Raw genomic sequence first — 55651 nt, 5'->3', positions numbered from 1 at the left:
AGTCGTGTTTCAGGCAATAAAAAAGGCCCCCGAGGGAGCCTGTGTCTTGCGCATGGGAGGTTTCCGCCCGGCGGTTACACCGCCTTGCCCACGCGCCTTCCTACTACGAGAATGAGTGCCGTTTTCATGGTGGCGGACAATAGGATTGGTTTTGCGCCGCTGTCAACGGCCAATGTGCACGGCTTCGACCTGTCCCAGGCATGCAGATGGTGGCAGGCTCGATCAACTTGCCGCGAGGAGCGGCTGGTAGCGTAGTGGGACGGCTTGCGGCTGGCAGGCGGTCCCGGCAGCCATCCGGCCTGTACGGCGTCACCACGCCTTGCCCGTCGAAGCAGAAACACATGTACTGCCTCCTGCCACCGTCAGGCGCGATCGCGAAAGTCGCGGACGACCCGCTCAAGCAGCGGCATATAATCGCGGAACGCCCGCGTCTTCATGTTGGCGACCTTGCCGCCCTCATCCCAGATGCGAACCCGTACCGCTTCCTCGTGGAACGGGTTCTTGCGAAACTCGGCGACTTCCTCGGCATTCATCGGGCCGCCTTGGAGCGACAGCGTATGGACCGAAGCCTGCGAAAGCCTGGAGAAATAGGTCGGGTCGGTGGCGCAGAGATATCGCTTGGCCGACACATGCAGCCTGACGCATTCGACGATGACAGGCGGAAAAAACGGCGCCAGCACTTCGCCGCCGGCTTCGTCATGGTGCTTGTCCTCGACATCGTCGGGAGAATAGGTGCCGAACTCGCTGGTGTAGTGGCCGATGTCGTGCAGGAGCGCGGCCGCGACCAATGCGTCCGGCGCGCCGTCCTGTTCGGCAAGCCAGGCGCCTTGCAACATGTGCTCGGACATCGTTACCGGCTCTCCGAGGTAGGATTCGGCCCCTCGCCGCTCGAAAATGTCGGCGATGAATTCGACGATGGTATCGGCGGTCGGCCGTTGCTTGCTCATTCGGCAGCTTCCTTGAAACCGTGTTCGATCGCGGCCAGCGTCGACAACAGCCCGTCCTTGTCGGCGTAGCATCCCTGCAGCCAGCGCTTGCCGGTTCCCGAAAACGCCTTGCGCGCATGCATCACGCGCGTGTTGTCGACGATGAACGCCTGCCCCGGTTCGAGCTTGAAGGTAACCTCGAAAGCGGGATCCTCGATCATCTCGGCGAAGCGGCGATAGGCGGCGTAGTAGCCGGCCATATCGGTGAACGGCACATCGGTGGTGGCGGCAAGTGAACGGTTGTTGAAACGGATGGCGATCAGTTCGCCGTCCGGGCCAAGCTCGATCATCGGACGCTTCGACCGAAGCCGAACGCCCGACGAGCCGGCATATTCGAAGCGGGCCGGACATGAACTCAGCAGGCGGAAACCTTCCGGGTTTTCCGCCTGCAACGCAGCGGCAACCGCAAAACCGTCGACCACGCTCGATTCGCCGCCGTCGACGGTGTTTTCGATACAGGCCAGAACCTGCAGTGTCGGCACCGGATCGCGATAGGGATTGTCGGTGTGCGCCTGCAGGCCGAGATTGGTGTAGGCGAGATTGCTTGGGTTGACCTCGGCACGTACCTCGAACCAGCGCCCGTAGTTGGTCTCCCTGATATAGCCGAACAGATCGACCACGTTGCACAGCGCCCCGGATTCCGTCGGCAGCCCGTCCATGACGGCGAACCCGTAGGTCCTCACCGCGGCCAGCCAGACTGCCAGCACCGCGGGATCACGCGCCGCTGCTGGGTAGTCGACAAGCGGCACGGTGTGCTGCATCGTCGGCTTGGTCCAGCGCCGGATGGCGTCGCCGGTCCAGCCCGCCGTGACTGGCATCTCACGATCGTAGGCGTTGGCCCGCAGCCATGCGGATGGGAATGTCACATCCTTGCCTTCCGGTAGGAAGCGCAGTCGCAGATCGCCGCGTTCGATCGTAGCTTGCCCGATCCGCGTATCGGCCGGGATATCGAGAATGGTGATCAGTCGCTGGCCGTTGCCAGAGCTTCGCGTCTTGTCGTCGAGCGCGTTGTCGCGCAGCCAGATCGCATGAAAGCGGGAACGCTTGCCGCCGCTCCAGGTCAGCTCCACCGTTCGCCCGTCCTCGGCGATATCAGCATTGGTCAGCATGATCGGAATCCCCTGCCTGGCTTGCACTATTGCACGGTGATCCCTGGGCATGCATAATTCAAATTATCAATTTTTGACCATGGGTCATAAAAATCTTATGACTGCTTCGCGAACCTCAAAGTTGCCGCCGCTGGACTGGCTGCGCAGTTTCGAGGCTGCCGCACGGCTGTTGAATTTCACCGCCGCTGCCGCCGAGCTCGGCCTGACACAGGCGGCCATCAGCCAGCACGTCCGTTCATTGGAAGACCGGCTCAGGCAGCCGCTGTTCATCCGCCTGGCGCGCGGCGTCGAACTGACGCCGGAAGGTGCCGCCTATCTGCCGCACCTGCAATCGGCCTTCGCCGTGATCGGCAACAGCACGCGGGAATTGTTCGAACCGAGGACGATCCAGAGCGTGACGATACGCTCACCGATTTCGTTTGCCGTGCTGATGATCGCGCCGATCCTTCCTGAAATGGCGAAGAGCCTGCCCTTTGTCCAATTGCAGATCGAGACCATCCACACGCCGGCCGACTATGGCGAGCGCTCCGGCGTGCTCGACATCCGCTTCGGCAACGGCTCCTTCGCCGGCCGCCAGGCCGATCGCCTCACCAGGGAAACGTTGATCCCGATGGCGGCGCCCAGCCTCGCCAAAGCCCCGGATTGGACGCAGCTCCCAATGCTGACCGTCGTCGGCGCGCGTGAAATGTGGGGCGAATGGTTCGCCGCCGCACGGATGACACCGGCGATCGGACCGACGCATAAATTCGACAGTTTCGTCACCGCGCTGGAGGCGGCAAAGCACGGCGCCGGCATGGTGCTTGGCTCACGCCCGCTCGCCGATGCGGCGCTGAACGATGGATCCCTCGTGACGTTGTCCGATTTTGCCCTGTCGAGCGGCGCCGGCCATTATCTGACAGCACCTTCGGGCGCCCATCTCAGTCGCGCGGAAGACGATGTCCGCCACTGGTTCGCGACCGTGTTCGGCCGTCGTATGAATGATCGCCCGCCGCACTGACCCCGGCAGGGCCAGTCTCCTCGATTTTCCCGATAAGCCCCTGAAAACGCGCCAAACTATTTGACGACGTGACGCGGCGCATGTTTTGCCGCGATACTGCCCAACGCCGGACGTCAGGTTGCGGCAGGTCCCGCTCGTCCCAAGCGGCCACAAAAAATTGCGGAGGAAATTTGATGCTCGACAAGGCCCCGAACAAGAAGCTTTCCGACCTGCTCGACCACTTCGGCGCAGCCCTTGCCGCCGGCGACATCGACAAGGCGGTCGCGTGTTTTCAGGAGGATTGCTACTGGCGCGACCTGGTGACCTTCACCTGGAACATCAAGACCATGGAAGGCCGCGACCAGGTGCGCGCCATGTTGATGAGCCAACTGGCGAAGACGAAACCTTCGAACTGGGGGATCGCCAAGGGTGAGGATGCCACTGAAACCGATGGCCTGCTCGAAGGCTGGATCAGCTTCGAAACAGAGGTAGCACGCGGCTTCGGCCACATCAGGTTGAAGGACGGCAAGATCTGGACGCTGCTGACCACTATGGTCGAGCTGAAAGGCCATGAGGAGCCGGCCGGCTTCGACCGCCCGCTCGGCGCCAAGCACGGCCATGGCAAGAACCGGCCCACCTGGAAGGAGGAGCGCGAGAAGGAAGCCGCCGAACTCGGTTTCACGCGCCAGCCCTACACAGTCATCATTGGCGGCGGACAGGGCGGCATCGCGCTCGGCGCCCGGCTGCGGCAGCTCGGCGTGCCGACCATCATCATCGAAAAGAACGAGCGCGCCGGCGACAGCTGGCGCAAGCGCTACAAGTCGCTCTGCCTGCATGACCCGGTCTGGTACGACCATCTGCCCTATATCGACTTCCCTCGGAACTGGCCGGTCTTTTCGCCCAAGGACAAGATCGGCGACTGGCTGGAAATGTACACCAAGGTCATGGAGCTGAACTACTGGTCCTCGACCGAGGCCACCAGCGCCACCTATGATGACAAGAAGAAGGAATGGACGGTCGTCGTGCGCCGTGACGGCAAGGACATCGTCCTGAAGCCCAAGCAGTTGGTGCTGGCCACCGGACAATCCGGCAAGGCCAACATGCCGAAATTCAAAGGCATGGAAACCTTCAAGGGCGACCAACACCATTCCTCGAAACATCCCGGCCCCGACGCCTATGTCGGGAAAAAGGCCGTCGTCATCGGCTCGAACAATTCCGCCCACGACATAGCAGCAGCCCTTTGGGAGGCCGGCGCCGATGTCACCATGGTGCAGCGCTCGACCACCCATATTTCGAGATCCGACACGCTGATGGAAATCGGTCTGAGTTCGCTCTATTCGGAAAAGGCGGTCCAGAGCGGCATGACCACTGCCAAGGCCGACCTGATCTTCGCTTCGCTGCCCTACAAGATCCTGCACGAATTCCAGATCCCGGCCTACGCCGAGATGAAGAAGCGCGATGCCGAGTTCTACAAGGGTCTGGAGAAGGCCGGCTTTATGCTCGACTGGGGCGACGACGAGTCCGGCCTGTTCATGAAATATCTCAGGCGCGGTTCTGGCTACTACATCGATGTCGGCGCATCCGACCTGATCATCGATGGCTCGATCAAGCTGAAGAGCGGCGCCGAGGTGAAGGAGATCAAGCAACATTCGGTCCTGCTCAGCGACGGGTCGGAACTGCCGGCGGATCTCATCGTCTACGCCACCGGCTACGGCTCGATGAATGGCTGGGCGGCCGACCTGATCTCCAGGGACGTCGCCGACAAGGTCGGAAAATGCTGGGGCCTCGGCTCCAACACCACCAAGGATCCCGGGCCGTGGGAAGGCGAACTGCGCAACATGTGGAAGCCGACGCAGCAGGAGGCGCTGTGGTTCCACGGCGGCAATCTGCATCAGTCACGCCATTATTCGCAGTTCCTGTCGCTGCAGTTGAAGGCGCGGCACCAAGGCATTGCGACACCGGTCTACGGGCTGCAGCAGGTCCATCACAAGAGTTAGCAAAAGCGGATCGTCACCGAAGCTGGCCGATGCGCTTCCAGTAGAGAAGCGTGCCGGTCAGCCCGCCATGCGGCTTCAACGCAAAGTCCGGTATTTCGCCGGCCAGGTTGAATCCCAATCTTTCGTAAAGGCCGGATGCCCCGTCCTCGGTCGCGGTGTCGAGAACCAGCAGCGTGCGACCTTTCTCGACGGCGAGGTCTTCGGCGGCCCGCATCAGACGCGTGGCGACGCCCCTGCCGCGATGATCGACGCGGGTCATCAGCTTGGCGATCTCGGCCCGGTGCGGCTGGTTGGGAGGGAAGTCGAGCAGCAAGGTGACTGTGCCGACCAGGACCGCGCCATCCCATGCGCCCAGCACCGCTCTTTCGCCTCTTGCTGCCGCCATCAGCGAGTTGTTCCAGAAGGCCCCCGCCGCTTGCCGGGACAACGGATGCATGAAGCTGACCGATCCGCCGGCCGCGACCGTCTCGATCAGCATGTCGACCAGCATCGCATGCGTCCCGGCATCACGAGTCAGACCTTTGATTTCGATGGAACTCATGGGTGGTATGTCCCTTGCGGGTCAGTCCAGACGACGGACGCGGCGTCGCTTTCGTGTTGCCTTGATCGCGGCAATGCGATCGGTGTCCTTAGGCTGCAGATGCAGCCCGCGCTCCAGGATTTCGAGTGTGTACTCCTCATAGGTCAGGCCTAGCCGCTCGGCCCTTTCCATCCGTATCAGCATCACGTCGCGGCTCGGCGCCTTCCACGCCTTGGCGTGCGCGGCCTGCCAGGCAAGAAAAATATAGGGATCGCCCTTGCCCCATGGTGGCCCCTTGTAGTCGTCGATCGGCGGCCCCCCATTGTCGGAGCGCTTGGGACGGCGTGCCATGCTTTCAGCCCCTGACCAGCGCGACCAGATAGTCGGCGGCGCCCGGTCCGACAGCATGGAAGGTGCAATCCGACGGGGCACCGAGCGCCAGGCAGTCGCCGGGCCCCAGACTGTGCACGACATCGCCCTCGGTGAATTCAAGCCGCCCGGAGATCAGCCACATCTGCTGTTTGATGAAGGCGTAGGATGCTGCCGGAAAACTCACTTTGGCTCCCGCCGGCAACTGCACCCTGACCAGTTCGAGCGGCATGTCGCAGACCGGCGAAAGATGCCGCCGGACATAGCCCGTGCCGGGATCGCGCCAGATCGGCTGGTCGCCTTCGCGAAGCAGGCCACCGCCTTGCAGTTCCGCCCGCGCGATCAGGGTGGAAAGCGTCATGCCGAAGGCCGCCGCAATACGCACGAGGAGGGCCGCGGTCGGGCTCGTCTTGCCGCGCTCTATGGTGCTCAGCATGGCCTTCGACACATCGGACCGGTCCGCTAGCTCCGCCAGGGACCAGTCCCGCAAAGCCCTTTCGGAGCGTATTCTCCTGCCGATGGTGGAGGAAATATCGTTCGCTATATCGATCATAAATTTAATATACTGGAAAATCGGCTATGGGAAAGAGGCTGGTCGAGTCAATTTTCGCGGTTAGCTTAATGCCCCCTACACCATCCGACCTCACGCCACCTTAACCCCGTCTGTGTAGGGTCGATGCTTCAGGGAATGGGGATCGGCTATCCATGTTTGTCGAACGCGAAGCCTCCGTCGGAGAACCGACATCGCAGGAGCGCCGCCACGCGGAGCAGAACGACAAGCGCATCCTGGGCAATGTCGTTCAATGCGACGGCGCGCGCGCCACCATCAGCGCCTACGCCGACGATATCGAAGGCGCGATCACCGGCCTGTGGACGGTCGGCAAGATGATCTCCATCAATCTCGGCACCTCGCGAACCGTCGGCCTGGTCTATGAGATCGGCAAGTCGGATCGCGCCTGGAGCAATGAGGGCCAGAACCCGATCGAGGTCAGCGTCGAGCTCATCGGCGAGGTCCGCGACGGCGCCGAGCCCGGCGCCAAACCGGTTTTCGACCGCGGCATCACCACCTATCCGCATATCGGCGCCATCGCCCACCGCATCCGCAGCCGCGACCTCCAGGCGGTCTACGATCTCGCCGGGCGTCATTCGATCACCATCGGCACCCTCTCGCAGGATGATGCGATCGACGCCAACATCGCCATCGACGACACGCTGGCGCGCCATTTCGCCGTTGTCGGCACCACCGGCGTCGGCAAATCCACCGCCGTCTCGCTGCTTCTGCGCAAGTCGATCGCCGCCCGACCGGATTTGCGCGTCCTCATTCTCGATCCGCACAACGAGTTTGCCGCGTCGCTGCCCGAATATTGCGTCCGGGTCGATTCGACGACGCTGGACCTGCCCTTCTGGATGTTCAGGCTCGAGGAATTCGCCGAAGTGCTGTTCCGCGGCCGCGAGACCGTGCCGGAGGAAGTCGATGCCTTGCGCGATCTTATCCCGGCCGCCAAGAATCTGTATCGCAATCCGAATTCGGGCACCTACCTTAGGCGCGGCAGCGACGCGCTGACCGCGGACACGCCGGTGCCCTACCGCATGGTCGATCTCATCAAGCAGATCGACGAGCGCATGGGGCTGCTGGAAAGCAAGAATGACCGCCCTATCCTCAAATCGCTGAAGACGCGCATCGAATCGGCGGCTTCCGATCCGCGCTACCGCTTCATGTTCAACTCGCGCCTGATCGAGGACACGATCCACGAGACGATCGGCAATATTTTCCGCGTGCCGCATCACGGCCGCCCGGTAACCTGCTTCGAGATGGCCGGCATGCCGTCCGAAGTGGTCAATTCGGTCTGTTCGGTGCTTGCGCGCCTTGCCTTCGATCTCGCTCTGTGGAGCGACGGGCGGCTAAAGCTGCTGCTGCTGTGCGAGGAGGCGCACCGCTATATGCCTGCCGATGCGCGCCTCGGCTTCGCGCCGACCAGGCATGCGCTGTCGCGGATCGCCAAGGAAGGCCGCAAATACGGCTGCTATCTCGGCGTCGTTACCCAGCGTCCGGGTGAACTCGACCCGACCATCCTGTCGCAGTGTTCGACCTTCTTTGCCATGCGCCTCGCCAACGAGCAGGACCAGGCGATCATTCGCTCGGCGATCGCCGATTCCTCGGCCTCGACGCTGGCCTTCCTGTCTTCCATGGGCCAGCGCGAAGCCATCGCCTTCGGCGAAGGCGTGGCAACGACCATGCGGCTGAAATTCGAAAAACTGTCCGCCGAACTGATCCCCGGCGCTGGCAACCGCGATCAAGCCTTGGCATCCGAAACCGGCGACGATGTCGATCTCGCCGCGATCGTCGAACGGTTGCGCAACGTGCCGAAGGCGCAGCAGGCGATGGCCTTCGCCGAAGTCGTGGATTCAGGCCGGCAGGCCGGCGATCCCGACTACCGCAAACCGCCGGTGCCGCGCATCCAGCCGGACGACGATTTCGACATGCGCTACGGCCTCAAGCCCGCAACCTTCGGCCTGCGCCCGCAGAACGATTGAGCCGGCGGCCTGACGTCATTCCACCGACCGATTGAAAAGCCGCGTCACATCAAATGGCTCTGCTTCGTCGGCCCGCTTGGGTAAATCCCATCAGAAAATTCGTCAGGCTGAGTCGGTTGGTGTCGACTTCGAGAACCGGAGCGGAGCGGACTTTTAGGTCCGTGAGCACCGGAAGCGCAGAAGCCGGCATCAAACGGCCAGCATCACGAATTTGATGGCGGGATTTCAGGCGGAGATGCGGTTTCGACCTTGTCTCTTGGCTTCGTAAAGCTGGCGGTCGGCACGGCGATAAAAATCCTCCGCCGTTTCCTTGCGATCCCAGACGGCCAGGCCGACACTGGTGGTGACCTTCAGGCGGACATTGCCCGACAGCACCGACATGTTTGCAACCGCCTTGCGGATACGCTCGGCGAATTTGGCCAGGAGCTCGGCGTCCATATTGGGCGTGACCACCGCGAACTCCTCGCCCCCGAGCCGTGCCACCACATCGTGATAGCGCGTCATGCCCTTGAGACAACTGGCGACGGCTCTCAACACCTCGTCGCCCACATCGTGGCCATGCGTGTCGTTGACCTGCTTGAAGTGGTCGAGGTCGAGGATCATCAGCCCCACGGGCTTCTCGATGCGTCGGAATTCCTCGAGATATTCCTTCAGCGCATCGTCGAAATAGCGCCGGTTCTGCATGCCGGTCAGGCCGTCGGTCAGTGCTGCGTGTTCCAGCGTCTCCGAACGAGCGCTGAGCGAAACCGTCATCGCCCGCAGCTTGCCCTCTTCCGCCGCTTGCCTGCGGATCATGGGGTAGATGAAGAAAATGCCAAAGAACAGCGCAGTCGCCAGAAGCACACCAGTCGCCAGCAACAGCTTGGTGAGATAGGCGATCTCGTTGGCCTTCGAAGGCGTATGGGCCTCGTCGGCAAAGGCTTGCAGAAGTCCATAGGCGTGAAGCGTCACCAGCCCCGCGGCCAGGATCACAAAGATAAAGACGAAAAATGCGGATTCCGCCTTGTGGAAACGCATTTGCTCCCCGCTAGAAAAGTGCCCACAGACGTTATCGCATGCAGGGCCTTACGGAGGGTTAATTTGGACAACCCCGACGGGAAATCTCCATTTAATATCAACTTTTAAGATTGTCCTGGAGATACGGGCTCAGATGGCGGTTTCGATATCGTCACCGGGTAGCAATCGGTGCCATTCCGGACCCAACTGGTGCCTGAACCAGGTCGCTTGCCGCTTGGCATATTGCCGCGTCGCGATCTTGGCGCGCTCGATGGCTTCGGGAAAACTCATGTCCCCGGCCATCGCGGCCTGCAGTTCGCGAACGCCGATCGCCTTCATGGCCGGCAATTCAGGATCGAGGCCAAGAGCGGCAAGCCGCTCGACCTCATCCAGCGCACCCCGGTCGAGCATGCGATCGAACCGCACCTCGATCCGTTCCACCAGCGCCGCCCGGTCCGGCTCGATCACCAGGAAATGTGCGCTGGTGCGGTCGATCAGTGGCAGGCCGCGCGCCACCTGCCATTCCAGGATGGAGCGGCCCGACGCGTCGAGCACTTCAAGCGCCCGCACGATGCGCTGACTGTCGGTCGGCTTCAGCAACATGGCAACCGCGGAATCCTCGCGCAGCAGGATGCTGTGCAGCTTGGCCGACCCTTGCTCCTTGAGCTCGTAGCGCCAGCGGTCGCGGATCGATTGCGGAATGTCAGGCATTTCCGAAATGCCTTCCGCAAGTGCCCGGAAATACAGCCCGGTGCCACCAACGAAAATCACTGGCCGACCGGAAAGCGTGCCGTCGTCGAGCAGCTTCATCACGTCGCGCAGCCAGGCGCCGGTGGAATACGCGGTGGACGGATGGACGTGGCCGTAGAGAAAGTGCGGCGCACGGGCGAGTTCGGCGGCACTAGGCCGCGCCGTCAGCACGTCGAGCACCGAATAGCCCTGCATGGAATCGGTGTTGACGATGACGCCGCCCTTGCGCTCGGCGAGATCGAGCGCAAGCGCCGACTTGCCGCTGGCGGTCGGCCCGGCTATCAGGATCGCGTTCTTCACGCGGCCCTCGCCCGCCTGCTCGCCGGAATTTTCGATGCCCCCGATTTCCACACGCTTGATTGCCACGCTTGTGTCCCATCCCGCCGGCCGCGCACTGACGGCCTCGCTAGCGAATATGGCGTCACGGTCGGTTGGCGCAAGCGCTGTTCGCTGGCTGGCCGAAGGCATCGCCTGCGATCTCGTCCTGCCCGAGGCGGCCAAAGCCGCTGAAACGATCGCCGGTCTGCGCGCGGCACTGGCTTCCGAACCCATCGATGTTGTCGTTCAGCAGTCTGACGGAAGGCGAAAGAAGATCCTCATCGCCGACATGGATTCGACGATGATCGACCAGGAGTGCATCGACGAACTCGCCGACGAGATCGGCGTCAAGGATCACGTCGCCGCCATCACGGCGCGATCGATGAATGGCGAGATCGCTTTCGAGCCGGCGTTGCGCGAACGGGTAGCGCTGCTGAAAGGTCTCGACGCCGCCGTGGTCGACCGCATCATCGCCAACCGGTTGACCCTGGCTTCCGGCGGTCGCGCCCTAGTCCAGACGATGCGCGCCAACGGCGCCTGGACGGCACTGGTGTCCGGTGGCTTCGACGTCTTCACCGCCCGCATCGCCGCCTTGCTCGGCTTTCAGGAGAACCGCGCCAACCGCCTGATCGAGGAGAACGGCCGTTTCGCCGGGCTGGTCGCCGAGCCGATCCTCGGCCGTGCCGCCAAGGCCGATGCGCTGATCGAGATTTCCGCTCGCCTGGATCTCACGCCCGCCGACGCCATCGCCGTCGGCGACGGCGCCAACGACCTCGACATGATTCGGCTGGCCGGTATGGGCGTCGCACTGCATGCCAAGCCCACTGTCGCAGCGGAGGCCAAGGTCCGCATCGACCACAGCGACCTGACCGCGCTGCTTTACCTGCAGGGCTACAGCCGCGAGGAATTCGTCTTGTGAGACCTCTTAAGAATTCGCTCCGGCGAGACGGGAGACGTGGCTGTCGAGAACCGGAGCGGAGCGGACATTTGGTCCGTGAGCACCGGAAGCGCAGAACGCCGCGTCAGATGTCCGTCGGAGTAGAATTATCAAGAGGTCTCGAATGAAGCCGATCCGCACCGAACGTTTGATCCTGCGCAATTGGGAAGACCGCGACCGCGAGCTTTTCCATCGCATCAATTCCGACGAGCGCGTCATGGAATTCTTTCCATTTCGCCGCGACCGTGCTGCGGCGGACGCCAAAATGGACGAGTTCCGCACCTGGATCGCGCAGGATGGCTACGGTTTCGCCGCCGCCGAGATCATTGAAACGCGCCAGTGCATCGGCTTCGTCGGCCTCTTGGATACCGACCACATGCCCTTCCTGCCGGCCGGCACCATCGAGATCGGCTGGCGGCTGGCGCCCGAATTCTGGGGAAAAGGCTATGTCACCGAGGCAGCCGAGGCCTGGCTTGCCTACGGCTTCGAAACGCTTGGCCTCGAGAAAATCGTGTCCTTCGCCGTCGAGGCCAATCGCCGCTCCACTGCCGTCATGGAGCGCCTCGGCATGACCGCCGATCCAACCAGCGACTTCGACCATCCCGACATTCCCGACAGCCGCCCCGACCTGAAGCGTCACGTCTTCTACAGGCTTTCGCGCGAGGACTGGCAGGAAAGAAAAAAGGCGGCCGAATAGCCGCCTTTTTCATATCAGAATCAGAGCGCTACAGGCTCTTCCGGATTCAATCCATCCGGATCGTGACAAACCGCAACTCGCCGGTCTTCGACGCCAGCATCAAGAGCGCGTTCTTGCGCCCCTGCTCCTTCAAGGCACCGATACGGTCCATGACGTCCTTGGGCGTGGCGACCGATTCCTGCGCGATCTCAGTGATCACCTCGCCGGCCTGGATGCCACGTTCGGCCGCGGCGGAATCCTTGGTGACGTCGGTGATGACGACGCCGGAGACATCGGCTGCGATTCCGAATTTCGTCCGCGTCTCATCGTTGAGTTCGCCGACCGTCATGCCGAGCACCGAAGCCGTCGAAACGGCAGGCGCCTTGTCGCCATCGTCCTGGTCGGTGTTGCCGCCGTCTTCGCCACCGGCAAGCTTTTCGCCGTCCTCGAGCCGGCCGAGCGTCACCTTCACGGTCTGCTCGACGCCCTTGCGCACGATGACCACGTCCACCGCCTTGCCGACCGTGCTTTCCGCAACGACGCGCGGCAGATCGCGCATCTCATGGATGTCCTTGCCATCGAACTTGATGATGACGTCGCCGGCCAGGATGGTGCCGTTGTCGACAGGTCCGCCCTTGATGACACCGGCGACCAACGCGCCCTTGGCGGTCGCCATGCCGAGGCTTTCGGCAATGTCTTCGGTCACCGGCTGGATGCGCACGCCAAGCCAGCCGCGCCGCGTCTCGCCGAACTGGCGAAGCTGGTCGACGACACCAGAGGCAAGCTGCGCGGGGATCGAGAAGCCGATGCCGATCGAGCCGCCTGACGGCGAGATGATCGCCGTGTTGATGCCGATGACCTCGCCTGAGCTGTTGAACAGCGGTCCGCCGGAATTGCCGCGATTGATCGCGGCATCGGTCTGGATGAAGTCGTCATAGGGACCGGAATTGATGTCGCGGTTGCGGGCCGAAACGATGCCGACCGTCACCGTGCCGCCGAGGCCGAACGGATTGCCGATCGCCATCACCCAGTCGCCGACACGCATCTTGCTGGAATCGCCGAATTTAACCGCCGTCAGCTTGTGCCCCTTCGGGTCGACCTTCAGCACCGCAACATCGGTCTTGGTGTCGGTGCCGACCAGCGTCGCCTTGAGCGTCACACCGTCGGAAAAATTCACCTCGATGTCGTCGGCATCGGCGATAACGTGGTTGTTGGTCACCACGATGCCTTGCTCGGCGTCGACCACGAAGCCGGAGCCCAGCGACTGCACTTTCTGCGCGCCATTGTCCTTGTCGCCGCCACGGTTCTTGAAGAACTCGTCAAAGAAATCCTGGAAGGGCGAACCCTCAGGAAGCTGCGGCATCGGCACCGCGCCCGGACCTTCCGTACCCTTCACCGTCTGCGACGTCGAGATGTTGACCACCGCGCCGAGCAGGCCCTCGGCGAGGTCGGCGACCGAAGCCGGCCCGTCCGCGGCCACCGTCGGCGTCACGAAGGAGGGGACGGCAACGGCGCCGACGAAAAGTGCCGCAGCGCCGGCGATGAACGTCCGCCTCACTGCGCACAGAAGAGTGTTGGATGTCATCGAGAGGCCTCCCGGTGTTTCTGTAAGGAAAAGCGCTTCGGCGAAACGCCGCGTCGCGCCATGTTGGCAAAAAATACGGCACGTTTGCGGCTATGGCTACCGGCAGAGGATAAATCCTCCATTACGGCAGGATTACAAACCGCCACCGTCAACCGCGCACCAGCCAGACAATGCCGACGCCGATGGCGATCGCACCCAGCCCGGCAATCCGCAGCGCATTCTCCGGCATCGACAGCACTTCGCCGGCAAGTTTCTTGGCAAGCGCCGGAAACCCGCCATACACCAGGCCCTCGATGACGAGGACCAGGCCTATTGCGGCGAAGAAATCCTGCACCGGCCTTTACTGGCCGGTGCTGGGTGCAGCAGGGGCTGCCTGCGGCGCCGTTGGCTCCGCCGGTGCTTCCTTGCCATCGGGGTCGCGGAAGAAGCGGAAGAACTCCGAGTTTGGCGACAACACCATCGTCGTCCCGGTATTGTCCAGCGCCGTGCCATAGGCATTCATCGACCTGTAGAAATCGAAGAAGGCCGGATCGCGTTTGTAGGCATCGGCGAAGGTCGCGCTGCGCTGGGCTTCGCCCTCGCCGCGCAGGATTTCCGATTCCTTCCGCGCCTCGGCGACGATTTCCACCACTTCGCGGTCGGCGCGAGCCTTGATGCGCTGCGCCGCTTCGTTGCCTCGCGCCCGCAGCCGCTCGGCTTCGGCCAGACGTTCGGCCTTCATGCGGTCAAAGGTCTGCTGCGAAACTTCTGCCGTCAGGTCGGTCCGGCGGATGCGCACATCTTCGATCTGCAGGCCAAGCGAGGTGGCGTCGGGCCTGAGCTGATCGCGCACTTCGCGCATCATCACGGCACGCTCTTCCGAGAGCGCCGCTTCGAAGTCGCGCAGACCGTAGACACGGCGAAGCGCCGCATCGAGACGCGTCCTCAACCGAGCCTCGGCCAGTTCGATCTGACCGGACACGGCGGAGCGGAACACGCGCGGATCCGAGATGCGATAGGCGATGAAAGCATCGACCTCGTAGAACTTGCCGCCCGAAACCTGGACGCGGATGTTGTCGAGATCGAAGCGCAGCACCCTGTTTTCGATCAATTGCACGCTGTCGGCATCGAAGAAGGCGAACGGCGCCTTGAAATAAATGCCGGGTTCATTCTTGACGTCGACGATCTCGCCGAACCGCAGCACGAGCGCCTGCTGGCGCGCATTGACCACGAAGACCGACGAATAGAGCAGGAACAGGAGGACTGCGGCGACGACAGCGATGATGGGGAGACGGTTGGCCATTACTGGTTTCCTCCCAGGACCGGCGGTGGCGCTGGCGCCTTCTGCTGCAGTGCCGGTAGCGGCAGATAGGGAACGACCCCTTGCCCGTTGCCCTGTTCGACAATAACTTTGTTGGAGTCTTTCAGGACCTTCTCCATTGTTTCCAGATAGAGGCGCTTGCGCGTCACATCAGGCGCCTTGGCGTATTCGTCATAGACCGAGATGAAGCGCTGCGCCTCGCCTGCGGCCTCCTGCACGACACGGTTCTTGTAGGCGGCCGCATCTTCGCGGACCTGTGCAGCCTCGCCGCGCGCCTGGCCGAGTTTCTGGTTGGAATACTGGTTGGCCTGCTCGACGAACTTGTCCTCGTCCTGTTCGGCACGCTGCACTTCGTCGAACGCATCGGCCACTTCACGCGGCGGAGCGGCATCCTCGATCGAAATGGCGTTGACGTTCAGGCCGGCCTTGTAGCCGTCCAGCGTCGTCTGGATGATTTCACGCACCGACGCCGCAATACCCTGGCGATCGTCGCGGAAGATGTCCTGGGCCGGTCGCCGGCCGACTGCTTCGCGCATGGCGCTTTCGGCGACCTGCCGCAGCATGCCGTCGGGATCGGAGACGTCGAACAGATAGGCTCTCGGATCGGAAACCTGGTAGGCCACCGAGAACTGCACATTGACGATGTTCTGGTCGCCCGAAAGCATCAGACCTTCGCCGCTGGTGTTGCCACCACCGATATCGACGAGCTGCTCGGCGATGTTGGCAGTCTCGACCGTTTCGATCGGCCACCAATGGAAATGCAGGCCAGGCTGCGAAAGTTCGGCCTTTGGTTTGCCGAAACGCAATTCCACCGCAACCTCGTCGGGCTGCACGGTGTAGACCGCCTTGAACGCCCACAGCACGACCAATGCGGCCGCGATCAGTGCAAAGACGGCGGGGCTGGCGCCGCCACCGCCCGGCAGCGCGCGCCGGAGCCTGTCCTGGCCGCGCCGGATGATGTCTTCGAGATCGGGAGGCGAGCCTGGCGGGCCACTGGGGCCCTTTGGTCCCTGCCCCCAGGGTCCTTGATTGCCGCCGCCACCCCATGGGCCGCCGCCACCGCCGCTCTTGTCGTTCCAGGGCATGAATGTCCTTTCGCTTGGAATTCCCTCGGCGCCGGCCAAGCGGCGCAAAATCCAATGTTGTTCTTCTATAGGGATGCCACGGCGCGCTTTCAACGCGATCCGCTACCGACAGCGTCCGATTTGGATCGGTCGCGACCCTTTATCGCCTCTCAATGCACGTCGCGGCGCCGTTCGTAAACCGAATAGCGCGTCGCGTGGCTGTCCTTTTCACCGGCGGGAACGTCCTGCGAACCGACAAGGCGCCATGAATCCGGGTCGATCGGCGGGAAATGCGCGTCGCCGTCGACACTGGCAAGGACATGGGTGACATGCAGGCGGTCGGCCAGCGGCAGCGCCTGGGCGTAGATTTCGCCGCCGCCCACCACGCAGATTTCGTCGGCGCCGGCCATGCAGCGCCCGCGCACGTTCGCCAGCTTGATCGCCTCGTCGAGCGAATGCGCGATTTCGACGCCCTCGGCGCGCCAGGCCGTGTCGCGTGTCACCACGATGTTCAGCCTGCCCGGCAATGGCCGGCCGATGCCTTCATAGGTCTTGCGGCCCATGATGATGGGCTTGCCCATCGTGTCGGCCTTGAACCGCTTCAAATCCGTGGAAAGCCGCCACGGCAAGCCGCCATCGCGACCGATCACGCCGTTCTCGGCGATGGCAACATATATCGCGACGTCCATCAGCCACCATTCCTGCCATTGCCACTTTCCATCGCCACCGCATCGCCGGTGCCGAGTTCGGCGATCGAATCATTGGCCAACGCCGGCGCAGCCGAAAACGCCAGCGCTGCGGTCAGGACGGAACGAAACATGGAAGCTCCCTTGGCGAGAATGCCGGCACGACACTAGCCGTTTCAATATGGCGTTTCAAAGCCCCTTCCACGCCTCGCCGATGCTTGTGCACATGCCATGCTTGTCTGGACACGCCGGTTACGATCGGGCAGGAGTTCGGCCATGCGCAAGCTTCTCGTCATCGGCATCGGCGCCGGCAATCCCGACCACATGACGGTCCAGGCCATCGACTGTCTGAACCGCGCCGACGTTCTGTTCATTCCCGACAAGGGCAAGCAGAAGAACGACCTCGCTGAACTGCGCCGCCAGATCTGCGACCGCTTCGTCACCAATCCGAAATCGCGCCGTGTCGAATTCGACGTGCCGGTGCGCGCGGAGCCGGCGCCCTCCTACCGCCCGACCGTCGATGACTGGCACGAGGCGATCGCCGCCATTTATGAAAGCCTGATCCGCGACGAGCTTGCGGAAGATGGTTGCGGCGCCTTCCTGATCTGGGGCGATCCCTCGCTCTACGACAGCGCGCTACGCATCCTGGAGCGCGTGCGCCTGAGGGCCAATGTCGCGTTCGAGTTGGAGGTCATTCCCGGCATTACCGCCGTCCAGGCGCTGGCCGCCAGCCACAGCACGGCGCTCAACCGCATCGGCGATTCCATCCTGGTCACCACCGGCCGCCGCTTCCGCCAAGAAGGCATGCCGGACAATGCCGGCAGCGCCGTGGTAATGCTCGACGGCAAATGCGCCTTCAACACGCTGGACGACAAGGACCTGGTCATCCACTGGGGCGCCTATCTTGGCACGCCGGACGAGATCCTTATCTCCGGCCGCCTCGGCGATGTCGGTGCCGAGATTGAGAGGACCCGCGAAGAAGCCCGCCGAAAGAAGGGCTGGATCATGGATACGTACCTGCTGCGCAAGCCTGGCGAGCCGGACGGTGTTGATTGATAGCGCGGCCCGGCAGAGTAGAGTTTGCGTAGGCCTTTCAGGTAGGCCTTTCAGCCGGCGTCGATCTCCGCCTGCAGCGCCTCCATATGCGTCGCCGCCGCCGAAGTCGCCGCCCGTTCGATGGCGCGGAAGCGGCTGACCACGGCCAGCCCCACCGACGTCAATTGCGCACCGCCGCCCTTCCTGCCGCCGGTCTGGGCCGCGACCAGCGGCTTGCCGAACACCCGGTTCATGTCCTCTACCAGATCCCAGGCGTGCTTGTAGGACATCTCCATGCCGCGTGCCGCAGCCGAGATCGAGCCGAAGGCGGCGATCTGCTCGAGAAGCTCGATCTTGCCCGGCCCGATGCGCCCGTCCGGATCGAGGTTTATGCGCAAGCTCAGCGATGGCATTTCCTGTCCTCCGCAATCACATCAGATTAGCCCCTCTGCCGCCATAGCGCTATTCCAAAGCAACATAGCGATGTTGTCCTTTGGTCATCCATCCACCTCGGCTGGCAGGCCGGCAGCTGTATTTGCTCGGTCGAAGCTCACCGTCTTGACCACGGCAAAGACCTTTCGGCCGAGCCGCAATTTCAGCGTCTGCCGCGATTGCTCGGTGATGCGGGCCAGCACGGTCGCACCATTACAGTCGATGCCGACCTCGACAGCAGGCCCCTCGCCCGGGCTGATCGCGATGATCGTGCCCGGCAATATGTTGAGCGCGCTAAGGCCAGCAGGCTGCTCGGTGGCGATCATCACGTCACGGGCGCGGATGCGGATGCGCACCGGCGCCCCGACCGACATTGCCAGCCGCGGCACGCGGATCTCCCCGGCCAGCGAGCCAAGCACACTCATGCCGAAGGCTTCGTCGTGGCGCAGCACCTTGGTGTCCAGCACGGCACCGCCCTCGCCACGCTCTTCCGCCGGCAAAAGGTCGAGCCTTTGCATGATCGCCTCGGTCGGACCGGAAGCCGCGACATTGCCTTGCGCCAGCACCACCACGTCGCTCGCCAGACGCGCCACCTCGGCGATGGAATGGCTGACATAGACGATCGGAATCCTCGTCTCGTCGCGCAGCCGCTCGATATAGGGCAGGATCTCGGCTTTGCGCGCCTCGTCGAGCGAAGCCAGCGGCTCGTCCATCAGCAACAATTTCGGGCTGGCCAGCAGCGCCCGGCCGATCGCCACACGCTGCTTCTCGCCGCCGGAGAGCTTTGCCGGCCGGCGGTCGAGCAAATGACCGATTCCGAGCAACTCGACCATGGCATCCATATCCGCATAGCGTTCCGCGGTTGGCGTGAACCATCGGCCATAGCGCAGATTGCTGGCCACGCTCATATGCGGGAACAGCCGCGCATCCTGGAACACCATGCCGATCCGCCGCTTGTGCTTTGGCACGAACAGGCCGGCATCGGTATCGACCAGCACGCGGCCGTCGACCTGGACGCGCCCCTTGTCGGGCCGGATAAGCCCGGCAATCATGTTGATCAGCGTCGTCTTGCCGGAACCCGAAGGTCCGAACAGCGCGGTCAGCCGTCCGGCACTCTCGAAGCTGGCGTCGATGCCGAAATCGCCGAGGCGATGGCTGATGTCGATGAGAACGGTCATTCGATGTCCATCCGCCGCCCGACACGCCGCGCCAACACCTCCGACGCGACGAGTGCCGCCATCGAGATGACGATCGAGATCAGCGTCAGCCGGAGCGCCCCGGCGTCGCCGCCCGGCACCTGCGTGAAGGTATAGATCGCCGACGGCAGCGTCTGCGTCTCGTTCGGGATGTTGGAGACGAAGGTGATCGTCGCGCCGAACTCGCCCATCGCCTTGGCAAACGACAGGATGGCGCCGGCAATCAGGCCGGGCAGGATCAGCGGCAGGGTGATGGTGGCGAACACCCACAGCGGATTGGCGCCGAGCGTGCCGGCCGCCGCCTCCATCCTCCGGTCGACCGCTTCGATCGACAGCCGGATCGCCCGCACCATCAGGGGAAAGCCCATGATGCCACAGGCGAGTGCAGCACCTGTCCAGCGGAACGAAAAAACAATGCCGAAATGCTCGGCAAGGAAAGCGCCGGCCGGCCCACGCTTGCCGAAGGTCAGAAGGAGCAAATAGCCGGTCACTACCGGCGGCAGGATCAGTGGCAGATGCACCAGCCCGTTGAGCAGCGTCTTACCCCAGAATTGGCCACGGGCCAGCACCAGCGCGATCAATATGCCCGGCGGCAGGCTGAAAAGCATCGCCACCGTCGCCACCTTGATCGACAGCCGGACCGCATTCCATTCGTCGGGAGTGAGGTCCAGCAGCCAGTTCATGCGTCAGGCGTTGCCTTAATTGCTTGGCGCCAGGATCGTGAAACCTTGCGCCTTGAACAGCTCGGCTGCCTTGACGGACTCAAGGCACTTCAGGAATGCCGGCGTATCCTTGTCCTTGGAATCGGCTGTCTGGGCAACCGGATAGATAATCGGCGGGTGCGAATCCTCCGGGAAGGTGCCGACCACCTTGACTCCCTTCTCCGCATGCGCGTCGGTGGCATAGACGATGCCGAGTGCCGCTTCGCCGGTCGAGACCAGCTTGAGCGCGGCGCGAACATTCTCGGCCTGCGCCACCTTGCCCTCGACCGAAGACCAGACACCAAGCGATTCAAGCGCCGCCTTGCCGTATTTGCCGGCCGGAACGGCCTTGAAATCGCCCATTGCGAGCTTGCCGTCGCCGATCAGCTTGGCGAGGTCAAAACCCTTCTCGATCTTGGCTTCGGCCTTCGAATCCTTCGGCGCCACCAAGACGATCTGGTTGCCGAGCAACTTCACTTCGGTGTCAGGCTTGGTCAGCTTCTTGTCGGAAAGATATCTCATCCAGTCGAGATCGGCCGAGATGAAGACATCGGCAGGAGCACCGCCTTCGATCTGCTTGGCCAGCGCCGAACTCGCCGCATAGGAGATGGTTGCCGCTTCGCCGACATCGGCCTCGCAGGCCTTGTTCACGGCGTCGAGCCCGTCCTTGAGGCTGGCGGCCGCAAAGACGACGACCTTGTCTTCCGCATGTGCAGCCGGCACCGCAGCCATCAGCGCCGCCGCAAAACCACCGATCGCAATCACCTTCAATCCGAAACCTTTGTGCTTCAACATGAAAAACTCTCCCCTGGGTTTGAAATCCGCTCGGCTGGTAGCCTGCCGACCGATATATCCGCATGAACATAACAAGGGAAGGCTTTTGCTCGACTACGGCATTGTATCTTGATGGCCTCGCGGCCTACGATGAATTGAACTGGATACAACGACAGGCCGAAGGAGACGCCACATGAAGATCAGCGCCCGCAACATTCTCAAGGGAACGATCGTCGAGATCGTCAAGGGAGCCACCACCTCACATGTCAGGATCGACATCGGTGGCGGCGCCGTCGTCACCGCCTCGATTACCAACGAGGCCGTCGCCGATCTCAAGCTCGAGAAAGGCAAGCAGGCCTATGCCGTGGTCAAGGCCTCAGACGTCATGGTCGGCATCGACTGACTGGACCGTGTTAGCGTCTCAAACCGCGATCGGCGCCTTGATCGTCGCGTCGGCGAGGTAGTTCTCGAGCCGGAAATCCTCGAAGCGGAAGGCGAAGAGATCCTTCACTTCCGCATTAACCCATAGCGTCGGCAGCGGCTTGGGCGTGCGCTGCAACTGTTCGCGCGCCTGCTCGAAATGGTTCGAGTAGAGATGCGCGTCGCCAAGCGTGTGGATGAAATCTCCGGGCTTCAGCCCGGTGACCTGCGCAACCATCAGCGTCAACAGCGCATAGGAGGCGATGTTGAACGGTACGCCGAGGAAAATGTCGGCCGAGCGCTGGTAGAGCTGGCAGGAGAGCCTGCCTTCCGAGACATAGAACTGGAACAGGCAGTGGCAGGGCGGCAGCGCCATGGCTTCCACCTCGGCCGGGTTCCACGCCGAAACGATAAGCCGCCGCGAATTAGGATTCTTGCGTATCTCCTTGAGAAGGTTCGCAATCTGGTCGATCCCGCCGCCATGACCGTCCGGCCACGAGCGCCATTGCTTGCCATAGACCGGGCCAAGGTCGCCATTCTCGTCGGCCCATTCGTCCCAGATGGAGACGCCATGGTCGTTGAGGTATTTGATGTTGGTGTCGCCGGCCAGGAACCACAGGAGTTCATGCACGATCGACTTCAGGTGCAGCTTCTTGGTGGTGGTGACCGGAAAGCCGCGCGCCAGGTCGAAGCGCATCTGATAGCCGAACACCCCACGCGTGCCGGTGCCCGTACGGTCGCCGCGATCGGCGCCGTTTTCCAGCACATGCTTCAACAGGTCGAGATACTGGCGCATCGGTTTCGCCTCGATTCGGGGTTACCGGTCATCATAGCCGAATCCGGCAGCAGAAGCAGGCGCGAAAATCGCGCAGCATCTGCATCTTAAGAGGTGTTGTCAGAGGGAGCCGAGCTTGCCCAGATCCTTCGCAACCAGATAGTAGAAAGTCACCCGGCTCTTGGTGTTGTCGGCCGCCATCGCCTTGCAGACCTTTTCGATCGACGCATCGGCCTTGCTACCGTCGGTGATGCCGAGCCTTTTGGAAACCCAGCCCGCCTTGACGCGATCGAGTTCCTTGGAATCGGTGCAGGACACCAGCGAAGAATCGCGGTTCCTGAGCGCAATGCCCAGATGCTTCACGATCTTGGCAACCGCGTCGGCGCTTGCCGCGGCGTCGTATTTCTTCACGTCTGCGAGATAGTCGGCCATCGATTTTCCCCACGTCGGCGCCACGGATCCAATCGATGAGGGCTGTGGCGCGCTGCCGCAACTTGTGCGCTAGGCAACTCCTCACCGCTGCAAAGCTTCGGTTGAGACCGTTTGCAAGTCAACCCTTTGCCTCACAGTTTGGCACACGGTTTGACGCAGGAACAAACGCTCGATGCGGCCTTTCATTTTTTGCGATGGGCCCCTATATTCGTTTTGTCGGCTTGACCGACTATGGCGATAAATGGGCGATGAAATAAGCCGTTCGGACCCGGGGGCGGTACCCGGCGCCTCCACCAAAAACCGCTTTTGAAAAGAAGCGGCTTTTGCTGGGGGCGAAATAGGATCGACGAAGGTGTAAAGATCGTACTTTTGCCCGGCATTGTACCACCGTCATCGGGCTAAACTTATAGTTGCCAACGACAACTATGCGGAAGCACGTCTCGCCGCGTAAGCGGTGCGATAGCTTCAATTCAAGTCCTAGGGGTTCGCACTTCTAGGCGGGGTTCGGAGGTACCTGGCAACAGAAACCTCCACTTCTCTCCCTCATCATGTTTGTTTCGCCTGAAGCGATTTTGAATCGGCATGTCGCTCCCGGGAATCCGGTGCAGGCGCGAGCTTCTTGCTCATATAGACAGTTGTTCCGCCCATGAATGGCTCCCGCCGATCGACGCTGTATCCGACCCTCGAGTAGAGCGCGACGTTGGACGCAAAGGCGTCGTTGGTCAGCAGGCGCAGTTCGGTGCGGCCGGCTTCAATGGCCTTGCTCTCGGCAAACGCCAGCAATCGCAGGCCCAGGCCCTGGCCTTGGCAGCCCGGCCTGACGGCGACATTCTCGATCCAGAGATGATCAGAGTGCAGCATCGTCTCGATCAGCCCGACCAGGGTGCCGGAGACGTAGAGCATATCGATCTGGTGCTCTTGAGTGGCCCGCTCGTAGTCGGCTTTCATCGGCTGCGGCTCGCGACCGATGATGGGAACCCATCTCGCATAGGCAGCGCGCACCAGGTCTCGGATCAGCCCGGCGTCCTGTGGTTTAGCCAGCCGAAATTCCATGGTTGTTTCAGAGCACATGCCAAGTTCCTTGTAATGAGGCACAAAAAACCCCGCCGACCATAAGGGTGGGCAGGGCTGCTGAAGCTTCGAGAAGAGGGGGAGACCTAGTCTCCTGCGAGCCTTCCCGCAGTCAACGCGCAACGCTGCACGAATGTGCAGGGCCGACGTCGCGAGGTTGAGGTACGCATGCTCATGGCTTTTATTGGCGCGAAGGTCGCGATCATGTCAAGCTGGCGCAGGCGAACTGTTCGTGAAGGCCTTCCCTGCAGTTGATCATGTCGCGAAGCGTTTGGCGCCAGCTACACAGATAACCACGGCGGCAGTGACAGCGACCATGGCCAAGCTCACGACTTCATGCAGCAAGGTCGCAGCGAGCGCCAGTCCGAAAAAGGGCTGAAGCAGTTGCAATTGTCCCACGGCGGCAATGCCGCCCTGGGCGAGCCCTTTGTACCAGAAGATGAACCCGATCAGCATGCTGAACAGGGAGACGTAGGCGAGACCGATCCAGGCCGCCTGCCCCGTTCCGGCGAACGACGCTGGCATGATGACGATGGCCAGCGTTGCCATGATCGGCAACGACAGAACCAGCGCCCAGGAAATCACCTGCCAGCCGCCGAGCGTTCGCGAGAGCTTTGCGCCTTCGGCGTAGCCGAGGCCGCAAACAACGACGGCCGCAAGCATCAGAATGTCGCCTTTCGCAGATGCAGAGAAACCCTGCGTCATTGCAAATCCGGCAACCAGCGAACTGCCAAGACATGAGAACAGCCAGAAAGCCGGACGTGGACGCTCGCCGCCACGTATCACCCCGAAAATCGCCGTCGCCAATGGCAGCAGGCCGATGAAAACAATGGAATGGGCCGAGGTGACATGCTCGAGCGCCAGCGCCGTCAGCAAGGGGAAACCGACGACGACGCCAAGCGCGACGACGATCAGCGAAACGACATCGCCTGGTCCCGGTCGCTTCTCGCGAAAGGCCAGCAACAAACCAAGCGCCAGGACGCCAGCGATACCCGCGCGGGCAGCGGTGAGGAACACCGGGTCAAAAGCGGCAACCGCCACCCGTGTCGCCGGCAGGGATCCGCTGAAGATCAGCACGCCGAGAAAGCCGTTGATCCATCCGCTGGTCGCCTTGTCCATTCATACCCATCCTGTTTGTCGCCATTATCGATTGCGCCGTGCGGATTTCTAAGAGACAGTGCATGACAGTCTTGGCAAACTGTCATGGCTTCAGGAGCAGTACGGATGGACATCCGGCTGGATATCTCGAACGATGCCGGCACGCTTGTCGGGCGCGTCATGGCGGCAATACGGCAACGCATCGCCGGACGAACGCTCGCACCAGGGGCAAAGCTGCCCTCGATCCGCGGCTTTGCCAAAGCCATGTCGGTCTCCAAGTCGACCGTGGTCGAAGCCTATGACCGGCTCGTTGCCGAAGGCGTCGTCCAGTCGCGGCGCGGTTCGGGATTCTATGTCGCCGGCCACCTGCCCCCATTGGCTCTCGCCGAAATTGGCCCGCGGCTGGATCGCGCCGTTGATCCGTTCTGGGTGTCGCGGCAATCGCTGGAAGCTGGCGAGGACACACTCAAGCCGGGCTGCGGATGGCTTCCCGCCTCATGGATGCCGGAAGCCGATTTGCGCCGATCGCTACGCAGTTTTGCCCGCGCCGATACCGCGGCGTTGACCGACTACGGACCGCCGCTTGGCCTTTTGCCATTGCGCCAGCTTCTGTCGCGGCGCATGGCGGAGCGCGGCATCGAGGCGGCACCGGACCAGATCATGCTGACGGAATCGGGCACGCAGGCTATCGACCTGCTGTGCCGGTTCCTGCTCGAGCCGGGCGACACTGTGCTTGTCGACGACCCCTGCTATTTCAATTTTCTCGCCCTGCTGCGCGCGCATCGCGCCAAGGTCGTCAGTGTTCCCTACACGCCCTCGGGCCCCGACATGGAGCTGTTTGGGCAAGCGCTGAGCGAGCATCGGCCGCGCCTCTACATCACCAATTCGGCGATCCACAATCCGACCGGGGCAACGCTCTCGCCCGTCATTGCCCACCGGCTACTCAAGCTCGCCGAGCAATCGGGGCTGACCATCATCGAGGACGATATTTTCGCCGACTTCGAACATGAACCCGCGCCGCGCCTGGCCGCGTTTGACGGGCTGGACCGGGTGATCCACATCGGCAGTTTTTCCAAGACGCTGTCGGCGGCGACGCGGTGTGGGTTCATCGCCGCCCGACGCGATTGGACGGACGGGCTGATCGATCTGAAAATCGCCACCTCATTCGGCGGCAGCCCGGTTGCCGCCGAGCTTGTCCTCGGCATTCTCCGGGATGGAACTTACCGCAAACACATCAATGGCCTGCGCGATCGCCTGTCCCGCGCCATGGGGGAAACCGGCGCGCGGTTGAAGGCCATGGGCATCAACCCATGGATCGAGCCAAGGAGCGGCATGTTCCTGTGGTGCACGCTGCCCGATGGTCTGGACGCCGCCGATATCGCGCGGTGGGCATTGGCCGAGAACATTGTGCTGGCGCCGGGAAACGCCTTCAGCCTTTCGCAGTCCGCCACAGGGTTTCTGCGTTTCAACGTTGCCCAATCGTCCGATCCGCGCATCTTCTCTGCGCTTGAAAGGGCGATGCAGGGATGAAAATGCGGTGATGAAAAAGGCCGGGAATGACCCGGCCTTTTTGCCCTCGATAGTGTTATTTACTCTGCCGGTGCTTCGACGACTTCGCGCGAACGGCCAAGCGTCACTTTTGCCAGCGTAAACGAGATCACCGCGCAAAGCGTGATGCCGGCCACCATCGGCAGCGGTGTGCCGTCGAAGAACACGCCGGCAACGCCCATGGCGACGGCACCGATGGCGAAATGCAGCGTGCCCATCAGCGCCGAAGCCGTGCCGGCAATCTCGCCATGCTCTTCCATGGCCAGCACCGACGTCGTCGGGATGACCAGGCCGAGAAAACCGTAGCCGATGAACAGCAGCGCCGCCATCACGTCGAGCCGGTCGACGCCGGTTGCCATCACCGCCAACAGCACCACCATGGTCGTCGCATAGCCGGTCACGGCGACACGCACCACGCGCCTCAGCCCGAACCGCTCCGACAGCAATCCAGTCAGCTGCGACATGCCGATGAAGGCAACCGCGTTGATCGAGAAGAACACGCTGTAGACCGAAGGCGACAGCCCGTAGTGGTCGATCAGGATGAAGGACGAACTCGACAGATAGACGAAGAAGCTGGCAATGCCGAAGCCGGCGATCGCCACCAGACCCAGGAAGTTGAGATCACCCATCAGGAAGCGGTAGGCGGAAAGCGCGGTGCCGAAGGAACTGCCGGCGCGCTCCTCGGCCGGCCGTGTTTCCTTGAGCGAGGTCGCCAGCAGGATGGTGGCCAGTGCCGCCGCACCCGTCACCGTCCAGAATACGGCGCGCCAGCCGAAATTCTCGATGATCTGGCTGCCGGTCAGCGGCGCCAGGATCGGCGACACCGAAAACACCAGCATCAACAGCGACATCAGCTTTGCCGCCTCGGTGCCGGTGTGCAGATCACGCACGATGGCGCGCGGCACGGCCATGCCGGCGCTGGCGCCGAGCCCCTGCAGGAAGCGGAAGGCGATCAGCCATTCGATAGTCGGCGCCATTGCCGAGCCGACGCCGCCGACCATGAACAGCGCGAGGCCGCCATAGAGCGGCAGCTTGCGCCCGACCATGTCGGAGATCGGCCCGACGATGATCTGGCCGAAGCCCATCGAGAGGAAGAATATCAACAGGCTCATCTGCACGGCGGCAGTGCTGGCGTGCAGATCTTCGCCGATCGAAGGCAGCGCGGGGAGATACATGTCGATGGCGAAGGGGCCGATAGCGGACAACAAGCCGAGTACGACCGCGATGCGGAGGAATTTGGGACTCATGATAGTGGCTTCTTTCGAATCTGGCTGCCGCCGCTAAGCGACGTCTAACCCTAGGACGTTCCATCCCGTGAAATTCCGACTCTCCAAGAGCGAATTCTCTTCCCTCCGGAGCGAAATCTCTTAGTGTTATGTCCACAAATTTAGACACTCTTGTCTAATTCGTCAATCACCTCTATATAGATTTCTATGAAGCTGCACGTCTCTCCTGACATTTTCCCGCCACGTGGCCATGAGGCCAAGCGAATGTCGATTGTTGATGCTGCTGCTTCGGTTTTTTGCCGCGAAGGCTTTGCCGGCGCCAATATCGACCTGATCGCGGTCGAGGCCGGTGTTTCGCGTCAGACCGTCTACAACCATCATGGCGACAAGGAAAGGTTGTTCATTGCCGTCGTTCGCGACCTGACCGAGCGCTGCAATGCCGGCATCTTCGCCACCTTTGCCAGTTTCCCCGACCAGCCCAAGGATCTGGAGGCCGACCTGATTGGCTTTGCGATCCGCATGAACCGCAACTGCATCTGCAACCGCGACGGAAAATTCCTGCGCAAGCTGATCCAGACCGAGGGCGAGCGCTATCCCGAACTTTTTGCCGAGTGGCGCGACCAGGGGCCAGGCAGGACGTGGCCGGCGCTGGCCGCCCGCTTCGCCCGCCTCGCCCATGCCGGTTTCCTGGTGATCGAAGATCCCGATGTGGCGGCGCGCCAGTTCCTCGCCCTCGTCAACGCCGAACTGCAGACAACCTTCATGCTCGGCGGCACGCCGCAGGACGATGAGGTGGTGCAGTCCGCAACAAATGGCGTGCGCACCTTTTTGCGCGCCTTCGGCAAGCGGCAGTCCGCTGCCCGCGCGGACAAACACAGCGCGCTCGCCGGCGCCTGAGAGACAAATCCCAGACATCTCCTCTCGCAACTGCGCGGTCGGCCTCTATATCCGGTTTACGCCGCCCTCAAGCTTGATTACAGCTATGCGGACGATTCAACGGAACCAAACCGCCACATGGCCGACGACCACATCCGCTACGACATTCTGGCCCAGGAGGCGTTGCGCGGCGTCATGCGCAAGGTTCTGGCCGAGGTCGCGCGCACCGGCCTGCCTGGCAACCATCATTTCTTCATCACTTTCCTGACCGGCGCGCCGGGCGTGCGCGTGTCTTCCCGGTTGCGCGAGCGCTATCCCGAACAGATGACCATCGTCATCCAGTTCCAGTACTGGGACCTGAAAGTGACCGACACGGGCTTCGAGGTCGGGCTGTCCTTCTCCGATGTACCCGAAAAGCTCGAAATCCCGTTCTCGGCCGTGCGCGGCTTTTACGACCCGTCCGTCAATTTCGAACTCGAATTCGACGTAAAGACGGACACTTCGGCAGAGGACGGACCGACAGCCCAGTCGGCTCCCGAACCACTGGCCATCGTCACCGAGAAAAAGCCGGAGAAGACGAAGAAGGCCGCCGCCGAGGCCGAAAAGAAGCCTGCCGTGGCCGACGCCGGCAAGAGCGCCGATGTCGTGTCGCTCGACGCCTTCCGCAAGAAGTAACCTGACCGGCGGCGCGCGAAATGGCCGATATCCTCAATCTCCGTCAGGCCCGTAAGCAGAAGGCGCGGATTGAGAAAGAGCGGCTGGCCGGCCAGAACCGGGCGCTGCACGGCCGTTCCAAGGCCGACCGGAACCATGATCGCCTGACCGCCGAAAAAGCCGAAAAATTCGTCTCCGGCCATCGCCGCGAACCCTTGGAAGATCAAGGCGATAAATGAGCGGCTTACGGTGAGCCCGGTCGAAAAACGCTCGGTGACGATCCGCGGCCACCGCACCAGCTATTCGCTCGAAAAACCGTTCTATGACGATCTCGTCGTCATTGCGGCCAGGCGAAAACGTACGCTCGCCGCCCTCGTCGCCGAAATCGACGAAACCCGCCCCCGCGACGCCAATCTCTCTTCTGCGCTGAGGCTGTATGTGCTGGATTGGGCCAAGCGAAGAATTGCGGACTAGCCGCCGCCCAGCGACTTCAGCAGATTGTCGACCGAGAACGGGTTGGTCTTGGGCTTCGATGGCACCGGTGCCGAACCGTCATTGACGCCGGGAAGACCGTCGACCTTTGGCGCCTCCCTGGCCGCCTTGCGTTCGGCGTCGAGCTTGGCTTTCTCCTGCGACGCGATGCGCATAGCCTCTTCCGCCTTCTTGCGCTCCTGTTCGGCCTGCGCTTTCGCCGCCTCCTTGGCGGCCTGTTGCTCGGCTTGAACCTTTGCGTCGGCTTCTGCCTTGGCCTTGGCCGCAGCGTCCGCCTCGGCTTGAGCCTGTGCGTCAGCTGCCGCCTTGGCTTTTGCTTCCGCTTCGGCTTGAGCCTTTGCTTCGGCTTCAGCTTTCGCCTTTGCCTCGGCTTCCGCCCTCGCCCTGGCATCCGCCTCGGCTTTCAGCCGCGCGGCTTCCTCCAGCCTACGCAACTCCTCGGCGGCGTTGTCGCGTTCGGTTTGCAGGGCCGCGTAATACCGCACCTCGCGCCGCAGCCGCTGTTTTTCCAGCAATGCGGCCTGCATCGCCTCGACCCGCTGCTGCTCCTTCTCCAGCGCGCGCTGGGTCAGGAACTGCGCCAGCGGCTCGCTGTCGAATACCCTTTTCATTGCACCGAACGGCCCGTCGACACTGAAATTCATGGTCGGTTCGGAGCCGACCAGCGCCTCGTCGCCGGGCCTGTAGGCGATCGACCCGTTGACGGCGACGTTGCCCGCAGTCAGATCCGCCGTGATGTCGGCTGACAGCGTCGCCTTCGGATTTTCGAGCTTGACCGGCGGTGCCCGTAGCGTGCCGCCGGCAATCGCGAAGGCGATATCAGTGTCCTGAGCCGAAAAACTGCCATCCGCGGCAATCTGCGGCGCAAAGCCAGCGGTCTTTGCCACATCGATATCGCGCCCGATCGCATCGGCTTTGGCGATGAAGGCGCCGAAGGCATCGGGATTGACGCCGGCAAGAGTCAGGTCCTTCAACGCTGCCGTGCCGGAGCCGGACAGCGTCGCAACCATCGCATCGACCGATTTGCCGCTGGTCGAAAGCGCCGTTGAGAAATCGCCGCTGCCGCTGATGCCGGCATCCGGCAGCACTGTCGCCAGGTCGGCGCCGGCAAGTTTCATCTGGCCCGAGAAAAGCCCGGTGCCGTCATTGTTCTTCAACTCGAACAGCCCGGTCAGCGCGCCGCCGAGGAGTTTGGCCTTGAGGCCTGAAACGCGGATGCCTTCCCGGTCGAGCTTCAGTGAAAAACCCGCATCATAGGCCGTGGCGAACGGGCCCCCGGCAAGGGCTGCCGTGGTCAGGTCGAGATCGGCGGTGAACGGCAGGCTGGACTTCTGGCTGAAAGGCGCCGTCGGCCAGGCCCCATTGGTGGCGAGGAAGGACTGGTCGCCAAACAGCGTCACCGCCATCGGATCGAGGTCCAGTTCGTCGAGCGCCAACGCGCCGGCAAGATGCGGCAGCCCGTCCTTCACATCGATGTTGAGGTCACCGGAAACCGCGGCCTCGTTGATGGCGCCGCTGAGGCTGTCCAGGACCAGCAGGCCATTGCCGAAGTCGGCATCCGCCGTGAACGAGGTCGACATGCCAGCCCCCATGCCCGGCAGTCCGATTCCGGTCGTCATCAGCCACGGCTCGATGTCGGCGGCCTCGAGGCTGACCTTGCCCTTGGCCGTGGCCCCTTGCGGCGTATCGGCCACCGTCCCGTCGAACCCGGCCTTGAAGTCGTCGGCGGCAAGGTTGAAACTCGTCTCCAGGCCGCCGCCAAGCGTGCCCTTGGCGGAGACGTCGGTGGTTGCCTGGCCGAGCATGCCGAGCGGCAGTGCGGGAAAACCATAGAGCGCCAGCAGCGCCGTGGCGTCGGGATTCCTGGCGTTGAAGGTCAGCGCCACCGTGGCTTCCCGAAGGCTGTCGATCGTCCCCTTGCCGGACAGCGACGCCGAAAAGGCTGAGCCACCGGCCTTGCCCTGTCCGCTGACCGCCAGCCCCGTGGTGCCGTCGCCATTGTCGGCAGCACTCGCCACCAGATCGACACGCGCGTCCTGGAACAGTTCGGGGTAGGCTGCGGCCCGGCCCGCAAGGCCTTTCAGGATGGCACTGTCGGGATAGTGCTGTGCTGCGACATCGATCAACGGCTTGAGGTCGACGGCGACCACGGATGCGTCGAGCTTGCCGGTCGGGCTCGCCGGGAAATCCTTGATCCGGCCAGTGGCGCTGATCGAAGTGCCGGCCAGCCCACCGAGCGAAAGCCGATCGATCTCGAGCAGACCGTCGCGCAGTCTGAGTGCCGTGTCGACCGTATCGGCGGTCAGACCGCCGGCACTGACCGGCCCGGCCTTGATCTGAAAATCAAGATCGCGGTCGGAAAAGCGGTTGGCGCCCTTGTCGCTGACGAAGATCGAAGCGAAGGCCGCGAGCCCGTCGACGTCGAGTTCGCCGCCTTCGAGCCGCATCAGCACCGACGGCTTGGCGTCGTCCGGCTGGCTGGAATCGATACGGCCGGAAAACTTCGCCTTGCCGAGGATCAGTTCGAGATCGCTGAGGGCTTGGCGCTTCTCGCTGAGATCGACCTTGGCCTTGAAGCCGGCGGCCGGCAGGCGGCGGATTGCCTCGTCAACATCCTTCGACAGCCAGGCGGCGAAGCCGGAAGGCTGCGCCACGGCCAGCAGCAGCGCGCCGGTAAAGCCGAAATGATCCTCGACGCTGAGCATGCCGTTTGCTTCCAGCCTGGCGCGGCCGGGCAGCGTCGCGGCGAGCGACTTCACCGACCAGCCACCATCGGTCGGTTCGGCGGAAAGATGCACATCGCGAACCGTCGTGTCGCCGGTCACCACAGCCGGCAGCTTGACCTCGACGGTGCCCGGTATGGTCGGCTTCGGCAAATCGAGCAGCGCCCGCTCCAGCGCCGCGATACGCTTGGACAGGGTCAGTCCGGTGCCGGCCGCGGCACCGACCGCTTCATCGAACTGCACCTGCGCGCCGTCGGCCTCGATCGAAAAGCGCGGCTTCAGCCCAAGATCGACGCTGGCGTTGCCGTCGGCGGTGTAGGGATTGTCGAGCGGCCCGGTCTCGAAGCGGAATTCGGCAACGCCGAGTTTCTGGTGATCGAGCGAAAACTTGCCGTTCAGCCGGAACCCTGGATCGGGTTTGCCGGCGCTGACCTTGCCCGAATTGATCTCGACAAACTCGCCATCGGTGCCGCGCAGCTGCGCCGAATTCTTGTCGGCGCCCGAAATCTTGAACTGACCGGAATAGACCGCCGCGCCCTTGACAATGCCGGCATTGCCGTCGGTCTCGATGACCAGCGGATAAGCATCCGGATCGGCCCTGAGCCGGAGCCGCATCTGTCCGGTGCCGTCGGCCTTGCCGGTGGAAGCGACGAGCGTGGCGCGCAGGCCATCCAGGCGCAGCGAACCATCCATCCGCCATGGCCCGGCCAGCGACCTGGCCGAGATCGTCGAATTGATCTCGGAAATGAGATGGCTGCGCCCGCCGGCAGCATGGCGCAGCGCGATCTGCCCTTCCGTCACCGTCAGCTTCTCGATCGAGATCTGGTTGAGGTCGAACGGCGAGGACGGCCGCATCGCCCAGTCGACCGTGCCGTCGGCGGCGATATCGATCGTCGCCTTCGGCCGCACCAGCCGCATATCGAAGATCAGCACCTCGCCGCTCAGGAAAGGCGCCAGTTCGGCATCCATCGAAAAGGTCTCGACGGTCATCGCCGGCTGGCCGCCGGGGCCGCCGGCGACGGTTACGTTCGAAAACGTCACCGAGGGAAACGGCAGCAGTCGCGCCGTTGCATCGCCTTGCACCGTGACCTTGCGGCCCAAAATGGCGCTCGCCTCGCGCTCGAACTCGGCGCGGTAGCCTGTCCAGTCGATAAAATACGGCACCACCAGCGCCGCACACAGCACCAGCACGAAAAGACCACCGAAGATCACGAACAGGCGTGCGAGCATCAGTTCCGATTGGGTTGATTGAAATCAATCGCACTCTACCCGCATCAGCGTGTCGATAAAGAGGCAATTCGATTGCCAGCCACCACTAGCTAGTCGCGAGGCAGAATCTTCCCCGGGTTCATAATATCAAGCGGGTCGAGCGCCTGCTTGATGGTGCGCATGATGTCGACGCCGTGGCCGAGCTCATGGCGCAGGAAGCCGACCTTGCCTTGGCCGATGCCATGCTCGCCGGTGCAGGTGCCATCCATGGCGATCGCTCGCATGTTGAGCCGCGCGACGAACTTTTCCGACAGCGCGATCTCCCGGGGATCGTCCACGTCCATCAGCACCAGCACATGGAAATTGCCGTCGCCGGCATGGCCCACGATCGGCGCGATCAGACCCATCTCGGCAATGTCGGCCTCGGTCTCGGTGACGCATTCGGCAAAGCGCGAGATCGGCACGCAGACATCGGTCGACAGCCCCTTGGCGCCCGGCCGCAGCGTCAGCGACGACCAGTAGGCGTCATGCCTGGCCTTCCACAATTTCGTCCGCTCCTCGGCAACGCTGGTCCACAGGAACGGCCCGCCGCCATTTTCCTCCGCGATCATGCCGAAGGTCTCGGCCTGCTCGGCGACGCCGGCATCGCTGCCGTGGAATTCGACGAACAGGCACGGGCTCTCCGGATAGTCGAGCTTCGAATAATTCTTCATCGCCCGCATCTGCAGCGCGTTGACCAGCTCGATACGCGCCACCGGAATGCCCATCTGGATCGTCGCGATCACCGCGTTGCACGCCGCCTCGACGCTGGGAAACGGGCAGACGCCACCGGAAATCGCCTGCGGAATACCCTGCAGCTTCAGGGTCAGTTGGGTGATGATGCCGAGCGTGCCCTCCGAGCCGATCAACAGCCGCGTCAGGTCGTAGCCGGCCGAGCTCTTTTTCGCCCGCTTGCCGGTCGTCACAGCCTCGCCGTCGGCCATGACAGCCGTCAGCGACAAGACGTTCTCGCGCATGGTGCCGTAGCGCACCGCATTGGTGCCGGAAGCCCGTGTCGCCGCCATGCCGCCGAGCGAGGCATTGGCGCCGGGGTCGATCGGGAAGAACAGCCCGGTGTCGCGCAGATGCCGGTTGAGATCTTCGCGCGTGACGCCGGGTTCCACGGTGCAGTCGAGATCCTGCGGGTTGACCGAAAGGATACGGTTCATCCGCGACGTGTCCAGCGAGATGCCGCCGCCCGGCGCATTGGTGTGCCCCTCCAGCGAAGAGCCGACGCCGAAAGCGATCACCGGCACCCGGTGCGCGGCGCAGGCGCGCACGATCTCCTGCACTTCCGCCGTCGTCTCCACAAAGGCGACGCCGTCAGGCGCCTGCGTCGGGATATAGGTGGTGGTGTGCGCATGCTGGGCGCGAATCGCCTGGCCGGTCTGGAATCGCTCGCCAAGCTGCTGCTTGAGGATGCCGAGCACGGCAGCGATGCCTTCTTCGTTGCGTTCGACCGGGTTGAGGTCGCTCAGAGCCATCGATTCCTCCGCGAATGGACCAGCGTCCACGCTTGTTATGGATTTATGGATGCGTAGTCTCACCAGCCACGCTCTGTCCAGCAAAGACGAAAAGGAAGTTCCCCATGCCCATCCCCGCCCCTTTCGTCTCTCGTGTCATGGACATCGAGAAGGACTGGATCGACTACAACGGCCATCTCAACATGGCCTACTACAACGTGCTCTTCGACCGCTGCTCGGACGAGGCCTTCGAAAGAATGGGCATGGGGCTGGACTATGTGAAACAGCGGCGGCTCACCATCTACACCGCGGAAGTCCATGTCTGCTACGTCCAGGAACTGCATCTGGATCACAAGGTCACGGTCTCCTTCCAGCTGATCGACCATGACGACAAGCGGCTGCGGGCCTACCAGGAAATCCGCCATGTCGACGGCTGGCTCGCCGCCACGTCCGAAACACTGTCGCTGCATGTCGACATGTCCGGCCCCAAGGTGGCGCCCTTCCCTTCCGATGTGCTCGCCAAGGTCGAGGCCATGCGTGCCGCCCATGCCGTGCTGCCTATGCCGGAGCGCGCCGGCCGTTCGATCGGTATTCGCCGCAAGACGGCTTGAACCCAAAGCTGGCCGCCGTTAACCTTACCGAGGTTTTAACGTGAACAAGCGAATTGAGGCGTTGAACGACTCAGCGCGGCGTTAGAGAACCGACCACATCGGAGGTTTGCGATGCGGGCGGCGGGGCACAGGCGGTTCGAGGAAAGTGCATGAAAACCGACATCAAGGTCGAGGTGGACAGGCTGGCTGCTGATCCGCGCATTACCGACTATGATTTCTGGCGCTCGTTGAAGAACGTCAACAACGAGATCTTTCACATTGCCAACAACAACGAACCGATTCCTTTCGACATGATCCGCTGGCGCGCCATCCTGAAACAGGCACGCATGAAGCGAGGCCGCGCCTAGGCCATGATCCCGAACCGAAGGACCGCGTAAGCGAAAAGTGGGAACCGGTTTTCGGAAAAGATCATGGCCAAACAAGAAGAATGACAATCACCGGGTTTTGACAACTGCTTCCAGCGGCGACCGCGCCACAACCGGCGACGACTGGATGATCGCCGTGTTGGTCATCGCATAAGGAATGATGCGGTCAATCACCCGTTCGAGCTCGGCCACCGAGCTGACATGCGCCAATGCGATGAAACAGTCCTCGCCGGTCACCCGGTCGCATTGCGCGATTTCCGGATTGCGCGATTTCCGGCAGGTCACGGATGATCTCCGCCACGACAGCCAGCTGCCCGGGCACCGGCCTGATTCGTAGCCATGCCGACAGCTTCATCCCAAGGGAGGCCGGATTGATCCGCACCGTATAGGCCTCGATCACGCCGCTCTCCTGCAGCCGCTTGATGCGCTCGGCCACGCTCGGCGCCGACAGGCTGACCGCGCGCGCCAGTTCCGCGGTGCTGGTGCGTGCATCCTTCTCCAGCTGGCGCAGGATTTTCAGATCCGCCGCATCCAGATCGGCCATTTCGCTTCGAAGGCGTTTCAGGAAAAACTCCTTGCTTCCGGAAGGAAGATAATCGGATCAACCGGTCATCATCCATGTAATTCGAAGAGACTGCCTGCGATACTGATCTCATGGACGATCAAACACAAGCACCCGCCGCAAGCCCCGCCCTCGCCCGCCCTGCCTATGCAAATCTGGCAACCTCGCTGCCGCCACATGTCTGGTTCGGCGTCAGCGCCGTGTTCCACTATCTTGGCCCGGCCTTCGCCGTGCTGCTCTTCCCGCATGTCGGCGTGCTCGGCATGGCATGGCTGCGCATCGCCACCGCCGCTCTCGTCTTCGTGCCGCTGACCCGCCCCTGGACAGTCTTCGTCCGTGCCAACCGTTCGACACGGCTGCTGCTGCTGGCCTTCGGCGCCTGTCTGGCGGTGATGAACTGTTCGTTTTACCTCGCACTCGACCGCTTGCCGATCTCGCTGGTCGCGGCGATCGAATTCGTCGGCACCATCGGCGTCGCGCTGGTCGGCCTCAGAAGCCCGCGCAATCTCGCCGCCCTTGCCGTCGCTGTCATCGGCACCTTGCTCTTGATCGACGTCAAATGGTCGAGCGACCCCGTCGGCCTGTTCTGGGCTTTCCTGAACGGCGTGCTGTTCGTCTTCTACATCGTGCTCGGCCACCGCATCGCCCGCGCTGGCGCCGGCGATGGCATTGCCGGCCTGGGTGCGGCCATGTCGATCGCTTTCCTCATCGTGCTGCCGATCGGCTTCACCGATGCGCTGCCAGCTTTCTTTTCACCAGCCTTGCTGCTCGCCGCCATCGGCGTCGGCATCTGCTCGTCGGTCATCCCCTATATCTGCGACCAGCTTGCCATGTCGCGCTTGCCGCGCGCCAGCTTCGCGCTGATGCTGTCATTGCTGCCGGTCACCGCGACGCTGATCGGCATCGTTGTGCTCGGCCAGATCCCCAGCGTCACCGACTGCCTCGGCATCGCGCTGGTGGTCGCCGGCGTGGCTTTCCATAAGCCCGCGCCACCCGATTGAGACGGATCTGCTACGCCAGTTTCTGCTTGAAGAAGGCGATCGTCCGCCCCCACGCGAGGTCAGCTGCCGCCTTGTCGTAACGCGCAGCCGAGGTATCGTTATTGAAGGCATGGTTGACGCCGTCATAGACGTAGACGGTATACTCGACATGGGCTGCGTCGAGTGCCTTCTTGTAGGCATCGATTCCGGCATCGATGCGCTCGTCCAGACCGGCATAGTGCAGCAGAAGCGCCGCCTTGATCTTGGGTACATCCTCCGCCTTCGGCTGCATGCCGTAGTAAGCGACACCAGCCACGAGATCGGGGGCGTTGACGGCCAGCGTGTTGACCGTACCGCCGCCCCAGCAGAAGCCAACCGCACCGACCTTGCCATTGCCGTCCTTATCGCCCTTGAGGAAAGCGACTGTTGCGACTGCGTTGGCGGTTGTCTGCGCCGGATCCAGCTTGGCGAACAGGTCGCGAGCCTTGTCCTCGTCGCCTGGCGTACCGCCGAGCGGCGACAGGAAGTCCGGCGCCAGCGCCACGAACCCTTCCAGCGCCACGCGTCTTGCCACGTCGCGAATGTGCGGGTTGAGGCCCCGGTTTTCATGGATGACGATGACGGTTCCGAGCTTGCCGCTTTGCTCTGCCGGCTTGACCAGGTAGCCCTTCATCTCGCCGCCGTTACCGGGATAGCTGATGTCCTCGCCTTTCACGCGCGGATCATCGTCGGCGATAACAGCCGCCTGTGCGGAATTGGCGGCAAGCAGCGGCACGATCGCTGCGGCTGCAGCGCCCGATCCGGCGAGCCTAGTCAACTGTTCCATGAAGCGGCGACGGTCGAGCGTCAAGTGTGTGTATTCGTCATAGGCGTCGATCATCGCCTGGGTAATGGCAGGCTTCGTGGCAGGTTCTGTCATGGCGCGCTCCTCGACTTCAGGAAATTTTCTCTCTGCTTTGCTCTCTGCTTTGGAAGATAGGGTCGCGGCTGGCACGGTCCAGTCACGGATCGGTGACGATACTCTCCCCTGGCAAGCACGACGCGAGGGGCCACATCAATCGACCAGCACAAGCCTATGGACCAGCGCGACGATTTCCTTAGGATGCCTGGTCGGGGAAATTGCATGTTATCGTATCGATTGGGCAGACGCCGGTCACTTGGCTTTATTGCGCGGTTCCTCGTCGATCCGTTGGTCGCTGTGCGTGATGCGCACCGCGAACATGGTCCATTTCTGCAGATAGACTACCCGCACTCCACCCGCGCCAATCCAAAGCGGCTTTTCGTGGTTGCCGATACGGGGCTATGCCGGACCTTGTTGTCCGGGACTGAAACCTGGGTCAATGTCCAGATCAACATGGCCGGCAGGAAGAACCATGCTTCTTCGCGCCTCGTCTATGGCATGACGCGACTGCGTGGCCAGCGTCACGAACACTACCGCAAGATGTTCCTACCGCCACTCAAACGCCCCCCGGTGCTCGCCATGGCGCCCAAGATGGCGTCGATCGCGGAATCGCTTGTAGATGGCTGGCCAATCGGTGTTCCGCTGCCGCTGACTGAGATCAGTGCCCAGATGGCAAAACATCTCGCCATTGGGCTGTTGTTCGGTGACGATTCCGCCCGGGGACTGCCGGTCGCCGACATGATCGGCAGCCTGATGACCGCAAGCTGGATCGTACCCGGCCCGGCCTATGTGCGCTGGATCCTCGAAGCTCCGAAGCTCGAACACACGCCATCCTCACCTGGGCAGCGGAAAAGCGGGGCAACCCGGACGCACAGGATATTCTGGCTCTGCTCGCCAACAACCTCGACGAGGCTGGCAACCCGCCAAGCCCCCAATTGATCGGCGGCATCATCAGCTTCTTCTTCGGCGCTGCATACGACACTTGCCTTAACGCGCTTTCGTGGACAACGATCCTGCTGACCCAGCACCCCGCGATCATGGCCCGCCTCGTTGCCGACCTCGATGTCGCGCTGGACGGCGGGCCGGTGACGATGAGCAATCTCGACCGGGTGCCGTTGCTCGAATCGGCCGTCAGGGAAGCCATGCGACTGTTCCCGCCGGTACCGCTGCTGATGCGCAAGGCGGCAGGAAAAACCACGCTCGGCGGCGAGGACGTGAAGCGCGGTGAAAGGGTCCTTATCGGTGGCATGTTGATCAACCGCGACCCCTCGCTCTACCCGCAACCGGATCGTTTCAACCCCGACCGTTGGGGCGACCTGAAGCCGTCACCGTTCCAGTATCTGGTGTTCGGCGCTGGAGGTCATATGTGTCCCGGCACGACATTCGGCTATCAGATGATGCGCATAGCGCTGGCGACTATCCTCACAAAGCGTGCGGTCGAGCTGCCCCCCGGTTCGAACATCGGCCATCGCCTTGCCGTGACCCACCGGCCTCATGGCAAGGTCGAGATCATCTTGCGGCCGCGCGGCGAACTTGTCCGCCAGGCCCGTGCCAACGGGCGTTTCCGGGATCTCGTCGCCCTTCCCGATATGCTTTAATCCATACGTTGACGGAACGAACAATGCCAAAAGATCGCATGATGGTCCGCATCTACGACCGGGCCATGAAAAGCGGCAAGCAGCGCCGCTACTATGGCGGCAGCGGCTTCTACAATTTCGGCTACTGGGCAACTGCCGCCGCATCGCAGCGGGAGGCCAGCGAAGCGCTGGTCGACACGCTGCTGGCGCGGCTTCCGAAGACCGGCGGCAGCATCCTGGATGTCGCCTGCGGCCTCGGCGCATCGACCAGGCGCCTGCTCCTCTCCTACCCGCCGCAGGCCGTCACTGCCATCAACATCTCCGCCGCCCAGGTCGCGACGGCGCGCCAGAATGCGCCCGGCGCAACCGTGCTCCAGATGGATGCCGTCAAGCTCGCCTTTGCCGACGAGAGTTTCGACGCGGTCATCTGCGTCGAGGCGGCCTTCCATTTCGACACGCGCGCGGCCTTTCTTGCGGAAGCCTTTCGCGTGCTCAAGCCGGGCGGTGCGCTCGTCCTCTCCGACATCCTGTTCCGCAGGTTCACATCCGGCATCTCCGATCGCATCGGCGTGCCAAAAGCCAACCTCCGCCCGGACATTCCATCCTATCGGGCGCAGTTCGACGCGTTGGGTTTCAAGGACGTGATGGTCGAGGACGCCACCGATGAATGCCTCGGCGGCTTCCGCCGCAACCTCGTCCGATGGCCGGCATCCGAACGCCGGAGAGGCGCCATGAGTCTGACCATGAGTCTCAGCAGCACGGCGGTCTGCCGGCTGATTGCCGGCTATTTCGGCGCGATCAGCAAAGCCTATCTGCTGGTTTCGGCGCGAAAGCCGTGACGCAGCCTTAATCACATTTTGGTCATTTCCGACAATCTTGATGCTGCTGCCACAATATAAGGGGAAGCTGCCCTGCAGTTGCGCCCAATCTGACCAAGAAGGAACAACATCATGACCTTCCCCACCCCGATCCTCGCAACCGCCTTCGTGCTCGCCGCTGCCGCCCTGCTGGCACTGCGCTCGGCTGCTTCCGCTGCCACCAGGAGATCGATGGTCAAGGTGCGCAGCAACCAGCGCCGGCCTGCAAAAACGAAAACCCAGGATTGAGGCAAAGGGCGATGGACGTCCAGGACATCGTCAACACCGTTTCGCAAAAGGCCGGCTCGATCAGGCAATGACGGAACAGGTCGTCGGCACTATTTTTTCGGTGCTCGAGCACGAGGCGCAAGGCACCAGCGTCTCTTCCTTATTTGGGGCTCGACATGGCGCAGATCCGCCAGGCGCCACGACCCTGATCCAGCAGGCCGAGACAGCCGCCGGCCCCGACCTGGCCAACCAGGTGCTCGGCTCTGTGCCCAGCCTGAAGAGCCATCTCGGGCTCTGATCCCGCCTCCCTCCTTCTACAATCCAGAGACCAGCGCCGGCGCTTTGGTCGGCCGCAGTTGGTCGGCGTCAAGTTTGTACGGCGTGTCACCGTGAGTGCCGCGTCTGCGAAAATATCGATATTATGCCAACAATGAGGAAATCATACACTTTCCAGAACCATGCCCCGAGAAGGCACAAGCCCTCGCGAACGCAATTAACCGCCTATTAGAAGTTGAAAACCACAGTCGGGACTGAACTATGGGTAATCCTGTTTGGAGGCGTTGCCTTTTCGCGCCCTATGTCAAACCTCGTTCTGATACCTCATGTCAGTCGCTCGCCATGGGGATATCGGGGCTACGGATTGATCGAGGCAAAAAGGTTGGTTTCCACAGAGATCGAAGGAAGCATCCAACCATGATGCGCGTCATCTCCTGTGTGGCAATGGAGCACAACCTCTGGCTGGTGCTCGTCGCGGCGCTGGTCTGCAGCGCCGGTTCGTGGGCGACGATCAGGCTGTTCCTGCGAGCCCATGAGGTCACTGGCCTGCAGCAGATCGGCTGGCATTTTCTGACGGCGGTCTGTGCGGGATCATCGATCTGGTGCACGCATTTCGTTGCCATGCTGGCCTACGATCCGGGCGCACCCGTGGCATTCGATCCGGTGCTGACGATCGCCTCGCTGTTCATTGCGATGGCCGGAACCGCCGCCGGCTTCATCGCCGCATCGGGCAGCGCCTCGCGCGTTGCCCCCATTATCGGCGGCATCATTGTCGGCCTGGCGATCTCCGGCATGCACTATACCGGCATGACGGCCTACCGCGTCGACGGCGTGGTCGAGTGGGACATGAACTATCTCGTGGCCTCGATCGTCCTGGCCGTTGTCTTCGCCTGTCTGGCGATCAACGTTGCCTTGAACGACCGCATATCAGGTCACAAATATCTCGCCGCGGCCATTCTGGTTGTGGCCATCGTCAGCCTGCATTTCACTGCAATGGCTGCGGTGCAGGTAACGCCGCTGGCCATGCGCGCGGACTATACCGATCCCAATACCTTGCGAGCCATGGCATTGGGTGTTGCCGCGGTCGGCCTGATCGTGATCGGTACCGGGCTTGCGAGCTATCTGATCGACGATCGTACGCGATCCGAAGCCTTTCGGCGCCTGCACCACCTGGCGATGAACGACGCGCTCACCGGCCTGCCGAACCGGCCGAATTTCAACGACTATCTCGACCACGAGATCGACCGTGCGGAGGAACTCGGCTGCAAGGTGGCTGTCATCGGTATCGATCTCGACCGGTTCAAGGAAATCAACGACCTCTGGGGTCACGGTGCCGGCGACCTCGCCCTGAAAACCCTGGCTGGACGCATGAGTGCTCTGCTGCAGGAAGGTGAATTCGTCGCGCGACTCGGCGGCGACGAGTTTGCCGCCATCAAGCGCATGAAGGGGCAAGTGGACCTCGTGGACTTCGTGTCGCGGCTGGAGAGCGCGCTCTTTGCGCCGATCCGGATCGATGATTTCGAAACCGCGACCGGTGCCAGCATCGGCATTGCGATCTACCCCAACGACGCGCACGACCGGGAATCCCTCGTCAACAATGCCGATCTGGCAATGTATCGCGCCAAGGCGACCGTGACGCAGGCTGTCTGCTTCTATGAGCAAGCCATGGACGAGGCCGTCCGCGCCAACCGCACGCTGGCCAACGACCTGCGCGACGCGGTGGAAAACGGACAACTCGATCTGCACTATCAGGTGCAAACTTCGGTCTCGACCGGTGATATCAGAGGCTATGAGGCCCTGCTGCGCTGGAAGCATCCGACACGCGGCAATATTCCCCCGATCGAATTCATTCCGCTGGCCGAGGAAAACGGTCTCATCCTGCCGCTCGGCGAATGGGTCCTGCGCACCGCCTGCACCAAGGCAGCATCGTGGGAGCAACCCTACAAGGTGGCGGTCAATCTCTCCCCGGTCCAGTTCGCCCATGCGGACCTGCCGAAACTCGTCCACGAAATCCTGATCGAGACGGGCCTGCGGCCAAATCGCCTGGAGCTGGAAATCACCGAATCCACAATCATCGCCGACAAGAACCGCACCTTGAGCATATTGCGGCGGATCAAGGCGCTGGGCGTCACCATCGCCATCGATGACTTCGGCACCGGCTATTCGTCGCTGGAGACGCTGCGCGCCTTTCCGTTCGACAAGATCAAGCTCGATCGCTCGTTCATGTCCGAGGTCGAAACCAGCCCGCAGGCCAAGGCCATCATCCGCGCCGTGCTTGCGCTTGGCCAGAGCCTAGACATCCCGGTCCTGGCCGAAGGCGTCGAGACGCACAGCCAGTTGTCGATCCTGCGCGCCGAAGGCTGCAACGAAGCGCAAGGGTTCCTGCTCGGCCGGCCGGCACCTTTCGGTGAAATTTTCGCACTGAGCACTGATGGCGACCATGACGTCTTTGCGATCAGGATGATGCCTGCCGAGTTGTCACCCCGTCAGGCCGTCGCCTAGACGCCCCATCCCGATTCCATCGGGAGGCCCTAGACGATCGGCAGGGCTGCCCCTATTTCGGCAGCGTGTAGGCCATCACATAGTCGCCCGGCTTGGTGCCGACCGAGCCGTGGCCACCGGCGACGATGACCACGAATTGGCGTCCGTCGGCCACCGTGTAGGTCATCGGCGTCGACTGTCCGCCGGCCGGCAATCTGGCCTGCCAGAGCTGCTTGCCTGATGTCAGATCATAGGCGCGCAAATAGTCGTCGACAGCAGCACCCAGGAAGGCGACGCCACCGGCCGTAATCATCGGCCCGCCGATTCCCGGCACGCCGACCTTGAACGGCAGCGGCAGCGGCGTCATGTCGTAGACGGTGCCGTTGCGGTGCTTGTAGGCGATCTTGCCGGTCCTGAGATCCGCCCCCGCGACATAGCCCCAGGGCGGCGCCTGGCAAGGGACGCCGAGCGGCGACAAGAAGGGCCCCATCACCACCGCATAGGGCGCGCCCTCGTTGCGATTGAGTCCTTGCTCGCTGCCGCGCCCTTCGTCCGGCGGCGGCACCTGGTCGCGCGGGATCAGCTGCGACTTGAACGCCAGATAGGTCGGCATGCCGAACATCACCTGCCGCACCGGGTCGACGGCGACACCGCCCCAGTTGAAGGTGCCAAAATTGCCGGGATAGATGAGCGAACCCTGCACGGAAGGCGGCGTATAGCGGCCCTCGTAGCGTAGGCCCTGGAATTCGATCCGGCAGGCCAACTGGTCGAACATGGTGATGCCCCACATGTCGGCGCCGGTCAGCGGCTTCGGCATGAAGGTAAGGTCGGAGACAGGCTGCGTCGGCGATGTGTGATCGCCCTCGATCGCGCCGCCCGGCGCTGGCACTTCCTTGACCGGAATGATCGGCTCGCCCGTGCGCCGGTCGAGCACATAAAGGTCGCCCTGCTTGGTCGGCCCGACCAGCGCCGGCACGACACCGGTGGCGATGGTGATATCGACCAGCGTGGGCTGCGCCGGCACATCCATGTCCCAGAGGTCGTGATGCACGGTCTGCCGCACCCAGCGCAATTGCCCGGTGGCAAGATCGAGTGCGGTGATCGAGGACGAAAATTTCTCGACATTGGCGCTGCGGTCCATGCCGAGCTGATCCGGCGTCTGGTTGCCGAGCGGCACATAGAGCAGGCCGAGCTTCTCGTCGGCGCTCGCCGTCGACCACATGTTGGGTGAGTTGTTGGTATAGGTCTGGTCCGCAGCCAGCGGCGTCGTCACGTCCGGATTGCCGGAATCCCAGTTCCACAGCAAAGCGCCGGTCTCGGGGTCGAAGGCGCGGATGACGCCGGAAGGCTCCTGCGTCGAATAATTGTCGTTGACCGCGCCACCGACAATGATCTTGCCGCCTGATATCAGCGGCGCCGAGGTCGAATAATAATAGCCCGACTTGGGGTAAGGCATGTTGACGAGCAGGTTCAGCGTGCCGCCTTCGGCGAATGACGCACAGACCTGCCCGTTCGCAGCGTCAAGTGCAATCAACCGTGCGTCGGATGTCGGCAGATAGACGCGTGTTGCGCAGGGCTGGCCGGTGGCGACCTTGGCGTCGGCATAATAGGACACACCGCGGCAAGTCTGGTGCTGGCGGTCCTTGTCGAGCTTGACCTTGGGGTCGTATCGCCATTTCTCCTTGCCGGTCACGGCGTCGATGGCGATGGCGAAATTGTGCGGCGTGCAGATGTAGAGCGTGTCGCCGATTTTCAGCGGCGTCACCTGGTAAGTCGTTTCGCCGACGTCGTCGGGGCCCTTCAGGTCACCGGTGCGGTAGGACCATGCCGGCTGCAGATTGGCGACGTTGTCTGATGTGATCTGGTCGAGCGGCGAATAGCGCTGGCCATACTGCGTGCGGCCGTAGAAATGCCATTCGCCGGCAGGCAAATTGCCGCCAAGATCGGCCGTAGGCGTGACCTTGTCGGCGCTGAGTTCGCCGGCAATGTCCTTGGGATCGGCGGTCATCGAATAGCCGGCCACCGCAAGCGAGGCCAGCACGGCGAGAATGAGCGGCGCCCGCCCGTCGGGACCGGTGAGGCCCCGCCTCGCCCATGGCGTCAAAAGCCACAGCGCCAGCAGCACGATGATGCCGCCGCGCGGGCCGAGTTCCCACCAGTCGAAGCCGATTTCCCAAACCGCCCAGCAGAGCGTGCCGATGACGATCGCAGCGTAGAGCCATAGCGCCGTCGACTTGCGCCTATAGAGCAGCCAAGCGGTGATGAGGAAGGCGAGGCCTGTGATGACGTAGTACCAGCTGCCGCCCAGCGTCGCCAACCTTATGCCACCCCCGCCCAGCGCCAGACCAGTAGCAGCAAGGACCACGGCGGTAAGGACAGTTGCCATAACGACACTCCTTCAAGCGCAGCAGGCGGGCGGCCGAAACCGCCGTCACGAAATGGGACCGCAGCCCGCTTTCGATTCTGTTTCATCTCGCCGCCGCAGTTTTCCGCCCGCCTGTGCGTGCTGTCAAATTAGCAGGACAGCATCTTTCTATGCCCGGGCATCGCTCCCCCTAACGTTCGGTCCCGTTGCTGGTCACGTCGAAATGACTGTTGCCAGGCATTCGCCATTCTTCTGCCGGTTATCAGGCGATGCTATGCTTTGCCTATGAAAGCCGATACCGCCTCATTGCTCGAGCAGGCCCGCCGCGCCTACGGGGAGCGGGCATGGGCAGATGCATTCGAGCTGCTGCGGGCAACCGACGAAATCGCGTCTCTCGGCGCCGAAGACCTGGAACGGCTGCTCTGGTCGGCCGGCATGCTTGACCGCGATGAGGACATCTTCGCTGCAGGCGAGCGTCTCTTCGACATGCATATCGAAGCCGGCCGTGACGACCAGGCGGCGTATTGGGCGTTCTTCCGTGGCTTCCGGCTTCTAGCCTTGGGCGAGGACGGCCACGCAACCGCCTGTATCCAGCAGGCGCAGCGCCTGGCGGACGGCTTTGGTCGCGAGTGCGCAGCGCATGGCTACCTGGTGTTGCTGGCCGCCCAAAAGGAACTCATGACCGGCAACGATCCGGCATCGGAGGCGCAGGCAAAGCAGGCGCTGGCGATCGGTGAACGCTGTTGCGACATCGACCTGATCGCCTTCGCCAGATGTTATCTCGGCCGCGCCCTGGTACGGCAAGGCCGGATCGAGGAGGGTATCGCCCTGCTCGACGAAGCAATGTTGCCGGCTGCCGAAGGCAAAATCTCGCCCATCGTCACCGGCCTGATCTACTGCAACCTGATCGCTGCGTGTCGGCAAGTCTATGCGCTCGACCGTTCGCGCGAATGGACCCAAGCGCTGTCGAACTGGTGCGGAGAACAGCCGCAGCTGGTTCAGTTCCACGGCATCTGCCTGTTGCATCGTGCCGAAATCATGGAGTTGAACGGAGCCTGGCAGGATTCGATTGCCGAGGCGCGGCGCGCGACGCAGTCGCTGCGCAGCGGCAGCGAGATGGCGGCAGGAGCAGCCTACCAGGAGGCCGAAATCCATCGCTTGCGCGGCGAGTTCGCCGCCGCGGAAAATCTCTATCGCGCCGCCAGTCAGTTCGGGCTCGAACCACAGCCAGGCATGGCGCTGCTGCGACTCATGCAGGGCCGTACCGAGCAGGCGGCGGCAACCATTCGTCGCGTGTTGGCCACGACCAGGTCACCGCTTGGCCGTGCCCGTCTGCTTCCGGCGCTGGTCGAAATCATGATCTCCGCGGGCGCCGTCGACGAGGCACGCGAAGCCTGCGAGGAACTGGCTGCGATCGCCAGCCGTTTCGCCACCGAGATCCTTGCAGCAATGGCCTCACAAGCGAGAGGCGAAATCGAGATGGATTCGGGCAATGCCGCGACGGCGCTTGGCCATTTCCGTGCCGCGCTGACGACCTGGCAGCGCGCCGGCGCACCCTATCTCGAGGCGCGTCTGCGCGTGCTGGCCGGCCAGGCCTGTCGCATGCTTGGCGACGAGGACAGCGCCGAGCTTGAATTCGATGCCGCCCGGGCGGTTTTCACCGCACTTGGCGCCGCGCCCGACCTCGCCCGCGTCACCGCGCTGATCGGGCCGACCAACGCGCGCCCGCATGGCCTGACGCGGCGCGAGATCGAAGTCCTTGGCCTCGTCGCCACCGGCAAGACCAACAAGCTGATCGCGACCGACCTCGGCCTCAGCGAAAAGACCGTCGACCGGCATGTCAGCAACATATTCGACAAGCTGGCGGTAAACTCGCGCGCTGCAGCGACCGCTTACGCCTTCCAGAACGGCCTCCTCTGAGGCGACGATCCGAAAGATCGCGTGGGGCATGGGGGGAAATCCCCATGCCGCTTCTTTTGTCTCATGGGGTATCTCCCCGAAGCGCCGCCGCACCGGATCGCTATTTTTGCTCCATGGCTGATCAAAAACCTCATGGAGCGATCATGAACCCGACTTCGATACCTCGCCCGACTTCAAGCCACGCAGTGAACCCGCACAGCCGCCGCGTCGACATCACCGAGACCAGGGCGCGCGCCGGCGCGTTGCTGGAACAGGGAGCCGCATTCATGACACTTGAGGCCGGTACGCTGCAGGCATTGGGCAGCCATGCGCCATCAGGTGACGAAACGCGGCCCGCGCTCAGGGAAGAGCACGTCGATGTCGTCGTCATCGGCGCCGGCCAGAATGGCCTGTCCGTCGGCTACCATCTCGCCCGCAAGGGTGTGAAGTTTGTCGTCCTGGAGGCTCGCGAACGCGTCGGCGACATCTGGCGTTCGCGCTGGGATTCGCTGCGCCTGTTCACGCCCGCGCGTTTTGACGGGCTGGTCGGCCTGCCCTTCCCTGCCGACCGCTATTCGTTCCCGAGCAAGGACGACATGGCCGACTATCTGGAGGCCTATGCGAAGAAATTCTCCCTGCCGGTACGCACCGGCGTCAAAGTCGATGAGGTGACCCGTTCCGGCCACCGATACATCGTCACTGCAGGTCAAACCCGTTACATCGCCAATCACGTCGTAGCCGCGGCCTCGAGCTACCAGAAGCCGAAGATTCCGGATTTCGCCGCCTTGCTCGATCCGTCGATCCGGCAATTGCATGCGGGCGCCTACAAAAACCCTGAGCAGCTCAATGCGGGCAGCGTGCTGCTGGTGGGCGCCAGCAATTCCGGCGCGGAAATCGCCATGGATCTCGCGTCCACGCACCAGGTCTGGCTGGCTGGCCGGCACCCCGGCAACATCCCGGTCGCCTACAACGGCTATTTTGCCATGCGCCTGGTTCTGCCTGTCGTCTTCCGCATCGTTTTCCATCGATTGCTCACGGTCGACACACCCATGGGCCGCAAGGCCAAGCCGGGGCAGCTGTCCCATGGCCTGCCGCTGGTCCGGGTCAAACCTCAGCATCTGGATGCTGCAGGCGTCCACCGCGTCCCCCGCGTCGCCGGTGTCCGCGACGGCAAACCGCTGCTCGACGACGGCCAGCTTCTCGACGTTTCCAACGTCATCTGGTGCACCGGTTTCCGGGCCGGGCTGGATTGGATCAAGCTGCCGATCTTCGACGAAGCCGGCCGGGTGAAGCAGTATCGCGGCGCCGTGGAAGGCGAACCTGGCCTCTATGTCTGCGGCCTGCATTTCCAGCACTCGACGTCGTCCACGATGATCCATGGCGCGGCACGCGATGCCGGCTATGTGGTCGACAAGATCAGCGAGCGGATGCAGGCAGCAGCGGGGTGAGCCCCACAAGAGCGCTTTTGCGCGGATTGCCGAGCGCCGGGGCGATAATATTCGCACGGCGACCGGCAATCTGGCTTCCAAACCGGAACAAAACGTAGACACTTCTGGCCTTTCGCTCCCGAATCACTACATTCGGGGGCGATGTCCGGCTTTTCGGAAGACATGCCCTTTTTTGACGAACCGAATGCGCGGCCCATGGCCCCGTCGGGCATTGCCGCGCGCGCCATGGCTGCCCGCAGCGGCCACAACAATGCGCCCGACTATCTGAATGGCCTCAACCCCGAGCAGCGGCTAGCCGTTGAAACAACGGAGGGCCCGGTTCTTGTGCTGGCCGGCGCCGGCACCGGCAAGACGCGTGTGCTGACCACCCGCATCGCCCACATCCTCGCCACCGGCAAGGCCTTCCCCTCGCAGATCCTCGCCGTCACCTTCACCAACAAGGCGGCGCGCGAGATGAAGCAGCGTATCGGCCTGCTGGTCGGCGAAGCGGTCGAGGGTATGCCGTGGCTCGGCACCTTCCACTCGATCGGCGTCAAGCTGCTGCGCCGGCACGCCGAGCTTGCCGGGCTCAGATCCGATTTCACCATCCTCGACACCGACGATGTCGTGCGCCTGATCAAGCAGCTCATCCAGGCCGAAGGGCTGGACGACAAGCGCTGGCCGGCCAAGCAGTTCGCTCAGATGATCGACGGCTGGAAGAACAAGGGGCTTGGCCCCGCCGATATTCCCGAGGGCGACGCCCGCGCTTTCGCCAATGGCAAGGGCCGCGAGCTCTACAAGGCCTATCAGGCGCGACTGCAGACGCTGAACGCCTGCGACTTCGGCGACCTTTTGTGCCATCCGATCCGCATCTTCCGCGCCAATCCGGATGTGCTGAAGGAGTATCACAGGCGCTTCAAATACATCCTCGTCGACGAGTACCAGGACACCAACACCGCCCAATACATGTGGCTGCGCCTGCTGGCGCAAAGGCCGCAATCCTCCCCCCTTGAGGGGGAGGTGCCCGCAAAGCGGGCGGAGGGGGTCGCCTCAGAAGGAACCGCCCAGTCATCAAACACCTTGGCGTCGAGCACTGCCGCGAGGACCCCACCCGGCCGGGCTGCGCCCGGCCACCCTCCCCTCAAGGGGGAGGGAAACCCGCGCCTGTCCACTGTAAACATTTGCTGCGTCGGCGACGACGACCAGTCGATCTATGGCTGGCGTGGCGCCGAGGTCGACAACATCCTGCGCTTCGACAAGGATTTCCCCGGCGCCACCATCATCCGGCTGGAGCGCAACTACCGCTCCACCGCGCATATCCTCGGCACCGCCTCACACCTCATCGCCCACAATGAGGGCCGCTTCGGCAAGACGCTGTTCACCGAAAAGATCGCCGAGGACGACGAGAAGGTGCATGTCCATGCCGCCTGGGATTCCGAGGAGGAAGCCCGCGCCGTCGGCGAGACCATCGAGACCTACCAGCGCGCAAAGCACAATCTCAACGACATGGCGATCCTGGTTCGGGCCTCTTTCCAGATGCGCGAATTCGAGGACCGTTTCGTCACGCTCGGCCTCAACTACCGCGTCATCGGTGGTCCGCGCTTCTACGAGCGCCTCGAAATCCGCGATGCACTGGCCTTCTTCCGCGTCGTCGCGCAAGGCGCCGACGACCTCGCTTTCGAACGCATCGTCAATGTGCCGAAGCGCGGCCTTGGCGAAGCCACCATCCGCCAGATCCACGACACCGCACGTGCGCTGCGCATCCCGATGCTGGAGGCCGCCGCCAAGCTCGCCGAAAGCGACGAGTTGAAGCCGAAGCCACGCGCCGCATTGCGCGAAGTCGCCGCCAATTTCGAGCGCTGGCAGAAGGCGCTGGAAACCACCCCGCACACCGAGCTGGCAGAGACCATCCTGGAGGAGAGCGGCTACACCGACATGTGGAAGAACGACCGTTCGGTCGAAGCCCCCGGCCGACTGGAAAATCTGAAAGAGCTGATCCGCTCCATGGAGGAGTATGAATCGCTGCGCTCCTTCCTCGAACATGTCGCCCTGGTCATGGACGCCGAGCAGAATGCCGAGCTCGATGCCGTCAACATCATGACGCTGCATTCGGCCAAGGGCCTCGAATTCGAAACCGTTTTTCTCCCCGGCTGGGAAGAAGGCCTGTTCCCGCACCAGCGCGCGCTGGATGAAGGCGGCCGCTCGGGGCTGGAGGAAGAGCGCCGCCTTGCCTATGTCGGCCTGACCCGCGCCAAGAAGAACCTGCACCTCTGGTTCGTCTCCAACCGCCGCATCCACGGCCTGTGGCAGTCGACCATCCCGTCGCGCTTCCTCGATGAGCTGCCGGAAGCCCATGTCGAAGTCGCAGAAAGCGGCAACTCCTATGGCGGCTACGGCAATTCTTACGGTGGCGGTTCGTTCGCGTCGGGACGTGGTGGCCGCCAAAATCCCTATGGCGCCTCACGCTTCGACAATGTCGGCGGCAATTCCGGCGGCACTGAAAAATCCGGCGCCTTCTCCAACACCTATGCGACGCCGGGCTGGCAACGCGCGCAAGCCAACCGCACCGAAGCCACAGACCGCAACTGGGGCTCGCGCTCTGGCCATCAGGTCGAGCGCATCGGCTATGGTGAGACAGACAGTGGCTATGGCGCCGGCCGCACCAGCGTCAAAGGCCGCACCATCGACGGCGAACTGGTCGCCAAATCCGTGGCCGACACGCCATCGGCCTTCAGTGTCGGTGACCGCGTTTTCCACCAGAAATTCGGCAACGGCAACATTTCGGCCATCGAAGGCAACAAGCTGACCATCGACTTCGACAAGGCCGGTCAGAAACGCGTGCTGGACGGGTTTGTCACCGGGGTGTGAGGCCCCACCAAATCTCCGTTTCCATTTCCGCCGAAATCTCCCGCCTCACCGATACCGCGCCTGGTTCCATTTGTGGCCGAGCAGCGACAGGATGATGATCAGCCCGTTGAAGAACTGGACATAAAAGCCGCTCAAGCCCGCCGCGACGACGCCGGTTTGGATGAACGACACGGTCACCGCACCGATCGCGCCACCGACCACGGTGCCGATGCCGCCCCAGGTCGGCGTGCCGCCGACGAACACCGATGCCAGCACCGGCAGCAGGTAGCCGTCGCCCGAGGTCGGCCACCAGGTGAAATTGATCATCGTCGAGAAGGTGCCGGCGATCGCCGCTCCAATGCCGACGAAGACGAATACTTTCACCCGCACACGCTTGACGTCGATGCCCATCTGCTGGGCGCTATCGGGGTTGTCGCCGACCACCCTCACCTGCGCGCCGAAGCGATGCCGGTTGTAGAGCAGCGCCGACAGCACGACGAAGGCGATGGCCCAGAAGATCTGCACCGGGATGCCGTAGAGCTGGCTGGAGAAGATCGTGTAGGCCCAGCTGTCGGCAAGGCTGGTCAGCGCGGTCGACTTGCCCTCGTTGATGATCTGGATCAGGCCGCGCAGCAGGAAATTCATGCCGAGCGTGGCGATCAGCGACGACAGACCGCCATAGACGACAAGCGAGCCGACCAGGAAGCCAAGCAGCGTGCCGGTGACAAGTGCGGCTGCAATGCCGAGGAACGGATCGTAGCCGGCCTGCACGACCAGCGCGAAGATCCATGAGGCAAAGCCCATCGTCGCCGGAAACGACAGGTCGATCTCGCCGCAGGTAACGACGAAGACCAGCGGCACCACCACGAATAGCGCGACCGGCAGCGTGGTCAGCACGGAACTGTAGAGATACCAGGTGGTGAAGACGGTCGGGTTGGCGATCATGAACACCGCCATCATCACCACGAACACGCCGAGCGTGCCGAGCGACGCGCGGTTGTCGAGGATGAACCCACGCATCCAGTGATCGGATGGGTGTTTCCACTCCTTCTGCGGGCCGGGGCGGGGAATGCCGGCGGACGGTTCGTGCAGATCGGGCTCCATGGTCTTGCTCATCGTGCTCTCTGCTCCGCGTCGCCGGCGTCGTGCAATCCGGCCAATCCGCCGGGGTGTGCCACGTCTTCCATGAAATTGATGAGGTCTTCGGCCGACTTGACCTCGCGCCGGTCGGTGGTGAGCGCGACCTTGCCGCGATCCAGCACCACGAAGCGGTCGGCAATGTCGAAGACATGATGGATGTTGTGGCCGATGAACAGGATCGAGCGGCCGCTCGCCCGCACCTGGCGCACGAAATGGAAGACCTTGGCGGTTTCGGTCAGTGACAGCGCCGTCGTCGGCTCGTCGAGGACGATCAGCTCCGCCTGCTTGTAGATGGCCCGCGCAATCGCCACGCCCTGGCGTTCACCACCCGACAACTGGCCGACGATCGACTGTGGCGTGAACACTTTCGAGGTGAAGCCGATCTCGCGCATCAGCCGGCTTGCCTCCTCGATTTCCTTGTTGACCTTCAGCCAGCCGAGAAAGCCGGTGAGCTCGCGGCCCATGAAGATATTGCGCACGATCGTCTGCTGCACGGCCAGCGCCCGGTCCTGGAACACAGTCTCGATGCCGGCTTCGCGCGAGCGCGCCGCACTCCATCCGGTCACCGGCTTGCCGCGGATGAGGATCTCACCGCTGGTCGGCTTGACCACGCCCGACAGGATCTTGATCAGCGTCGACTTGCCGGCGCCATTGTCGCCGATGAGGCCGACCACCTCGCCGCGATCGACGCTGAGATTGACTCCGCCGAGCGCATAGACGTGGCCATAGGACTTGCTGATGTCGCGCAGTTCGATGAGGCGTTCGGCCATCGGATCCTCGCTTGATTGTCTCGTGCCGGCCTTCTCGCCAGCGGTCCCGCCGGCCGGGCTTGATCCCGGCCGACGGCTTGGGAGGTCAGCGCAGCGCCTGCTTGGCGAGTTCGGCGACGATCTCGTAATTTTCAGGCGTGACGAAACCGGCGCCGGTGTCGACATTCATCGGCGCCAGCCCGAGCACCACTTGCTGGCAGAGGCTGAGGATCGGCAGATAGCCCTGCAGGAACGGCTGTTGGTCGGCCGTCAGCTGCACCCAGCCGCCCTTGAAACCCTCGACGATCTGCGGACTGGTGTCGAAGCCGAAGTTGAAGATATCGCCGGCCTTCCGTCCTGCCGCCTGCATGTAGGTGGGAACATTGCCGAGCATCTGTCCGCCGGGATAGCCGACCGCCTTGACATCGGGATTGTTGAGCAGGGCCGCAGTGATCACCGGAATGGCGAGATTCGGGTCGGAAGCCCACTCGCCGCTTGGCGGCGACGACAGCTGGATGACCTCGACGCCGGCTTCCTTGAGTGCGGCGACCGTCCCGCGCTCGCGCGCACCGCGGCTCTCATTCTCGAACGGACCGATCATGATCGCCTTGTCGCCGGCCTTTAGCTTGGCGAGCTTGAACGCCTCGGCGCCGAGTGCCCGGCCCTGCTGCTCTTGCTGGGCGCCGATATAACCGCCGCCGAACGCCGCCGTCACCTTCGGCACCGGCACGTTCTGATACATCATCTTGATGCCGTCCTTATGCGCCTGTTCGGCGAGCGGCATGATCGACGCATCTCCCGGATGACCCATCATGGCGATGCCGTTGGGCTTGACCGCGACCGCTTCGCGCAATTGCTGCACCATCTTTTCGACGTCCCACTGGGAGAAGATGTAGTCGACCTTCGGCCCGAGATCGGCCTCGGCCTGCTTGGCGCCATTGTAGACGATGGTGCCAAAGGCGTCGCCTTCGGCGCCGCCGACGAAGAAGCGGATGTGGACGTCCTTGCACCACTTGGCGTCGAGCGCCTGCGCCGGCAAGGTCGAGATTGCAGCGGCGAGCGCCGTGGCGGCGGCCAAGACGGTCGAGTGCAGAAGTGTCCTTCTCATCGTCATGCTCATGCACTTATCCTCCCTTTGTTTCCTCGCTAGCCGAGGGGTTTTCGACGATCGGCAGTGCGCCGCAAATCTTGCCTGGCCGGCACCTCCCGCCGGCCTGCACTCACACCGGATTCGGCAGGTAGCTGGCACCTCCCCGGCATTGCTTGAGATACTCCAGCCCCCGCACCTGACCGGTGATTTCCAGGTCGCCGCGATAGACCGGGTCGTGCCAGCCCTCGATGTCGATGGCGCCCTTGTAGCCGGCCAGCCGCAACTCGCTGATCACCCGTGTCCAGTCGCTGTCGCCGAAGCCAGGCGT

General features: G+C 62.9%; 54 protein-coding genes, 1 other RNA gene and 1 pseudogene (1 of these 56 only partly in view). 25 read left to right on the top strand and 31 right to left on the bottom strand.

Going from position 1 to position 55651, the window contains the following annotated elements:
- Nucleotides 1–362: 362 nt before the first annotated feature.
- Both LHFGNBLO_RS19765 and LHFGNBLO_RS19760 read right to left on the bottom strand, forming a co-directional pair.
- Complete coding sequence (locus LHFGNBLO_RS19765) at nt 363–947, bottom strand: HD domain-containing protein (RefSeq protein WP_258600926.1); 585 nt, start codon at nt 945–947, stop codon at nt 363–365.
- The gene (locus tag LHFGNBLO_RS19760; protein WP_258600924.1) at nt 944–2095 is read right to left on the bottom strand and encodes a gamma-butyrobetaine dioxygenase; all 1152 of its coding nucleotides are present in this window, start codon (nt 2093–2095) and stop codon (nt 944–946) included. Before LHFGNBLO_RS19760 ends, LHFGNBLO_RS19765 begins: the two co-directional genes overlap by 4 nt.
- A 97-nt stretch (nt 2096–2192) precedes the next feature.
- Here LHFGNBLO_RS19760 and LHFGNBLO_RS19755 point away from each other — a divergent pair, with 97 nt between their 5' ends.
- Together LHFGNBLO_RS19755 and LHFGNBLO_RS19750 are read left to right on the top strand one after the other, a co-directional pair.
- Nucleotides 2193–3092 (top strand): LysR family transcriptional regulator, encoded by a 900-nt coding sequence (locus LHFGNBLO_RS19755; protein WP_258600922.1) that lies wholly within the window; start codon nt 2193–2195, stop codon nt 3090–3092.
- Nucleotides 3093–3265: 173 nt separating this feature from the next.
- A complete protein-coding gene (locus LHFGNBLO_RS19750) occupies nt 3266–5068 on the top strand; it encodes an NAD(P)/FAD-dependent oxidoreductase (RefSeq protein ID WP_258600921.1) in 1803 nt (600 codons plus the stop codon).
- Nucleotides 5069–5081: 13 nt separating this feature from the next.
- On the opposite strand, the gene LHFGNBLO_RS19745 is transcribed toward LHFGNBLO_RS19750, so the two are convergent.
- From LHFGNBLO_RS19745 to LHFGNBLO_RS19735, 3 genes are read right to left on the bottom strand one after another with little or no spacing between them, the layout of a single operon-like run.
- Complete coding sequence (locus LHFGNBLO_RS19745; protein WP_258600920.1) at nt 5082–5609, bottom strand: GNAT family N-acetyltransferase; 528 nt, start codon at nt 5607–5609, stop codon at nt 5082–5084.
- Nucleotides 5610–5630: 21 nt separating this feature from the next.
- Complete coding sequence (locus tag LHFGNBLO_RS19740; protein WP_258600919.1) at nt 5631–5939, bottom strand: hypothetical protein; 309 nt, start codon at nt 5937–5939, stop codon at nt 5631–5633.
- 4 nt (nt 5940–5943) lie between these two features.
- Complete coding sequence (locus LHFGNBLO_RS19735) at nt 5944–6510, bottom strand: helix-turn-helix domain-containing protein (RefSeq protein ID WP_258600917.1); 567 nt, start codon at nt 6508–6510, stop codon at nt 5944–5946.
- A 152-nt stretch (nt 6511–6662) separates the two neighbouring features.
- On the opposite strand from LHFGNBLO_RS19735, the gene LHFGNBLO_RS19730 reads away from it, so the two are divergent.
- Nucleotides 6663–8492, top strand: coding sequence for an ATP-binding protein (locus tag LHFGNBLO_RS19730; RefSeq protein ID WP_258600916.1), 1830 nt, complete (start codon nt 6663–6665; stop codon nt 8490–8492).
- A 225-nt stretch (nt 8493–8717) separates the two neighbouring features.
- On the opposite strand, the gene LHFGNBLO_RS19725 is transcribed toward LHFGNBLO_RS19730, so the two are convergent.
- Together LHFGNBLO_RS19725 and miaA are read right to left on the bottom strand one after the other, a co-directional pair.
- Nucleotides 8718–9509: a GGDEF domain-containing protein gene (locus LHFGNBLO_RS19725; protein ID WP_258600914.1), complete on the bottom strand. Its 792-nt coding sequence runs from the start codon at nt 9507–9509 to the stop codon at nt 8718–8720.
- A gap of 129 nt (nt 9510–9638) precedes the next feature.
- The gene (gene miaA, locus LHFGNBLO_RS19720) at nt 9639–10583 is read right to left on the bottom strand and encodes a tRNA (adenosine(37)-N6)-dimethylallyltransferase MiaA (protein ID WP_258609824.1); all 945 of its coding nucleotides are present in this window, start codon (nt 10581–10583) and stop codon (nt 9639–9641) included.
- 70 nt (nt 10584–10653) lie between these two features.
- Here miaA and serB point away from each other — a divergent pair, with 70 nt between their 5' ends.
- A complete protein-coding gene (serB, locus tag LHFGNBLO_RS19715) occupies nt 10654–11475 on the top strand; it encodes a phosphoserine phosphatase SerB (RefSeq protein WP_413774723.1) in 822 nt (273 codons plus the stop codon).
- 142 nt (nt 11476–11617) lie between these two features.
- Nucleotides 11618–12190 (top strand): GNAT family N-acetyltransferase, encoded by a 573-nt coding sequence (locus LHFGNBLO_RS19710; protein ID WP_258600911.1) that lies wholly within the window; start codon nt 11618–11620, stop codon nt 12188–12190.
- Nucleotides 12191–12236: 46 nt separating this feature from the next.
- Here the strand turns inward: LHFGNBLO_RS19710 and LHFGNBLO_RS19705 are convergent, their stop codons facing one another.
- From LHFGNBLO_RS19705 to LHFGNBLO_RS19680, 6 genes are all read right to left on the bottom strand, one after another.
- Nucleotides 12237–13754, bottom strand: a complete 1518-nt coding sequence (locus LHFGNBLO_RS19705; RefSeq protein WP_258600910.1) for a DegQ family serine endoprotease — start codon at nt 13752–13754, stop codon at nt 12237–12239.
- Between the two features lie 148 nt (nt 13755–13902).
- Nucleotides 13903–14088 carry a DUF2065 domain-containing protein gene (locus tag LHFGNBLO_RS19700; RefSeq protein WP_258600909.1) on the bottom strand — a complete coding sequence of 62 codons (186 nt, stop codon included), beginning with the start codon at nt 14086–14088 and terminating at the stop codon, nt 13903–13905.
- Between the two features lie 6 nt (nt 14089–14094).
- Nucleotides 14095–15036, bottom strand: a complete 942-nt coding sequence (gene hflC, locus LHFGNBLO_RS19695; protein WP_258600908.1) for a protease modulator HflC — start codon at nt 15034–15036, stop codon at nt 14095–14097.
- Nucleotides 15036–16139 (bottom strand): FtsH protease activity modulator HflK, encoded by a 1104-nt coding sequence (hflK, locus tag LHFGNBLO_RS19690; protein ID WP_258600907.1) that lies wholly within the window; start codon nt 16137–16139, stop codon nt 15036–15038. Before hflK ends, hflC begins: the two co-directional genes overlap by 1 nt.
- 149 nt (nt 16140–16288) lie before the next feature.
- The gene (locus LHFGNBLO_RS19685) at nt 16289–16807 is read right to left on the bottom strand and encodes a dihydrofolate reductase (RefSeq protein ID WP_258600906.1); all 519 of its coding nucleotides are present in this window, start codon (nt 16805–16807) and stop codon (nt 16289–16291) included.
- Nucleotides 16807–16938, bottom strand: coding sequence for a hypothetical protein (locus tag LHFGNBLO_RS19680; protein ID WP_258600904.1), 132 nt, complete (start codon nt 16936–16938; stop codon nt 16807–16809). Before LHFGNBLO_RS19680 ends, LHFGNBLO_RS19685 begins: the two co-directional genes overlap by 1 nt.
- A 142-nt stretch (nt 16939–17080) precedes the next feature.
- On the opposite strand from LHFGNBLO_RS19680, the gene cobF reads away from it, so the two are divergent.
- A complete protein-coding gene (gene cobF / locus LHFGNBLO_RS19675; RefSeq protein ID WP_258600903.1) occupies nt 17081–17860 on the top strand; it encodes a precorrin-6A synthase (deacetylating) in 780 nt (259 codons plus the stop codon).
- A gap of 50 nt (nt 17861–17910) precedes the next feature.
- On the opposite strand, the gene LHFGNBLO_RS19670 is transcribed toward cobF, so the two are convergent.
- From LHFGNBLO_RS19670 to modA, 4 genes are all read right to left on the bottom strand, one after another.
- A complete protein-coding gene (locus tag LHFGNBLO_RS19670) occupies nt 17911–18252 on the bottom strand; it encodes a winged helix-turn-helix domain-containing protein (protein ID WP_258600902.1) in 342 nt (113 codons plus the stop codon).
- An 84-nt stretch (nt 18253–18336) separates the two neighbouring features.
- Nucleotides 18337–19449 carry a molybdenum ABC transporter ATP-binding protein gene (modC, locus tag LHFGNBLO_RS19665; RefSeq protein ID WP_258600901.1) on the bottom strand — a complete coding sequence of 371 codons (1113 nt, stop codon included), beginning with the start codon at nt 19447–19449 and terminating at the stop codon, nt 18337–18339.
- Nucleotides 19446–20150, bottom strand: coding sequence for a molybdate ABC transporter permease subunit (modB, locus tag LHFGNBLO_RS19660; RefSeq protein ID WP_258600900.1), 705 nt, complete (start codon nt 20148–20150; stop codon nt 19446–19448). The genes modC and modB overlap by 4 nt, the downstream gene beginning before the upstream one ends.
- A 15-nt stretch (nt 20151–20165) precedes the next feature.
- Nucleotides 20166–20963, bottom strand: a complete 798-nt coding sequence (gene modA, locus LHFGNBLO_RS19655) for a molybdate ABC transporter substrate-binding protein (protein WP_258600899.1) — start codon at nt 20961–20963, stop codon at nt 20166–20168.
- Between the two features lie 172 nt (nt 20964–21135).
- Here modA and LHFGNBLO_RS19650 point away from each other — a divergent pair, with 172 nt between their 5' ends.
- On the top strand, nt 21136–21345 hold the full coding sequence (locus LHFGNBLO_RS19650) for a TOBE domain-containing protein (protein ID WP_195174010.1): 210 nt from the start codon (nt 21136–21138) through the stop codon (nt 21343–21345).
- An 18-nt stretch (nt 21346–21363) separates the two neighbouring features.
- Here LHFGNBLO_RS19650 and LHFGNBLO_RS19645 read toward each other — a convergent pair whose 3' ends face one another.
- Nucleotides 21364–22158 (bottom strand): thymidylate synthase, encoded by a 795-nt coding sequence (locus LHFGNBLO_RS19645; protein ID WP_258600898.1) that lies wholly within the window; start codon nt 22156–22158, stop codon nt 21364–21366.
- Between the two features lie 99 nt (nt 22159–22257).
- Nucleotides 22258–22569, bottom strand: coding sequence for a DUF2853 family protein (locus LHFGNBLO_RS19640; protein WP_258600896.1), 312 nt, complete (start codon nt 22567–22569; stop codon nt 22258–22260).
- Between the two features lie 176 nt (nt 22570–22745).
- Here LHFGNBLO_RS19640 and ssrA point away from each other — a divergent pair.
- Nucleotides 22746–23104: a transfer-messenger RNA gene (gene ssrA, locus LHFGNBLO_RS19635) on the top strand.
- 11 nt (nt 23105–23115) lie between these two features.
- On the opposite strand, the gene LHFGNBLO_RS19630 is transcribed toward ssrA, so the two are convergent.
- Nucleotides 23116–23622, bottom strand: coding sequence for a GNAT family N-acetyltransferase (locus LHFGNBLO_RS19630; protein WP_258609822.1), 507 nt, complete (start codon nt 23620–23622; stop codon nt 23116–23118).
- Between the two features lie 273 nt (nt 23623–23895).
- Nucleotides 23896–24759 carry a DMT family transporter gene (locus tag LHFGNBLO_RS19625; RefSeq protein ID WP_258600895.1) on the bottom strand — a complete coding sequence of 288 codons (864 nt, stop codon included), beginning with the start codon at nt 24757–24759 and terminating at the stop codon, nt 23896–23898.
- Nucleotides 24760–24843: 84 nt separating this feature from the next.
- Here LHFGNBLO_RS19625 and LHFGNBLO_RS19620 point away from each other — a divergent pair, with 84 nt between their 5' ends.
- Entirely contained in the window at nt 24844–26268 is a 1425-nt protein-coding gene (locus tag LHFGNBLO_RS19620) for a PLP-dependent aminotransferase family protein (RefSeq protein WP_413774636.1), read from the top strand.
- A 59-nt stretch (nt 26269–26327) separates the two neighbouring features.
- Here the strand turns inward: LHFGNBLO_RS19620 and LHFGNBLO_RS19615 are convergent, their stop codons facing one another.
- Nucleotides 26328–27533, bottom strand: a complete 1206-nt coding sequence (locus tag LHFGNBLO_RS19615) for a multidrug effflux MFS transporter (RefSeq protein ID WP_258600891.1) — start codon at nt 27531–27533, stop codon at nt 26328–26330.
- A gap of 186 nt (nt 27534–27719) precedes the next feature.
- Between LHFGNBLO_RS19615 and LHFGNBLO_RS19610 the strand changes: the two genes are divergently transcribed.
- The 4 genes from LHFGNBLO_RS19610 to LHFGNBLO_RS19595 all read left to right on the top strand — a co-directional run bounded on the left by LHFGNBLO_RS19610 (nt 27720) and on the right by LHFGNBLO_RS19595 (nt 29516).
- Nucleotides 27720–28409: a TetR/AcrR family transcriptional regulator gene (locus LHFGNBLO_RS19610; RefSeq protein ID WP_258600889.1), complete on the top strand. Its 690-nt coding sequence runs from the start codon at nt 27720–27722 to the stop codon at nt 28407–28409.
- Between the two features lie 117 nt (nt 28410–28526).
- Entirely contained in the window at nt 28527–29063 is a 537-nt protein-coding gene (locus LHFGNBLO_RS19605) for an SspB family protein (protein ID WP_258600887.1), read from the top strand.
- A gap of 20 nt (nt 29064–29083) precedes the next feature.
- Complete coding sequence (locus LHFGNBLO_RS19600) at nt 29084–29281, top strand: DUF4169 family protein (protein ID WP_258600886.1); 198 nt, start codon at nt 29084–29086, stop codon at nt 29279–29281.
- Between the two features lie 10 nt (nt 29282–29291).
- The gene (locus LHFGNBLO_RS19595) at nt 29292–29516 is read left to right on the top strand and encodes a ribbon-helix-helix domain-containing protein (RefSeq protein WP_258600885.1); all 225 of its coding nucleotides are present in this window, start codon (nt 29292–29294) and stop codon (nt 29514–29516) included.
- Here the strand turns inward: LHFGNBLO_RS19595 and LHFGNBLO_RS19590 are convergent.
- Both LHFGNBLO_RS19590 and LHFGNBLO_RS19585 read right to left on the bottom strand, forming a co-directional pair.
- Nucleotides 29513–33487, bottom strand: a complete 3975-nt coding sequence (locus LHFGNBLO_RS19590) for an AsmA-like C-terminal region-containing protein (RefSeq protein ID WP_258600884.1) — start codon at nt 33485–33487, stop codon at nt 29513–29515. The two genes, LHFGNBLO_RS19595 and LHFGNBLO_RS19590, sit on opposite strands and share 4 nt — an antisense overlap.
- Nucleotides 33488–33576: 89 nt before the next feature.
- A complete protein-coding gene (locus tag LHFGNBLO_RS19585; RefSeq protein ID WP_258600883.1) occupies nt 33577–34989 on the bottom strand; it encodes an FAD-binding oxidoreductase in 1413 nt (470 codons plus the stop codon).
- Nucleotides 34990–35093: 104 nt separating this feature from the next.
- Here LHFGNBLO_RS19585 and LHFGNBLO_RS19580 point away from each other — a divergent pair, with 104 nt between their 5' ends.
- Nucleotides 35094–35579, top strand: a complete 486-nt coding sequence (locus LHFGNBLO_RS19580; RefSeq protein WP_258600882.1) for a thioesterase family protein — start codon at nt 35094–35096, stop codon at nt 35577–35579.
- 149 nt (nt 35580–35728) lie between these two features.
- Nucleotides 35729–35926, top strand: coding sequence for a hypothetical protein (locus LHFGNBLO_RS19575; protein ID WP_258600881.1), 198 nt, complete (start codon nt 35729–35731; stop codon nt 35924–35926).
- 87 nt (nt 35927–36013) lie between these two features.
- On the opposite strand, the pseudogene LHFGNBLO_RS19570 reads toward LHFGNBLO_RS19575, so the two are convergent.
- Nucleotides 36014–36509: pseudogene (locus LHFGNBLO_RS19570) on the bottom strand (Lrp/AsnC family transcriptional regulator).
- Between the two features lie 89 nt (nt 36510–36598).
- On the opposite strand from LHFGNBLO_RS19570, the gene LHFGNBLO_RS19565 reads away from it, so the two are divergent.
- Nucleotides 36599–37507, top strand: coding sequence for an EamA family transporter (locus LHFGNBLO_RS19565; RefSeq protein ID WP_258600880.1), 909 nt, complete (start codon nt 36599–36601; stop codon nt 37505–37507).
- A 10-nt stretch (nt 37508–37517) separates the two neighbouring features.
- Here LHFGNBLO_RS19565 and LHFGNBLO_RS19560 read toward each other — a convergent pair whose 3' ends face one another.
- Entirely contained in the window at nt 37518–38405 is an 888-nt protein-coding gene (locus LHFGNBLO_RS19560) for a dienelactone hydrolase family protein (RefSeq protein ID WP_258600879.1), read from the bottom strand.
- A 156-nt stretch (nt 38406–38561) separates the two neighbouring features.
- Between LHFGNBLO_RS19560 and LHFGNBLO_RS19555 the strand changes: the two genes are divergently transcribed.
- From LHFGNBLO_RS19555 to LHFGNBLO_RS19530, 6 genes are all read left to right on the top strand, one after another.
- Nucleotides 38562–39326, top strand: a complete 765-nt coding sequence (locus LHFGNBLO_RS19555) for a cytochrome P450 (RefSeq protein ID WP_258600877.1) — start codon at nt 38562–38564, stop codon at nt 39324–39326.
- A complete protein-coding gene (locus LHFGNBLO_RS19550; RefSeq protein WP_258600875.1) occupies nt 39323–39985 on the top strand; it encodes a cytochrome P450 in 663 nt (220 codons plus the stop codon). Before LHFGNBLO_RS19555 ends, LHFGNBLO_RS19550 begins: the two co-directional genes overlap by 4 nt.
- A 23-nt stretch (nt 39986–40008) precedes the next feature.
- Entirely contained in the window at nt 40009–40803 is a 795-nt protein-coding gene (locus tag LHFGNBLO_RS19545) for a class I SAM-dependent methyltransferase (RefSeq protein WP_258600873.1), read from the top strand.
- A gap of 111 nt (nt 40804–40914) precedes the next feature.
- Complete coding sequence (locus LHFGNBLO_RS19540) at nt 40915–41070, top strand: hypothetical protein (RefSeq protein ID WP_258600872.1); 156 nt, start codon at nt 40915–40917, stop codon at nt 41068–41070.
- A 67-nt stretch (nt 41071–41137) separates the two neighbouring features.
- Nucleotides 41138–41347 (top strand): hypothetical protein, encoded by a 210-nt coding sequence (locus tag LHFGNBLO_RS19535; RefSeq protein WP_258600871.1) that lies wholly within the window; start codon nt 41138–41140, stop codon nt 41345–41347.
- A 395-nt stretch (nt 41348–41742) separates the two neighbouring features.
- Nucleotides 41743–43827 (top strand): putative bifunctional diguanylate cyclase/phosphodiesterase, encoded by a 2085-nt coding sequence (locus tag LHFGNBLO_RS19530; protein WP_258600870.1) that lies wholly within the window; start codon nt 41743–41745, stop codon nt 43825–43827.
- 52 nt (nt 43828–43879) lie between these two features.
- Here LHFGNBLO_RS19530 and LHFGNBLO_RS19525 read toward each other — a convergent pair whose 3' ends face one another.
- Nucleotides 43880–46192 (bottom strand): glucose/quinate/shikimate family membrane-bound PQQ-dependent dehydrogenase, encoded by a 2313-nt coding sequence (locus tag LHFGNBLO_RS19525; protein WP_258600869.1) that lies wholly within the window; start codon nt 46190–46192, stop codon nt 43880–43882.
- Nucleotides 46193–46456: 264 nt separating this feature from the next.
- Here LHFGNBLO_RS19525 and LHFGNBLO_RS19520 point away from each other — a divergent pair, with 264 nt between their 5' ends.
- The 3 genes from LHFGNBLO_RS19520 to LHFGNBLO_RS19510 all read left to right on the top strand — a co-directional run bounded on the left by LHFGNBLO_RS19520 (nt 46457) and on the right by LHFGNBLO_RS19510 (nt 52365).
- The gene (locus LHFGNBLO_RS19520) at nt 46457–48091 is read left to right on the top strand and encodes a helix-turn-helix transcriptional regulator (protein WP_258600868.1); all 1635 of its coding nucleotides are present in this window, start codon (nt 46457–46459) and stop codon (nt 48089–48091) included.
- A gap of 143 nt (nt 48092–48234) precedes the next feature.
- Complete coding sequence (locus LHFGNBLO_RS19515; protein ID WP_258600867.1) at nt 48235–49518, top strand: flavin-containing monooxygenase; 1284 nt, start codon at nt 48235–48237, stop codon at nt 49516–49518.
- A gap of 141 nt (nt 49519–49659) precedes the next feature.
- On the top strand, nt 49660–52365 hold the full coding sequence (locus LHFGNBLO_RS19510) for an ATP-dependent helicase (protein WP_258600866.1): 2706 nt from the start codon (nt 49660–49662) through the stop codon (nt 52363–52365).
- A gap of 45 nt (nt 52366–52410) precedes the next feature.
- Here LHFGNBLO_RS19510 and LHFGNBLO_RS19505 read toward each other — a convergent pair whose 3' ends face one another.
- The 4 genes from LHFGNBLO_RS19505 to LHFGNBLO_RS19490 all read right to left on the bottom strand — a co-directional run.
- Nucleotides 52411–53460 carry an ABC transporter permease gene (locus LHFGNBLO_RS19505; RefSeq protein ID WP_258600865.1) on the bottom strand — a complete coding sequence of 350 codons (1050 nt, stop codon included), beginning with the start codon at nt 53458–53460 and terminating at the stop codon, nt 52411–52413.
- Nucleotides 53457–54254 (bottom strand): ATP-binding cassette domain-containing protein, encoded by a 798-nt coding sequence (locus LHFGNBLO_RS19500; RefSeq protein WP_258600864.1) that lies wholly within the window; start codon nt 54252–54254, stop codon nt 53457–53459. The genes LHFGNBLO_RS19505 and LHFGNBLO_RS19500 overlap by 4 nt, the downstream gene beginning before the upstream one ends.
- Before the next feature lie 85 nt (nt 54255–54339).
- Nucleotides 54340–55353, bottom strand: a complete 1014-nt coding sequence (locus tag LHFGNBLO_RS19495; protein ID WP_258600863.1) for a substrate-binding domain-containing protein — start codon at nt 55351–55353, stop codon at nt 54340–54342.
- Nucleotides 55354–55453: 100 nt separating this feature from the next.
- Nucleotides 55454–55651, bottom strand: partial view of a sugar phosphate isomerase/epimerase family protein gene (locus LHFGNBLO_RS19490; RefSeq protein ID WP_258600862.1) — the final stretch only. The gene runs 708 nt beyond the window's last position; 198 of the gene's 906 nt are visible here — the last part of the coding sequence; its start codon lies off the right edge, out of view — the gene reads right to left on this strand; its stop codon occupies nt 55454–55456.

Origin of the sequence: Mesorhizobium sp. AR10 (assembly GCF_024746795.1) — a bacterium.
Lineage (GTDB): Bacteria > Pseudomonadota > Alphaproteobacteria > Rhizobiales > Rhizobiaceae > Mesorhizobium.
The sequence above is the reverse complement of the archived record's forward strand: the minus strand, read 5'-3'. Positions and strand labels throughout refer to the sequence as shown.

Coding starts and splice junctions, on each gene's coding strand:
- LHFGNBLO_RS19765 (WP_258600926.1), bottom strand. CDS start 947: ATGAGCAAGCAACGGCCGACCGCCGATACCATCGTCGAATTCATCGCC.
- LHFGNBLO_RS19760 (WP_258600924.1), bottom strand. CDS start 2,095: ATGCTGACCAATGCTGATATCGCCGAGGACGGGCGAACGGTGGAGCTG.
- LHFGNBLO_RS19755 (WP_258600922.1), top strand. CDS start 2,193: ATGACTGCTTCGCGAACCTCAAAGTTGCCGCCGCTGGACTGGCTGCGC.
- LHFGNBLO_RS19750 (WP_258600921.1), top strand. CDS start 3,266: ATGCTCGACAAGGCCCCGAACAAGAAGCTTTCCGACCTGCTCGACCAC.
- LHFGNBLO_RS19745 (WP_258600920.1), bottom strand. CDS start 5,609: ATGAGTTCCATCGAAATCAAAGGTCTGACTCGTGATGCCGGGACGCAT.
- LHFGNBLO_RS19740 (WP_258600919.1), bottom strand. CDS start 5,939: ATGGCACGCCGTCCCAAGCGCTCCGACAATGGGGGGCCGCCGATCGAC.
- LHFGNBLO_RS19735 (WP_258600917.1), bottom strand. CDS start 6,510: ATGATCGATATAGCGAACGATATTTCCTCCACCATCGGCAGGAGAATA.
- LHFGNBLO_RS19730 (WP_258600916.1), top strand. CDS start 6,663: ATGTTTGTCGAACGCGAAGCCTCCGTCGGAGAACCGACATCGCAGGAG.
- LHFGNBLO_RS19725 (WP_258600914.1), bottom strand. CDS start 9,509: ATGCGTTTCCACAAGGCGGAATCCGCATTTTTCGTCTTTATCTTTGTG.
- serB (WP_413774723.1), top strand. CDS start 10,654: ATGGCGTCACGGTCGGTTGGCGCAAGCGCTGTTCGCTGGCTGGCCGAA.
- LHFGNBLO_RS19710 (WP_258600911.1), top strand. CDS start 11,618: ATGAAGCCGATCCGCACCGAACGTTTGATCCTGCGCAATTGGGAAGAC.
- LHFGNBLO_RS19705 (WP_258600910.1), bottom strand. CDS start 13,754: ATGACATCCAACACTCTTCTGTGCGCAGTGAGGCGGACGTTCATCGCC.
- hflC (WP_258600908.1), bottom strand. CDS start 15,036: ATGGCCAACCGTCTCCCCATCATCGCTGTCGTCGCCGCAGTCCTCCTG.
- hflK (WP_258600907.1), bottom strand. CDS start 16,139: ATGCCCTGGAACGACAAGAGCGGCGGTGGCGGCGGCCCATGGGGTGGC.
- LHFGNBLO_RS19685 (WP_258600906.1), bottom strand. CDS start 16,807: ATGGACGTCGCGATATATGTTGCCATCGCCGAGAACGGCGTGATCGGT.
- LHFGNBLO_RS19680 (WP_258600904.1), bottom strand. CDS start 16,938: ATGTTTCGTTCCGTCCTGACCGCAGCGCTGGCGTTTTCGGCTGCGCCG.
- cobF (WP_258600903.1), top strand. CDS start 17,081: ATGCGCAAGCTTCTCGTCATCGGCATCGGCGCCGGCAATCCCGACCAC.
- LHFGNBLO_RS19670 (WP_258600902.1), bottom strand. CDS start 18,252: ATGCCATCGCTGAGCTTGCGCATAAACCTCGATCCGGACGGGCGCATC.
- modC (WP_258600901.1), bottom strand. CDS start 19,449: ATGACCGTTCTCATCGACATCAGCCATCGCCTCGGCGATTTCGGCATC.
- modB (WP_258600900.1), bottom strand. CDS start 20,150: ATGAACTGGCTGCTGGACCTCACTCCCGACGAATGGAATGCGGTCCGG.
- modA (WP_258600899.1), bottom strand. CDS start 20,963: ATGTTGAAGCACAAAGGTTTCGGATTGAAGGTGATTGCGATCGGTGGT.
- LHFGNBLO_RS19650 (WP_195174010.1), top strand. CDS start 21,136: ATGAAGATCAGCGCCCGCAACATTCTCAAGGGAACGATCGTCGAGATC.
- LHFGNBLO_RS19645 (WP_258600898.1), bottom strand. CDS start 22,158: ATGCGCCAGTATCTCGACCTGTTGAAGCATGTGCTGGAAAACGGCGCC.
- LHFGNBLO_RS19640 (WP_258600896.1), bottom strand. CDS start 22,569: ATGGCCGACTATCTCGCAGACGTGAAGAAATACGACGCCGCGGCAAGC.
- LHFGNBLO_RS19630 (WP_258609822.1), bottom strand. CDS start 23,622: ATGGAATTTCGGCTGGCTAAACCACAGGACGCCGGGCTGATCCGAGAC.
- LHFGNBLO_RS19625 (WP_258600895.1), bottom strand. CDS start 24,759: ATGGACAAGGCGACCAGCGGATGGATCAACGGCTTTCTCGGCGTGCTG.
- LHFGNBLO_RS19620 (WP_413774636.1), top strand. CDS start 24,844: ATGGCTTCAGGAGCAGTACGGATGGACATCCGGCTGGATATCTCGAAC.
- LHFGNBLO_RS19615 (WP_258600891.1), bottom strand. CDS start 27,533: ATGAGTCCCAAATTCCTCCGCATCGCGGTCGTACTCGGCTTGTTGTCC.
- LHFGNBLO_RS19610 (WP_258600889.1), top strand. CDS start 27,720: ATGAAGCTGCACGTCTCTCCTGACATTTTCCCGCCACGTGGCCATGAG.
- LHFGNBLO_RS19605 (WP_258600887.1), top strand. CDS start 28,527: ATGGCCGACGACCACATCCGCTACGACATTCTGGCCCAGGAGGCGTTG.
- LHFGNBLO_RS19600 (WP_258600886.1), top strand. CDS start 29,084: ATGGCCGATATCCTCAATCTCCGTCAGGCCCGTAAGCAGAAGGCGCGG.
- LHFGNBLO_RS19590 (WP_258600884.1), bottom strand. CDS start 33,487: ATGCTCGCACGCCTGTTCGTGATCTTCGGTGGTCTTTTCGTGCTGGTG.
- LHFGNBLO_RS19585 (WP_258600883.1), bottom strand. CDS start 34,989: ATGGCTCTGAGCGACCTCAACCCGGTCGAACGCAACGAAGAAGGCATC.
- LHFGNBLO_RS19580 (WP_258600882.1), top strand. CDS start 35,094: ATGCCCATCCCCGCCCCTTTCGTCTCTCGTGTCATGGACATCGAGAAG.
- LHFGNBLO_RS19575 (WP_258600881.1), top strand. CDS start 35,729: ATGAAAACCGACATCAAGGTCGAGGTGGACAGGCTGGCTGCTGATCCG.
- LHFGNBLO_RS19565 (WP_258600880.1), top strand. CDS start 36,599: ATGGACGATCAAACACAAGCACCCGCCGCAAGCCCCGCCCTCGCCCGC.
- LHFGNBLO_RS19560 (WP_258600879.1), bottom strand. CDS start 38,405: ATGACAGAACCTGCCACGAAGCCTGCCATTACCCAGGCGATGATCGAC.
- LHFGNBLO_RS19555 (WP_258600877.1), top strand. CDS start 38,562: ATGGACCAGCGCGACGATTTCCTTAGGATGCCTGGTCGGGGAAATTGC.
- LHFGNBLO_RS19545 (WP_258600873.1), top strand. CDS start 40,009: ATGCCAAAAGATCGCATGATGGTCCGCATCTACGACCGGGCCATGAAA.
- LHFGNBLO_RS19540 (WP_258600872.1), top strand. CDS start 40,915: ATGACCTTCCCCACCCCGATCCTCGCAACCGCCTTCGTGCTCGCCGCT.
- LHFGNBLO_RS19535 (WP_258600871.1), top strand. CDS start 41,138: ATGACGGAACAGGTCGTCGGCACTATTTTTTCGGTGCTCGAGCACGAG.
- LHFGNBLO_RS19530 (WP_258600870.1), top strand. CDS start 41,743: ATGATGCGCGTCATCTCCTGTGTGGCAATGGAGCACAACCTCTGGCTG.
- LHFGNBLO_RS19525 (WP_258600869.1), bottom strand. CDS start 46,192: ATGGCAACTGTCCTTACCGCCGTGGTCCTTGCTGCTACTGGTCTGGCG.
- LHFGNBLO_RS19520 (WP_258600868.1), top strand. CDS start 46,457: ATGAAAGCCGATACCGCCTCATTGCTCGAGCAGGCCCGCCGCGCCTAC.
- LHFGNBLO_RS19515 (WP_258600867.1), top strand. CDS start 48,235: ATGAACCCGACTTCGATACCTCGCCCGACTTCAAGCCACGCAGTGAAC.
- LHFGNBLO_RS19510 (WP_258600866.1), top strand. CDS start 49,660: ATGTCCGGCTTTTCGGAAGACATGCCCTTTTTTGACGAACCGAATGCG.
- LHFGNBLO_RS19505 (WP_258600865.1), bottom strand. CDS start 53,460: ATGAGCAAGACCATGGAGCCCGATCTGCACGAACCGTCCGCCGGCATT.
- LHFGNBLO_RS19500 (WP_258600864.1), bottom strand. CDS start 54,254: ATGGCCGAACGCCTCATCGAACTGCGCGACATCAGCAAGTCCTATGGC.
- LHFGNBLO_RS19495 (WP_258600863.1), bottom strand. CDS start 55,353: ATGAGCATGACGATGAGAAGGACACTTCTGCACTCGACCGTCTTGGCC.